The sequence below is a fragment of the Corynebacterium sp. HFH0082 genome (assembly GCF_000411235.1).
Lineage (GTDB): Bacteria > Actinomycetota > Actinomycetes > Mycobacteriales > Mycobacteriaceae > Corynebacterium > Corynebacterium jeikeium_D.
In genome coordinates this window covers 2395601-2451174 of record NZ_KE150404.1, presented here as the reverse complement: position 1 = coordinate 2451174, position 55574 = coordinate 2395601, and the positions used below count along the sequence as shown (strand labels likewise).

Sequence of the window (55574 nt, the reverse complement as noted above, 5' to 3'; positions counted from 1 at the left end):
GGTAACAATCTGGTTTGCCCCACCGCAATAATTGGAGTGTGTATGACTGACAATTCTGGCGCTTCTGAGAACAACAATTCTTTCCGTAGCGCCCTGCATGATGAGCACGTAAGCCTTGGCGCAGAAATGCGCAATGTTGGTGGCTACGAAGTGCCGTTCCGCTACTCTTCGGAAATTGCAGAGCACAACGCAGTGCGTGAGGCCGTTGGTGTTTTCGACCTGTCGCTGATGGGTATCATCCGCGTCACTGGTGAGGATGCGGCGGCGTTCCTTGCACACTCCCTGATTTCGGCAATCAAGCCGCTGGCGTTGGGTCGTGCCAAGTACACCATGATTGTGCAGGAAGACGGCGGCATTATTGATGACCTCATCATTTACCGCCTCGGTAGTCACGAATTCATGCTGGTGCAGAATGCCGCAGCCGCTGAAGATGTGTACTCGACGCTGCGCGAGCGCGTTGGTGGCTACAACGTCGAGGTTGAGCGCATGAATGACAAGAATGTGCTCCTGGCCATTCAAGGGCCGAAGGCTGCGAAGCTTCTGCGCCGTCTGTTGCCACAGGATCTGCACGCGACTCTCGATGGCATGAACTACTACTCTTGCACTCTGCTCGAGGTCGCAGGTGTGGAAATGATTGTCGCCCGAACCGGCTACACCGGTGAGGACGGCTTCGAGATCTTCCCGCCGGCTGACCGCGCCGTCGAGGTCTGGCGTGCAATCATTGCAGCAGGTGGCAAGGTGGAAAACCCGGAGGATCCGGCTGACAACGGCGCTGACCTCGGCCTGCTGCCGTGTGGTCTGGCCTGCCGCGACACCCTGCGTCTTGAGGCCGGTATGCCGCTCTATGGATACGAGCTGACTCGAGACCGCACTCCGCTGGAGGCCGGCCTGAAGTCCATCATGGGGCCGACCAAGGGGCAGTTTATTGGTCGCAACGCACTGATTAATCGTCCGCAGTCGAAGGAGCTACTGGTTGGTCTGCGTTTCTCCGGTGATGAAGCTCCGAAGCGTGGCACCAAGCTCATTGATGCGGAAGGTAACGAGGTTGGCGTGCTGACTTCCGCCAAGGTGTCGCCGACTTTGGGTCACCCCATCGGTTTTGCATACGTTCAGCGTTGGCAGTCCTCCACTGGCACGGAGCTGACCGTTGAAGGCGCCGACATTACCGCCACCGTCGTTCCGACGCCGTTCTACAATCGCCGTCACCGCAAGTAGGGGAGCCCGGGTGCTCCGCCGCATTGTGGCGGGCTCAGATCTGTTCAGGCTCGTCTCTTCGTATCTGTTGGGTAAATAAAAAAATCCGCTGCAGAATTTTTGCAGCGGATTTTGGTGTTTTAGGGCGAGCTAGCGCACCTCACCTAACTAAGTCCCGAGCCGACGAACCTCGCCGTCCGAGACGAACCTAGCGGAACAGGCCGGTGAGCCCTTGATTATCTTCGCTTGGCTGCTCGTCTTGCTCCGATTCCGATTCCGTCGGCTCGCCGGAGGTAGTCGGAGTCGTTGAAGTATCGGGCGGCGTGGAAGAATCAGAGGTCGTCGAGCTCTCCGTCTCACTAGTCTCCGTTGTGCTCTCGCTCGGAGTCGTCGGCTCAGGTTCCTGAGGCTGTGGCTCAGAGGTCGTCGAAGTAGTGGAGATCCACATTTGCTGCGATGTCGGGTTCGCGGGGGTTTGCTGCAGCACCGTCCACACCTCCTGCTCGCCGACTTGTGCGCATTCAAGATTCTGGCCGTTGGCGCTCATTCGTATTTCGCCGGTCTGGTTCGGGCACAGCTGCCCGATGCGCGGCGTACCGCCTTCTCGAACCTTTGGTCCCGTCGTCGTCGGCGAGCTTGTCGACGACGCCGTAGTAAGCGAGCTTGACGACGAGGTTTGCGTCGCGGCAACCTCCTCGCCTTCGTTGTTGGCGCAGCTGGTGGCCGTGGCTGCGAAGGTGAGGAAGCAGCAGGCCAGCGCCAGGTGCCGGCGGTGATTGCGCCGGCTAGTAGTGAGTTGAGGGTGCTGTACAGCTGACAGCTGAGTTCGCGTATTCACATCCATCTCACTTTCTGGGCTTCTCGGGCCTGCGTTGCGTGGTTTAATTCCCGGCTTTCTGGGTCGGCGTCTCCTGAAAAACCACTGGGGGTGCCAGCTGTAGGTTTACTTGCCGAGTTACTGGCATGGAAGGAGCTGGCATCCAATAGATAGGTTGATTCAACCGGAAACTATACAGTCGACTTTTCGATTTGCATACTGGATGCTTCTAATCGTGGCAGAACGGGTGTGGTAGGGAAAGGCAATTCGTCTGTGAAGTCATAAGTGGTTTTGATAGCGTGTGTCCCATGTATCGGCGCACCCCGAATCGATTCCCCGTAAAGAGTAATGCGGATTTGTTCGCTCGGCGCAGTGGCGCGTGGATACTGGATTCGTTCCTTGTAGGAATCTTTGTTGCCATCATTGTGGCACTTGGCAAACTTGCGTGGGAAGCAGCCATGGCGAACTGGGCGCTGCCGAGTCCGCCAGAGTTCAGGATTTTGTATGGTGTCATATTCCCAGCTGTCTTTTTCTTTGTGCGCGTGGTTGCAGAGGCTCGCGGTGAACAGACGTTTGGTAAAAGCGCATTTTTGCTACACGTTGTTCCAGCGCGGAAAGCAGACTCTGGGGCAACTCCGTTCGAAGTCGCTCAGCCAGAGGGAACATCGGAGCTCGAATCAGGAGACGATTCTTGGCACAGAGGTTGGCGGGCAGCGGTACGTAATTGTTACCTATTGTCGCTGATTTTCTTGCCTACGGGTTTTGAGCCAAACGTTGAACTGTTTTTTGGTGTCCTGATGATTTGGGTTGCTGTTTGCCGCTGGCACCCATTCGACTGGTTGGCAGGAAAACGCGTCGTTGTTGAAAGGCGTAGCGAGCGCTAACGTTCGAGCAAGCGTCAGGCCCTGGCTCTTTCCTCCTCGGCCTCAACCTCAGCGTTGAATTCTCGTTTAGAAGACTGCCACTGGTCTTCGGTCATACCGATACGCCAGTAGCCAGAAATGGAAACGTCTTTCTTCGGGATCTCAGATTCGACGAAGAGGAAGCGGCGCAATTCCTTGATCATCTCGGCGACACCGTGGATGAACCAGCTAGTTTTCTTACCTTCTGGAATGCCCGCCTCGCGCACTGCGCGGGATAGCTCTGTGCCGTGGGTTGCGCCGTTGCGGAGGACCCAATGGACTTCCACACCCTCTCGGGTTGGGAGCTCAAACTTCCGATCTTCGGACTCGATTTCGATGTATGCGGTTGCGGTCGTGCCTGCTGGGAGGTGCTTCAGTCCGGCGCTGATAGCTGGCGCTGCGGACTCGTCTCCGGCGAGTACAAAGTGTTCATATTCTGCTGCAGGTCCCCATGCGCCTCCTGGCCCTAAGAAGCCACGCTTGTCTCCGATTTCGGCTACGCGTGCCCACGGTCCAGCCAGGCCGGAATCGCCGTGGGTGACGAAGTCGACGTCAAAGTCGCCGGTTTCGGAGTCCACATTAATCAGAGTGTATGTGCGGGTGATTGGCAGTTTGTCTCGCGGCTGTTCGGCGCGAATTTTCGCAATATCGAACGGCCAGGAGTAATCAGCGTCCTCTGGCACAAACAATAATTTGATGTAATGGTCGGTAAACTCCAGCTCCTTGCCCACAAATGCAGGCGAGTTCATGCTCAAACGAACAAGGTCTGGGGAAATCTGGCGACGTCCAGTAACTGTTGCCTCGTGTGCCTTACGGGGCTTACGCTTCGGTGCTGCTGCTTTAGCTAGGCCAGCCATAGTTGTCACTGTCCTTCAACAAGTCTTGGGCTGTTTTGTACTGGCGGAAGTCTACACGCCACGTGATTAGGTAAGCCTAACACAAGTGTTTCTGGAAATTGCTGGGTGATGCGTTCTCAGGAGGGGGCGTAGTGGCCGGTCGTGAGAAAAACAAAGAACCCTCGCGCCCTATATGTAAAAGGTCACGAGGGTATTTGTGCCCCAGAGAGGAATCGAACCTCCGACACCGGCTTTAGGAGAGCCGTGCTCTATCCACTGAGCTACTAGGGCAATCATCTTCCGGGTAAAACAGCCGTGAAAACACATTCTCGGCGGCCGGAAAATTACTTCATCACTTTAACGCATCTGCGAGCTCTAGTGGCAATTGGGTCCTCGACCTGACACGCAAACATGCAGGAAGCTCGCTATTACCCCCATGTGCTTTTGTGCTCGGCGGTGCCGCCCGGAATCTGGCTAACATGGTTTATAACGAGCGACTTTCTTGCGCTTGCGGTCGCAACAGCGCTACTTATTTTCCGGTCGCTGTTTTGGAGGAGGATGACAATATGATTAAGCCAACTTTCACGGATGTCAACGGTGTCAAGATTAAGTGCTCCATGACCACGGACTCGGACAAGCCGCACCTTTTGGTTTCGCGCATGGAAGATGATGGCTCTTTGACTCCGATTCTGGAGATGAACGTGTACGACTCCAAGTACATGGCCAACGCTTGCGAGATTTACTTGAAGCAGGCCGCTTCGGCTAACCTCCAGGGTTCGATGGCTGGCCTGTCTCCAGATGAGATGGCTGAACAGTTCGGTTACGAGGGAGATCCGACCAATCACTAGTCGAAACGACGCCGCCCGCACTCAGGCCGAGAGCCCTGTATACAGCGGATATGTCGATGTAGACGTCATCGGAATCGGCGCCGGTAGTCCGAGCCACATTACGCTCGAGGCTATCGGCGCTCTTGCTGATGTCGACGTAGTTTTTGCTCTCGACAAGGGTGATGCCAAAGCGGACTTGTTGGCTGCGCGACAGGCGATCGTCGATAAGCATGCGCCGCATGTCGAACTCGTTACCGTTCCCGACCCGCCACGTGACCGCACGCCCGATAACTACGGCGCAGTCGTCCGTGACTGGCATCAGCGCCGTGCAGAGCTGCTTGCCGACGCCTTCGTCGCTCACCTCGGACGAGAGGGCAAGCGCCGCGGTGCGTTCTTGGTCTGGGGGGACCCCTCCTTGTACGACTCAACATTGCGGATTTTGCAGCGCGTCCGCGACCTTGGGCTGGACGTGCGCTCGCGAGTTATCCCCAGTGTGACGGCGATTTCCGCGCTGACCGCAGCGCATGGAGAGTGCCTGAACCAGATTGGTAAGCCGGTATTGATTACCACTGGTCGGCGCCTGGGGGAGCGTGCGCCTGGCATGGATGCGGTGGTGATGCTCGATGGCGGTGCAGCCTGGCTCGAGCACGCGGACCCGGAGGAAGAGATTCTCTGGGGTGCATTCCTGGGAACGGAGCTGGAGACGCTCCGCCGTGGTCGCGTTGGCGACGTCGGCGAAGAGATTGCGGAGCTGAAAAAGAAGCTCCGTGCGGAGCACGGTTGGATTATGGATATCTACCTGCTGCGTTCCGGCGCCTAGGACTGAGCAGTCGCAGCGGTGCCAGTTCGGCTAGCTGACTTTCTTGCCCAAGAAGCCCTCTGCCCATCGGTGGAGGGCTTTTTCGGCGGCTTCGACGCCGTCGGCGACGGTTACCTTGGTGAGGACCTGATCGTCGTTAGGCAACACGCGTGCGGGATCGCCTGCGGGACGGACGGTGATGCTGACGTGGTCGGCATTGATGACCTCGACGGTTGCTAGTGCGAGCATCTCGACGTTCGTCTGCTCAGCAACCGCAAAGCGGTAGGCGGTGTCGTTTTCCCACTCGGTGGTGGAGTTCCGAAGGAACTCGGCGACGGAGTCAGGGGCCAATTCTGTGAGTAATTGGGTTGCGACCGGGGCGTCATCGACGCGGGAATCGTGGCGCAGCGGACGGCAGTAGAAGCGGCCGGCATTTACTTCCATGGGTTCCATACCGTCCACTCTAGACGTCCTGAACAGTGTTTAAGGGCGCCGGGGGAGGGGCTGAAAAGAATCAAGCGGGGCTGGCTGCGAATCCCATCGCAACCAGCCCCGCTTAGAGCTTTAGAACTACTTCAGTTCCATCAGGACATCGCCCTTGCCGACACCTGAGCCAGCCTCGGTAGCCAGACCCGTGACAACGCCGTCCTTGTGAGCCTTGACTGGGTTTTCCATCTTCATGGCCTCAAGGACAACCACGGTGTCACCCTCGGAGACTTCCTGGCCCTCTTCGACGTTGACCTTGATGACGGTGCCCTGCATCGGAGCAACCACAGCGTCACCGGAAGCGGCCTTCTTGGAACCGCCAGCGCGCTTCTTCTTGCTCTTCTTCTTGGCACCAGCGTTGCCGCCGCCCAGAGCCAGGTCGCCCGGCAGGGCTACCTCGACGCGGCGACCGTCGATCTCGACGACAACCTTCTGAGCCGGAACGGTGTCGGTGTCAGCGTCGGAGTCACCGTCGTACGGAGCAATCGGGTTGTCCCATTCCTCTTCAATCCACTTGGTGTAGACGTCAAACTTCTCGCCATCGCCGACAAACGCCGGGTTCTCCACAATGTGGCGGTGGAACGGAATGACCGTTGCCAGGCCCTCAACCTGGTACTCGGACAGAGCACGAGCGGAGCGGCGTAGGGCCTCTTCGCGGGTCTCGCCCCAAACAATCAGCTTGGCCAGCATGGAGTCGAACTGGCCGCCGATGACGTCGCCCTCCTTGATGCCGGTGTCCATGCGGACACCCGGGCCGGACGGTTCGACGTACTTGGTGATGGTGCCCGGAGCCGGCATGAAGTTGCTGCCGGCGTCCTCGCCGTTGATGCGGAACTCGAAAGCGTGACCGCGCATCTCCGGGTCTTCCTTGATGGACAGTTCCTTGCCTTCAGCAATGCGGAACTGCTCGCGGACCAGATCGAGGCCGGTAATTTCCTCGGTGACCGGGTGCTCCACCTGTAGACGAGTGTTGACCTCGAGGAAGTTAATCAGACCGTCAGCGCCAACCAGGTACTCAACGGTGCCCGCACCGTAGTAGCCAGCCTCGCGGCAGATGTCCTTAGCGGACTGGCGCAGGCGCTCATCCTGCTCTGGGGTCAGGAACGGAGCGGGTGCTTCCTCGACGAGCTTCTGGAAACGACGCTGTAGCGAGCAGTCACGGGTGGAGGCGACAACGACGTTGCCGTGCTTATCAGCGAGAACCTGGCACTCGACGTGGCGTGCCTTGTCCAGGTAGCGCTCTACGAAGCACTCACCGCGACCGAAGGCCGCAACGGCCTCACGGGTAGCGGACTCGTAGAGGTCGGCGACCTCTTCCATCTTGTGTGCGACCTTCATGCCGCGGCCACCGCCACCGAAAGCGGCCTTAATGGCGATTGGCAGACCGTGCTCCTTAGCGAACGCGACGACCTCGTCTGCATCCTTAACTGGCTCCTTGGTGCCTGGAGCCATTGGAGCGTCAGCCTTCAGCGCGATGTGACGAGCGGTGACCTTGTCGCCCAGGGCGCGGATGGACTCTGGTGACGGGCCAATCCAGATCAGGCCAGCGTTCTCAACAGCCTCAGCGAAGTCGCCGTTCTCCGACAGGAAGCCGTATCCCGGGTGGATGGCATTAGCGCCGGACTTCTTTGCGGCGTCCAGAATCTTGTCGAAAACTAGGTAGGACTCAGCGGAAGTGGTGCCACCGAGAGCAAAAGCCTCATCCGCCATGGTCACGAAAGGAGCGTCCGCATCCGGCTCAGCGTAAACGGCGACGGAAGGAATGCCGGCGTCCTTCGCAGCGCGAATAACGCGAACGGCAATCTCGCCACGGTTGGCGACGAGAACCTTCGTGATTTTTTCAGTGGTCTGCTCGGACACGAAATCCTCCATTTTTCGTGGGCACCCCGAGAATTGGCCCTCGGGGCAAGGTTGCGACAGTCATTTGTAGGAATCACAAGCAGCACTGCAGTTAACTGAGTGGTGAACCGCAATGCGGTTCACCACGCGGTAGCTAACAGCGTGTGACCCAATGTCTCCATTGTGTCACAGGTGCGGTAAGCAACCTCTTTTTGCTCGCTACATAAGGGGGTAGGGATTGTGGTCTTGAGCAGCGTTCAAGTGGTCATGGGGGCAGCTGAAGTGGCTATTTTCCGCCCAAAAACCTAGGTTTGTGGTTAAAATTATCACCCAAGAGTGCAAGAGCCGCCCCCTTGATTGGGGGCGGCAGGGGGAAACTAAATCTCCGGTGTAGCGTCAGCCGCTGACGCTGGAAAAACGGTGGGGGAAGCGCCCACCGGTTGCGTCGATCGCCTACAGGCTTCCCGGCTCCGAACCGTGGGCAATGGGCATGCCAATCATATTGCCCCACTCAACCCACGAGCCGTCGTAGTTGCGAACATTCTCGTGGCCGAGCAGGTGGTGCAGTACAAACCAGGTGTGCGCGGAGCGCTCGCCGATGCGGCAGTAGACAATCGCCTCATCTTCAAATTGGACGTGCGCGTAAATCTGCTCGAGCTCTTCGCGATCGCGGAAACGCGAGTTCGGGTGAACGGACTGATTCCATGGAATGTTTACCGCGGTTGGAATGTGGCCACCACGCAGGACGCCTTCCTGTGGGTAATCGACCATGTGGGTTCGTGCACCGGCATACTCCTCCGGAGTGCGCACGTCGATAATCGGAGCCTTTCCAATGAGCTCACGTGTATCGCTGAAGTAGGCGCGCAGTGTCTTGTCGTCGCGCTCGACGACAGGGTAGTCAGTGCGTGGGTAATTGGGGACCTCGAAGCTCGTGTCTCGTTCTTCAGTCATCCAGGCATCGCGGCCACCGTTAAGCAGGCGCACGTCGGGATGCCCAAAAAGCTCGAAAACCCAGAGTGTGTAGGCGGCCCACCAGTTGGACTTGTCGCCGTAGATTACGACGGTGTCATCGCGCGAGATACCCTTCTCGCGTATGAGCTCGGCAAAGCCTTCGGCGTCGATATAGTCGCGGCGCACAGGATCGTTGAGGTCGTGATGCCAGTCGATGCGAACCGCGCCCGGAATATGTCCAATGTCGTAAAGCAGTGAGTCCTCGTCGGATTCAACAACGCGCAGACCGGGAGAGCCCAGTCGGGCAGCAAGCCAGGAGCTAGAGACGAGGCGCTCAGGGTGGGCGTACTGCTGGAACTGGGGGTGCGGGTCGTGCGGAACAGCCATCGGATACTCCCTTGGCGCAAGTTGGGTGGGTGGGACTTTCTGACGTTTATCGTCAATTGCATATCTAGTTTACGGGTCGCGTGGCGAACGGCGGAATAGTCCCCAGTGTGAGCGCTTTCCGACGGCAACAATTGCGTCCGCGGCCACCCTGGGATACGCCTCACAGTTGGGGGTAAAAGCAGTGTTTTCAGCGCGCTTGGAGTCCAGGTAGTGCCCTAAAATTTAGCTGAGAGTTAGCGCAAAAACTGTGTTGATTCGTATCACTGGAAAATGGGCTGAAATGGGCTGTCTGCCTGGGTATTCGCTGCGTTACGGAGACAATTGAGTGCCGGAAGTCCATGTATTTTCTTAAAAGGAGTGCCTGTGCACAAGAACATTGTTGTATTCGAGATCGAGGGCGGCTCGGACAAGTACTTCGACGGACACCGCAAGGACACCATGCCAATCGTCAACGCTATCCGCGAAGCCGGTTGGTCCGCTGAGGTCGTCTACTACCGACCGGAGTGGAAGGACGACCTGTACGACTACGTCTCCCAGAACTTCGACGGCTACATCTCCCGCGTAAACCCGGGCAACATCCCGGGTGGTGAGAGGGGCTACTTCGAGCTTCTGACCAGTCTCTCGGTCGCTGGTTTGGTTGGTATGTCCACCCCGGGCGAGATGATGGCCTACGGCGCAAAGGACGCACTGGTCAAGCTCAAGGATACTGACCTGGTTCCGTCTGACACCGCTGCTTACTACGACGTCGAGGCATTCCACAGCACTTTCCCGACCTCCCTGTCCTACGGCGAGCGCGTCCTTAAGCAGAACCGTGGCTCCACCGGATCCGGCATCTGGCGCGTGCGCATCGCTGACGAAGAGGTTGCTAAGAACGTTGAGCCGGGCACCCCGCTGCCGCTAAACACCAAGCTGAAGTGCACCGAGGCCGTGGACAATCACACTGAGACTCGTGAGCTCGGCGAGTTCATGGATTTCTGCGACCAGTACATCATCGGCGATAACGGCATGCTTGTGGACATGCGCTTCATGCCGCGCATCACCGAAGGCGAAATTCGCATTCTGCTGGTCGGCCCGCACCCGGTCTTCGTGGTTCACAAGAAGCCGGCCGAGGGCGGCGACGCTTTCTCCGCAACCTTGTTCTCTGGCGCGAAGTACACCTACAACAAGCCGGAAGAGTGGCAGGACCTCATCGACATGTTTGCTGAGGCTCGCCCGGTCATTGCCGAGAACCTCGGTGGCGACAATATCCCGCTGATCTGGACCGCTGATTTCATGCTGGCAGACGGCGAGAACGGCGAGGACACCTACGTTCTCGGCGAGATCAACTGCTCCTGTGTTGGCTTCACCTCCGAGCTGGATATGGGTATCCAGGAGCTTGTTGCTCAGGAGGCCATCAAGCGCGTTGAGGCTGCTAACAAGTAGTCTCAACAGCTAGGAAAACCGCACCAAATTGGTGCGGTTTTTGCTTTTCGACGGTTCTTGCGATGCCTACCGATTCCAGAACTGGGAGACCGAATAGCCGTAGCGATACAGAGCTCGGCGCACGACAGGTAGCGACAGTCCGATCACACTGGATGAGTCGCCATTGATGCCATCGACAAACCAGCCGCCTAGAGCCTCCAAAGTAAACGCGCCAGCGCACTTCAGCGGCTCGCCCGTCGCAGCGTAGGCACGGATGTCCTCTTCTGGGACTTCAGCGAAATCGAGGGAAGTAATCGCCACCTCAAGGTGCTCGCCCTTTGGTGTCACGACACAGTGACCAGTAATCAGCTCAGCCGTCCGGCCACTCTGTTGATGCCAGCGCTCAATGGTCTTTTCTTCCGTGTGGGGCTTGCCCTGCAACTGCCCGTCGAGAAGCAGCATTGAATCCCCGCCAATGACAATGTCATTGGGGTAGGCCGGAGAGGCAGCGTGTGCCTTGGCCTGCGCGAGTTCCTCGACGATGCGTACCGGCGATGCGTCCGGAAGGGCTGTGATTACGGCATCCTCGTCGACGTTGGGCGCTACTGTGATGGGCTCGATGCCTGCAGAGCGGAGAATGTGCAGTCGCGAAGGGGAAGTGGAAGCCAAGACGATTCGGGGGCTGCTCATAGTTAGTGATTTTAGTGAGGGCGGAATCGTAAAGCCTAATTTTTGTGGCAAACATGCGTGGGGTTGGCCCGATTGTAAGAACAGGCAGATTTTTTTAGATGGCAGCTGCCTTCTAGTGATGTAAAGTAAAGTGGACATCAAGTTAAAGAAAGTACACAGATGAGTGGGGAAGAACGTTCGAACCAGGTCAGGAGATACCGACGCTGGTTGGAGCTGAGCCAAGCGGATTTAGCCGCGCAGGTGGAGGTCTCGCGGCAAACCATTGCAAATATCGAGCGGGGAAATTACTCGCCTTCGGTGTATTTGGCGTTGCGTATCTGCAAGGTCCTGGGAAAAACAGTCGAAGAAATTTTTGGTGAGGAAGGATACTGACAATGTCCTATGCGGATGTCGTAATTGAACGCAACAGCGCCACGGTGGACGATGAGTATCAGCAGATGTTGCTGCATAAGTCCTACACGTACGGGTTCACAATGATGATGTGGGCTAACTACGTGCTTGCAACGGTACTGATTTGGCTCATTCCAGAGCCAAAGATGGTGGGCGTGACAGTGGCAATCATCTTGATGCCGCTGGTTGGACTCCTGTTTTCGCAGCGGTGGTTGCGACGTCAAGTGCCAATGCCGAAGATTAATGGTCTTACAAAAGGCGAGATTGCAGCACTCGTAGCCGTCATTGGGCTGTGGCTGATTGGTTTTATCAGAGTGCAATTGCTCTCTGAGGCAAGCGCTGGTGGGGCACTATCGGAATCGTGGGGATTCATTGCCGGCGCTGTGGTGGGTGCTGCCATCGGTCTGGCGTTTGTGTATTTCCTGTTCAAGGTGGTGTGGCCGGTAGCTCGCAACCGTGATCAGCGTCGGCTGGACCGGGAGCTCGATGACGAGTTTGATGGCGAGTCGCTGGGTGAACAACGCTAGTAATAAGCAGTGGTCAAGGCTAAGGCAGTAACAAAAACCAAAGCGCCACCATCGGAAAACCCGATGGTGGCGCTTTGTGCTAGCGAATCGACGCAGCTAGCGTGCGGTAACGACTACGCGCTAAGCGGTAGCTGTACTAGTAGAAATGGACGTTGCGGAACGTGCCCGGTACGTGCTGGTGCGGCTGGTGGAAACCCTCTTCCAGCCGACCCCAGTTGTTGCGCGGGCCGCGGTCCTCTGGGGCGCCGCCGGCTGCTGCCATCCCTGCGAACAAAAGCGCGAGCGTGGCAGTTTCAGCGTCAGACGGGTTGCCCTTGAGGACGGACATGAACGGTGCAGCCGGGGCTGTAGCGGCGTCCTTGTCTTCGGTTGCTGGGGTGTTTTTGGAATCGGTCACAGCGGAATGTTCCCATGCTTCTTGGCGGGTACGTTAACAACCTTGCGATCCAGTAGACGCAGACCCTCGATGATCTGGCCGCGGGTCTCGCTCGGCGGGATAACGGCGTCGATGAAGCCGCGCTCAGCAGCCATGTACGGGTTGACCAGGGTGGCCTCGTACTCTGCCTCGTACTCCTTCTGCAGTGCGACGACATCCTTGCCCTCGGCCGCAGCAGCCTTGAGCTCCTTGCGGTAGATGAAGCCGACAGCGCCGGAAGCACCCATGACCGCAATCTGAGCGGTCGGCCATGCCAGGTTGATGTCAGCGCCCATGTCCTTGGAGCCCATCACACAGTAAGCTCCGCCGTAGGCCTTACGGGTGATGACGGTAATCTTCGGGACGGTGGCCTCAGCATATGCGTACAGCAGCTTGGCGCCACGGCGGATGATGCCGTCGAACTCTTGGTTGGTGCCCGGCAGGAAGCCTGGAACGTCAACCAGCATGATGATCGGAATGTTGAAGGCGTCACAGGTGCGGACGAAGCGAGCCGCCTTCTCGGATGCCTTGATGTCGAGGCAGCCAGCGAACTGAATCGGCTGGTTGGCGACGAAACCGACCGAGCGACCCTCCACGCGACCGAAGCCGATGACCACGTTCTGTGCGTAGTCCTCCTGAATTTCCAGGAAGTCCTCGTCGTCGACCAGACGGGTGATGACGTCCTTGATGTCGTACGGCTGGTTTGGGGAGTCCGGAATCAGCGTGTCGAGCTCGAGGTCAGTCTCAGTGATGTTGTCAGCGATGGAGCCCTCGAACGGCTCAGCCTCCATGCGAGGAGCCTCAGCGCGGTTGTTGGACGGCAGGTAGCTGACTAATTCCTGAACGAAAGTCAGAGCGTCTTCGTCATCAGCGGCGGTGTAGTGCGAAGTACCGGAGGTGCTCATGTGAGTACCAGCGCCACCCAGCTCTTCCTGTGTGACCTCTTCGCCAGTGACGGTCTTAATAACGTCCGGGCCGGTGATGAACATCTTGGAAGTGCCATCGACCATGACAATGAAGTCGGTCAGAGCCGGGGAGTAGACGTGGCCACCAGCGCAGGCGCCCATGATCAGGGAGATCTGTGGAATAACACCAGAAGCCTGGGTGTTTCGGAAGAAAATCTGGGAGTAGAGGCCGAGGGAAACAACGCCCTCTTGGATGCGGGCACCAGCACCCTCGTTGATGCCGATAATTGGGACACCGGTCTTGATGGCCAGATCCATGATCTTGACAATCTTTTCACCGTAGACTTCACCGAGCGCGCCACCGAAGATGGCGCCGTCCTGCGAGAAGACACAGACCTGGCGGCCATCGATGGTGCCGTAGCCTGTCACAACACCGTCAGTGACAGGGCGCTTGGCGTCGAGGCCGAAGTTCTTGGAGCGGTGACGTGCGAGAGCGTCAACCTCCACGAACGAGCCCTCGTCCAAGAGGAACTCGATGCGCTCACGAGCGGTCATCTTGCCCTTGTCGTGGACGCGGTCAATGCTGGCCTGGCCCATTGGAGCCTGGGTCTCTGCGAGACGGGCTCGCAGATCGGCCAGCTTTCCAGCAGTAGTGGTCAAATCCGGGGTTTCACCGGTTGATGTATTTGCGGCAGTCGTCATACCAACTAGTTTACGTTTCGAAAACGGGGGGAGGTAGTTGGGGGCAATCGCTGTTAACAAAAGTAGGGGTAATGACTAGCTCGTTGTACAGCAAAAAGCCTGCTCTTACAGTGGAATATTGCCGTGCTTGCGCGCAGGCCACGGTACTTTCTTTGAAGTTAGCAGGCGCAGATTTTTTATCACTCGAGTTCGTGTCTCGGAGGGGAGGATGACTTCATCAATTAACCCCCGTTCGGCGGCACGATAAGGCGTGAGCATGTGTTGCTCGTATCCCATTTCCAGTTCAGCAATGAGTTCTTTCACACTCTCGGGAGTGCCAAATCTATCGGCCGCTGGATCTGCTGCGAGAGCTGCTTCGGTGGCGGTTCGAATCTCGGCACGATGGAGGAAGCGTACTGCGCCAGAGGCGCCCATCACGGCGATCTGTGCCGTCGGCCAAGCCAGATTTACATCCGCGCCGAGCCCCTTTGACCCCATCACGCAATAAGCACCGCCATAGGCCTTGCGCATGGTGACGGTGATTTTAGGAACGGTTGCTTCTGCATACGCATAGAGCAATTTAGCGCCACGGCGCAGAATTCCCTGGTGTTCTTGATTTGAACCGGGGAGAAAGCCGGGTACGTCTACGAGAAAGACGAGTGGAATGTTGAAACAATCGCAGGTTCGGACGAATCGCGCGGCCTTCTCCGCTGCATCGATATCTAGGCAGCCCGCGAATTCCATGGGCTGATTAGCGACAAACCCAACAGATTGACCATTGAGACGGCCAAGGCCAATTACGACATTGGCTGCCCGGTTTTCCTGGATTTCCAGGAACTCCGCATCGTCGCAAAGCGCGTAGATGACTTCATGCACGTCGTACGGCGTGGATGGGCTGTCGGGAATGAGACTGTCGAGGGTGCGATCAGTGTCGGTGATTTCGTCACTGGCATCGGAATCCCAGCTGGGCGCGGGGGAGGTTGTGTTGTTGGGGAGGTAGTCCAGCAAATCGCAGACCCAGTCGAGTCCATCCTGCTCGCTAGTGGCGGTGTAGTGGGAGTTTCCGGCGATCTCCATATGGGTGTCGGCGCCGCCGAGCTCGTGCTGGCTGATTTTTTCGCCAGTGACTGTTTCGATTACGTCAGGGCCGGTGACGAACATACGGGAGCTTTCCTCCACCATGACAACGAAGTCCGTCAGTGCTGGGGAGTAGGCATTTCCGCCCGCACAGGCACCAAAAATGACTGAAATCTGCGGAATGACGCCGCTGGCGCGAACGTTGTGGTGGAACGTCTGGGCAATAAAGTCCAGTGAGACTGCGCCATCTTGGATGCGGGCGCCGGCGCCTTCGTACATGCCAATAAGGGGGCGGCCGGTAGTGATGGCAAGTTCCTGAATCTTGACCATCTTTTCGCCGTAGACCTCTCCGAGTGCACCACCGAAGATTGTGCCGTCCTGAGAGAAGATGCAGACCTCACGGCCGTCTATGGTTCCCCAGCCGGTGATGATTCCGTCGGTCACGGGGCGTTTGGCTTCCATCCCAAATGCGGTAGTGCGGTGGCGGGCTAGCGCATCAAATTCGACAAAAGATCCTTCGTCCAGCAGGTAGTCAATGCGCTCGCGGGCATTCATGCGCTCAGTCAGTTTGAGCTTGTCGTAGCCCCGCGACCCCATCGGAGTCAGTGCAGCAGTGCGTCGGCGTAGAAGGTCTTCATTGAGAAAAGCGGTGGTGTGTTGCTCCGCCGCCAAACGTGAGGAAATAGTCATGTTATGGAATGTAGTGTTTGGGAAGGAAAATAGTAAAGCAGGCGAGCTGTGATGATTCTCACGCTGTCGAGCTCTTGAGAAAGGTCACGACTCAGTGAATCCGGCCATGGCGCTAGACTGCTGTGCATGACCAACCCCAGGATTGTTGCTTCCCGCAAGCCTCTTGACGCCACGCGTGTGCGCGCAGCCGCGCCGGGCTGGAATTCCATTGAGGTTGTCGAAACCACTGGTTCGACCAACGCTGATCTTCGGAAACAGGCGGCACTGGGGCAGGTGGCAGATCTCAGTGCGCTTATCGCCTCGGAGCAGACCGCAGGTCGCGGTCGACTGAGTCGTAGTTGGACGGCCCCGAAGGGTGCGTCCATTGCACTCAGCGCGCTGCTGCGCCCGGAAGGGCTCGCACCCGAGCAACTGGGTCTGTTGCCGTTAGTCGCGGGCCTCGCAGTTGTCGATGCTGTTGTGGAAGTTGCGGGTCTTGCGCCTGAACGCGTTTCCCTGAAGTGGCCGAACGATGTCCTGGTTGACGGTCGTAAGCTCTGCGGAATTCTGGTGGAGGCCGCGTCGCTGACACCGCCAATTCTCATTCCGGGAATCGGCATCAACGTTTCCCTGCAGGAAGATGAGCTGCCGGTGCCACACGCCATTTCGCTATACCTGGCGGGAGCGGAAAACCTCGACCGCGACGACATCTCCGCTGGTGTGCTGCGTGCGCTGGGACGTCGTCAAGCGCAGTGGCGAAAGGGCGATGCGGAGCTGCTGCGGGACTACGAGGCGGTGTGCGCGACCATCGGTTCGAACGTGCGCGTGGAGTTGCCGGGGGATCGCGTGCTGGTGGGCAAGGCGGTTGGCGTGCGTGCCGACGGCGAATTGATCGTCACCGATGAAGCTGGCACAAGTCACTTTGTTGCGGCCGGTGACGTGTTCCATGTTCGTGCCACTGACGGCGGCTATGCGTCCCCGCAGGCTGATTCGGAGCGGGGGTAGTGCTGTATGGCCTTTCCCGATGATGAGTTGGACACGCGCGAGGCAATTCTGCTGGACACCAATCCAACTTTTGGTCGGCTGGTGTGGCCGCTCTTGGAACTCATGGTTATCACGGGCGTCTGCTGGTTGCTGATTGGTTTTATCGACGGCCCTGGGATTGCTCCGGGAGATCTGCAAGGTGTGCGTCAGCTGCTGCTCTTCGCGTGGCTGGGGCTTATTCTCTGGCGCGTCGTTCGTCCGGTACTAAGTTGGCTGGGGGAGCGGTTTGTGCTGACTGATAGGCGGATTATTTTGCGCCGCGGCATTCTGCGCCCGCAGGTGGTCTCGATTGATCTGCGTTCGGTGCGTGCGGTCAATCGCAAGGGCGGCGTGTTGTATCTGCACACCCGCAGTTTCGGCCCGCCGCTGGCTGTAGAAGATATTCCCAGCTCCCGCAAGGTGGCTAAGTTGGTCTCCCGGTTGACTTAGAATTTTGGGTCATAACCTACAATCAGGGGTGTGATTGCTTCGGATACCCCTGAAAACTCCACTAATTCCACTTCTAATTCCGCTGCAGCGCTAACTGCTGCGCAGCATCCCGCGCATGCTGATGGCGTGCCGGTTGTGGCGGTGATTGGTGACGGTCAGCTGGCTCGTATGATGCAGACTGAGGCCATTGAGCTGGGACAGTCCATCCGTTTGCTCGCCGGTTCGCCGGATGCTTCCGCAGCGCAGGTGTGTGCGGACGTTATCATCGGCGACTACCACGTCTGGGAAGATGTTGAGCGCGCTGTCGCCGGTGCGCAGGCCGTGACTTTCGACCATGAGCACGTTCCCACCGAATTCCTCAACAAGCTGACCGAGATGGGCTACTCGGTTCAGCCTCAGCCGTCGGCGTTGCTGTACGCGCAGGATAAGCTGCTGATGCGCCAGCGCCTGGAGGAACTGGGCGCTCCAGTACCTGCCTACGCTGCAATTGAGTCCGCCGAGGATGCCGAAGCATTCTTCGACCGCGTTGACGGTGCCGTCTGCCTGAAGGCTCGCCGCGGCGGTTACGACGGTCACGGCGTGTGGTTCCCGAAGGACCGCGAGGATCTGCGTGCGCTTGTCGACGAACTGCTGGGCAAGGACGTGCCGCTGATGGCCGAGCGGAAGGTCGCGCTGGTTCGTGAGTTGTCGGCCATGTGTGCGCGCACGCCGTCGGGCGAGGTCAAGGCCTGGCCGGTCCTCGAGTCCGTGCAGCGTGACGGCATCTGTGTTGAGGCAATCTGCCCGGCGCCAGGGCTTGCCGACGACCTTGCGAGAGCGGCCGAAAAGCTCAGTGTGACCATCGCTTCCGAGCTGGGAGTAACCGGCGCGCTGGCAGTTGAGCTGTTCGAAACCGTCGATGCTGACGGCAATCCGGAGATTTTTGTCAACGAGTTGGCCATGCGGCCACACAACACTGGTCACTGGTCGCAGGACGGCTGTGAGACCAGCCAGTTTGAGCAGCACCTGCGTGCAGTTGCTGACATGCCACTGGGTTCCACTCGCCCGACTGCGCCGGTGACGGTAATGGTCAATACGCTCGGTGGCGATGAGGCCTCGGATGTACCTATTTCACAGCGTTTTGCTGAGGTATGGCGTCGTTTCCCATCAGCGAAGATTCACTGGTACGGGAAGGATTGGCGCCCTGGACGTAAGCTGGGGCACGTCAACCTGTGCGGCTACGACGCAAGCCCGGAAGGCATCGCGGAGACCCGGCGGGTTGCCAACCTCGCTGCTGGCTACATCGTCGATGGCGTGTGGGCAGACGGCTACACCGCATAGGTGGCTGGCGCTGTATAAGAATTAGATTGCTATCTCAAGGAGACAACATTGGCTGAAGCAAACCAGGTGGCAAGCCCGAAGTTGGCCAACGTAACCGGTCCGCTGGTCGGTCTGATTATGGGGTCGGACTCGGATTGGCCGACCATGGAGCCCGCAGCGGAGGTCTTGGCTGAGTTCGGAATTCCCTTTGAGGTAGGTGTGGTCTCTGCACACCGCACTCCGGAACGCATGATTGACTACGCAAAGTCCGCCGCTGACAAGGGGCTGCGCTGCATTATCGCTGGCGCCGGTGGTGCAGCACACCTGCCGGGCATGGTTGCGTCGGCCACTCCGCTGCCGGTTATCGGCGTGCCACGCGCGTTGGAGAACCTGGAGGGTGTCGATTCCCTGCTGTCAATCGTTCAGATGCCGGGCGGCGTTCCGGTGGCAACCGTCGGTGTGGGCGGCGCTAAGAACGCTGGCCTGCTGGCTGTGCGTATTCTCTCGGCCGGTTACCCGGAGCTCATTGTGGCGATGGAGAACTACCAGGCCAACATGCGCGATGAAGTTCTGGCGAAGGACGAGCGTCTGCGCAAGAAGCTGATGGGTGAGTAGGGCGCGCAACCAGCCCCGAACTACCCGCGCATATGAACTGCGGGGTAGTGGAACGTGTCCGGGTCGGCAGTCTCCCAGGCTTCGGCCCAGTTGTGGAAGCGAGTTCCGCTCAGCAGCTCGCCTGGCTGCAGCCAGTTGTAGAGCTCCGCGTAGGTCTCACCGACCTGCTCATTGGTGCGCCGCAGCAGGTGGGACGGCCCCAGCTCAGAGAAGCTATTCAGGCCCATCGATGCCAACAGGCTAGCTGCTTCCGCGACCGTGGCATTGTGATAGTTGGCCACACGCTGACCCTTGTCGTCGACATCCAGGGCCTTCCACAGGCTCGGATCCTGGGTAGCCACACCCACCGGGCAGGTGTTTGTATGACATAGCTGAGATTGGATACAGCCGGTGGCCATCATCATGCCGCGAGCCGAGTTCACAAAGTCAGCACCGATGCACATGCGCTTCACAATATCGAAGCCAGTAATGACCTTGCCGGACGCACCGAGCTTAATGCGATCGCGCAGACCGGCACCTACGAGCGCGTTATGGACGAGAATCAGGCCGTCGGTAAGCGGCAGGCCAACGCGGTCGGAGTATTCCAGCGGTGCAGCACCGGTGCCGCCTTCAGCGCCGTCGACGATGATGAAGTCCGGGGTGATGTTCTCTTCCAGCATGGCCTTGCACACGGCGAGGAACTCAAGCTGGGAGCCAACACACAGCTTGAAACCGACCGGCTTGCCACCGTTGAGCTCACGCATGGTGCCCATAAACCGAACAAGTTCACGCGGGGTGGAGTAGACGCGGTGGTACGGAGGGCTCATCACGCCCTTGCCAACTGGTACGTGGCGAGTAGCCGCAATCTCTTCGTTGACCTTGTGACCTGGCAGCATGCCGCCGAGTCCAGGTTTTGCGCCCTGGCTAACCTTCAGATAGGTTGCCTTGACCTGCGGAATCTTAGCCTTTTCGCGGAAGAGCTCCGGGTCGAAGTCGCCATCCTCAGTACGTGCACCGAAGTATCCGGACCCCAGCTGCCAATAGAGGTCTGCGCCATACTTCAAGTGGTAAGGGCTGATAGCGCCCTCGCCGGTGTCCTGTACGAAGTTGCCCAGCTTCGCGCCCTTATTCATTGCCATGACAGCGTTAGGGGACAGAGAGCCGAAACTCATGGCTGAGATGTTGAAGACAGACGCTGAGTACGGCTGGGCGCAGTCCGGACCGCCAATATCTACGCGCGGATCCTCGATGACGTGCTGGCTCGGCGCCATCGAGTGGCGGACGTACTCGTAGCCGGGCGCATTAATCTTTCGCTCAGTACCGAATGACTTCTTCGAGGACAGCCCCTTCGCACGCTCGTAGACCACGGTACGAGTATCGCGGTCGAACGGAGCGCCGTCGAAGTTGCGCTCGATGAAATACTGCTGCATCTCAGGGCGAATGGTCTCACCCATGTAGCGCAGATGGCCGATGACCGGGAAGTTCCGCAAGATGGAGTGCTTCTTTTGAAGCATGTCATAGATAGCCACAACATCCAGGAAGAGGATGAAGGCCATCAGAATCCACCACCATGGGCTCAGATCCCATACAGCCAGTGCGCCCAAGACGTTGATGAGGGCGAGAATCGCAAGAATATATGGTCGGGTAATCACGGTTTCCAGGTTATCGCGACTACTTAGAGCGCTTCTCGACGGGACAGCTGCGACTAAATCACACGGGCTTTTTCGGCCGTAGAAATAGCAGTGACACGCTCGCTATCACCACCGCGCACGACGACGGCAGCACCTCCACGAACCCAAGCCGACAGCACATTACGTGCCCATTTATCTGCGGTGACCTGTGAAGAATCAGGCACCAGCCAGCCGTCGGAAACGACGCGGGAACCGGTCGTGAGCTGCATCTCGTCCGCGTAATCGCCAGCAGATGAAAGCAGTTCTGCAGCCGACTTCTCCCCAATAACGGGGGTTTGGTCGGAGTCCGGGCCTGCGCCTAGATATGCGTCTGGGTGGAAACGAACTTCCGGACCAAAGTCAATGACTCCCGGTGGAATATCATCACCGCATTCCACGACACCACGGCCAAAGGGATCGTCGGTAAGCACTGCGAGGTAGGCATCTGGGAACTTCTCTTCCCACGTGCTGACGTTGCTGACAGTGGTGAATACGACCAGCGGCTCCTCATCGCTAACGGTGACGCCAGCACGCTCGCAGCCCAGGATGATGCAGGCGGACTGCCAGATCAACGGCAAGTCAATCCATACTTGGTCTCCGGCGACGAGGTCGAACTCATCGTGCAGCATGTTGGCGATCTTGCTGGCCCAGTTGTCCAGGGTTTGGGCCGATAAATCGGTACGACCGCCGGTAGTTTCGTCATAACAGGTCAAACGAGGCACGGACGGGTCGGCCTCGAGAAGTGTCTTCAGAATCTCCACGCCTCCAAGGGTAACGAGATTCTCTCCAGGCCGTCGGGAAGAGTCGCCTAACTCAATAGCAGGGTGAACAACAGGACCGTCGGCAAGCAGGCGATCGTCGTAATCACGCCACAATCGCGCGCCTGCTCAAGGTTCCGGCCGAAGCGGGAGGCGAAGGTGTAGACGTTCTGGGCTGTCGGCAGGCCGGCGATAATCACAGCTGCCAGCAGCGCATGCCCGTTGAGACCGAAGACGAAATGACCGAACAGCAGAGCGAGCGCGGGGTGGAGGAAAAGCTTCAGCATAGACGCCACCACGACGGCGCGACGAGGGGAGCGGCCGGCTTCCATAAACGGCATGCCATGCAGGCTAATACCGAAGGCCAGAAGTGCCATTGGCACTGCGGCTTGCCCCAATAGCCCCACTGGATGCGCTACGAACTGAGGTACTTCGATAGCAAACGCATTAACCGCAAGCCCCACCATCGCCGCCAGAAAGATTGGGTTCTTCAGCGGTGCCATGATGACATTGCGCGGTCGGAAATGGCCGCGGTTGGTGAGGATTTCCAGCACCGTCATGGAAGCGGGCGCATAGAAGGCAATCTGAAAGATAAGGGCTGGGACGACGGCGGTAGCGTCGTGAAGCACTGCGACTGCGATGGGCACGCCGAGATTAGCGACGTTGTTGTAACTCGTCGACATCGCGCCGACCACAGCATCGGCGCCGCGCTGTTTGAACATGGGCGCCACAAAAATCCGGTAGAACGCCGCCGTGCCAAGCGCCGACAGTGCCGCGACACCAAACGCCGAACCGAAGATGCTCGCCGAATCCGCCGTTGCGAGAGTGTGCGCGAGCATGCACGGCATCGCGATCCAGAACACGACCATGTTCAGGGTAAAAGATGCCCGCTTATCGCCGATCTCACTGCGCCCAAACAACCAGCCAACAATGATCAGTACTGCGACGGAACCAAAGCCGGTGAATATTTCGGTGAGAGCGGGCATAAGTGCATATTTTAGACAATAAAAAACGGACCCAATCCAATCCCCTCGGTGGGGAAGGACTGAGTCCGTTTTACGCTGTTATCGCATGTATCGTCATGCGGCCAGCGCGTAAATAAGGCCTTTCGGCGGGTGTTCGAATGATCGGCTCCCGCCGACCAGCCATCTTTAGCGGCTGGTGAACGGCAGGAGTGCCATCTCGCGGGCGTTCTTCACAGCGGTAGCGACCTGGCGCTGCTGCTGCGGAGTCAGACCGGTGACGCGGCGGGAACGAATCTTGCCACGGTCAGAGATGAACTGGCGGAGCAGGTTAATGTCCTTGTAATCAACCTTCTCAACGCCTGCGGCCTTGAGCGGGTTCTTCTTCGGGCGGCGGGACTGCTCCATCCGCGCCTTCTTGTTAGAGTGATTGCGCTTCATTGGTGCTCCTCGACTTACCAGCTGGACTTACGGACGCCCGGGAGTTCGCCACGGTGGGCCATCTCACGAACGCGGACACGGGACAGACCGAACTTGCGGAGGTAGCCGCGCGGGCGACCATCTGCAGCGTCACGGTTGCGGACGCGAATCGGGGACGCGTCACGCGGCTGACGGTTCAGCTCGTACTGTGCGTCCATGCGCTCTTCGTCAGTGGAGTGCGGGGACTTGATGATGCGCTTCAGTTCAGCGCGACGTTCTGCATAACGAGCGACGATTTCCTTGCGCTGCTCGTTCTTGGCAATCTTGGACTTCTTAGCCATGAATTAGCGCTCCTCGCGGAATTCGACGTGCTTGCGGACAACCGGATCGTACTTCTTAATGGTGATACGGTCCGGGGTATTGCGCTTGTTCTTACGGGTCACGTAGGTGTAACCGGTGCCCGCAGTGGACTTCAGCTTGATGATTGGACGAATGTCATTACGTGCCATTTTTTAGATCTTCTCCCCACGTGCACGAATCTGAGCAACAACAGCCTCGATACCGTACTTGTCGATGGTCTTCAGACCCTTCGGGGACACATTCAGAGTGATGTGACGCCCCTCAGAGGCGAGGTAGAACTTCTTACGCTGCACGTTGGGGTTCCAACGGCGCGACGTGCGCCGGTGGGAGTGGGACACGGTCTTGCCGAAAGACGGCTTGCGTCCCGTAACCTGGCAAATCGCCGACATAGGGATTCCTTTGCTTCCTTGCCGCCCAATGCCGACATCACTGGTGCGCCACGCCGGACTATTGAATAACCGAGGAATCCACCTGGCCTTTTCCGGGGCGCTGCCCACTGACACTCGACGCTGAGCGCGTAAAACGAATAACTAGACAACAGCGAGAGAACAGTTTACACACGAGTTGCGGGATAACCTAATCGCTGTTCCACTGTGGTTTTCTCGGCGCGACTCTCGCGGGTCGTCATAGAGTTCGTGCTTGTCGACGGGCGTTAGTGCAGGGCCCTTTTTTAATTTTCGGGCTCGAGCCTGTAATATTCCATCGAGTGTCACATGCCGGTTTATAGAAATATTGACCCGGTACGTGTCATTGTAAGTCGTGTTCGTACCCAACTCAGGCACGATTCTCTCACTCTTAGCTGGGGGAAAGCGACCTGAAGTTCAATCCTGAGGGAAACGAGAATTAATGAAGAAGGACATCCATCCTGATTACCACCCGGTGGTTTTCAAGGACGCAGGCACGGGTCACTCTTTCCTTACCCGTTCCACCGCCACCTCCGACCGCACTGTCGAGTGGGAAGACGGTAACGAGTACCCGCTGATCGTCGTTGACGTCACCAGCGAGTCGCACCCGTTCTGGACCGGTGCTCAGCGTGTCATGGACACCGCTGGTCGCGTCGAGAAGTTCCAGCGCCGTTACGGTAACCGCATTCGCCGCGCGAAGAAGAACTAAGAATAGGAGGGGAATAAGAAAATGGCAGTACCAAAGCGTCGCATGTCGCGTGCTAACACCCGCGCTCGCCGTTCCCAGTGGAAGAGCAACAACGTCGCTCTCCAGGAAGTCAAGGTAAACGGCCGCGTCTACAACGTTCCTCGTCGCATCGCCAAGGCTGTTCAGCTCGGCCTGGTTGACGTCGAGAAGTTCTAACGCGCATCTTTTAGGATGCTGACAACGTTCCTCGCTGAACCGCGAAGCGCTTCGCGCGCCCAGAGTGCGTTCAGTGCGTAAGGAACAGTTGATAAAGAGCTTTTTAAACCTCACCCCATCGCTTGTACTCGGCGATGGGGTGAGGTTTTTCAGTTCTATGGCCAGGTTTTATGGGAGCACTCTCACGAAGAATCTGTGTCACATTTACACTCACCTTATATTTTCAAGGCACAATGGGCAGTATGAAGATTTTGGTAGTTGATGACGATCAAGCGGTACGCGAAGCGTTGCGGCGATCGTTGACTTTTAATGGCTACACGGTCGAGCTCGCCGAGGATGGCGCAGAGGCCTTGGAAAAGATTGCCAAGGATCGTCCGGATTTGGCTATTTTGGATGTCATGATGCCGAAGCTGGACGGCCTGGATGTTTGCCGTCGGCTGCGCAGCGAAGGCGATGATCTGCCGGTCATGATGTTGACTGCACGTGATTCGGTCTCCGAACGCGTAGCTGGTCTTGATGCCGGCGCAGATGACTACCTGCCCAAGCCGTTCGCATTGGAAGAGCTGCTCGCTCGTGTCCGTTCGCTACTTCGTCGTTCTGCTTTGGAAGTGCCTGCGATGGAGGATGCCGCAACTCTGCAGTTTGAGGATCTCTCCCTGGACCCGGAAACTCGTGAGGTCTTCCGCGGTGAACGCCGCATTAGCCTCACTCGTACAGAATTTGCGCTGCTGGAATTGCTGATGAGCAACCCGCGGCGTGTACTCTCCCGTACCGCCATCTTGGAGGATGTCTGGGGCTATGACTTCCCGACGTCCGGCAATGCGCTGGAGGTCTACATTGGCTACCTGCGGCGCAAGACGGAGGCAGAGGGAGAGCCGCGTCTGATTCACACCGTTCGTGGTGTCGGTTATGTGATGCGGGAGACCGCACCGTGATGTTGCGCCGTCGTCGTTCGACCGGCGGTGGCGTGCAATCAAATCAGCGTTCTGCCACGGAGGCCAATCCGGGGCAAGGTACCGTCGGTAAGCAAGAGAAGTCCGCGAATACTGAGACGATGGCAGGGGAATCGCTTCCCGGCCTGCCGCGGAGCTCGCGTATCCCTTCGCTGCGTTGGCGGCTGACTATTCTGACAGCGCTCATTGTGGCGATGTCGGTGGGGCTGATGACGCTGGCTGCTTTTTTTACTGTGCAGGCAGCGCTATACCGCGAGGTGGACAGTAACCTCCGTAACCAGGCGGAAAAGCTGCTGATGTCACCGTACGCTTCGGAGTTTGCCATTGGCCCCTCCTTTGAAGCGGACTCGAACAGGATTCTGAACCCCGATCTGGACGCGGTGTACTTTGCCCACGGCAGTGTGGCGGGCAAAGGCGGTGGCTCAATCTCTATTGGTGGCCCCGAACTTGCGGTGTTGCGGGGGAATCGACAGGAATCGATTCGCACCGATGAGTACAACGGCCGTCGTGTATACGCCGTCCGCTCCGAAGACGGTGCGACGCTGATCCTTTCTCAGGATCTGAGCTCGACGCAGTCGGTCTTGAAAGCGCTCAGTGCAGTGCTGCTGAGTATCTCTGCTATCGGAATCCTCTTCGCAATCGGATCAGGTATTACGGTGGCAACAACGGGTCTGCGCCCGGTCACTCGGCTGCGCATTGCTGCGGAGCGAGTGACGGAAACCGACGAGCTGCGCCCAATCCCTGTGGAGGGCGATGATGAGCTTGCGCGCTTTACCCGCAGCTTCAATGAGATGTTGGCTGCACTTCAAGCGTCGCGCATTAAGCAGGCGGAGCTGGTTGCAGATGCTGGTCATGAGTTGAAGACTCCGCTGACGTCGTTACGCACAAATATTGAACTGCTGATGATGGCCTCCCGTTCGGGAGCGGCAATCTCGGATGAGGATCGCGCGGATCTGGAAGCTGACGTCATCGCACAGCTGGAAGAGTTGTCGACGTTGGTCGGTGACTTGGTTGATCTGGCACGCGAAGATGGCCCGCAACAGGTTATTGAGCATGTCGATGTCGACGAAATCATTTCCACGTCGCTGGCGCGTGTTGAGCGTCGTCGTCCGGATATTACCTTCGATGTGCAGACAGCTCCGTGGTATGTCTACGGGGATTCGGCGGGTCTTGGTCGCGCAGTTTTGAACTTAATGGACAATGCTGCAAAGTGGTCACCAGAAAATGGCACCGTGCGGGTTCGTCTAACGCCGCTCAGCGAGGTTGTCGCTGAATTCACGGTGGCGGACTCGGGGCCAGGTATCCCGAAGGAAGATCGAGACAAGGTCTTCGAGCGTTTCTACCGTTCCATTCAGTCGCGGTCGATGCCTGGATCCGGCCTGGGCTTGGCCATTGTGAAGTCGGTCATCGTCCGCCACGGGGGCACGATTACTGCCGATGAGTCCGATGATGGCGGTGCCTTGATGCGAGTGACTCTGCCGGGCAGTCCGCACAGCGGAAAAGGTGACGACTCCGATTCAGCTCAAGAGCCTAGCTAGAAACGCATAACCCCACGTCAAAGCTGATGTAATCCCCGCTGCGCGCGGCCTTTTAAGGAAGTGTGTGGCGGGGATTCGGTGTTTCATTCGGGGAATTATCGGCGAGACCGCAGACTGCTCTCAGCCAATTGTTAGACAGACAGTGCAAGGTATTACGTATGAGCAACTCTTTCAACGATTCCTCGCGGGGAGATGAGCGGGGACACTACTCCTCGCAATCTCACAACTTCAGCGAGAACCGTGCCATGGGGGATGCTGGTGAGACAAACCAGTTTTCTGTCAATGAGCGCGGCTGGGAGAATTCCCACTACAACACCATCCCGTCTCAGCCGAACGGCGCTTACGGAGGCGGTTCAGAGTGGGACGTTGCGGCCAATCAGCAGAAGACCAAGGGTGCCCAGGGGGCTAAGGGCATGGGGGCGCTGGCAGTCGCTGCCCTGATGCTGTGCTCGGCCGGTATCGGTGGCGGTGTCGGCGCATGGGTAGTTCACAACTCGCAGTCGTCGGCCCCCGCGGACAACGCGCTGGATAAGCCTGCGGAAACCCGTCAGGTAGCAGCAGCTGAGGGGTCCGTGGAGAAGGTCGCGCAGAAGGTCCTTCCCAGTGTCGTCTCCATCACCACTGCCTCGGAGCGGGGCACGGCGTCGGGGTCAGGCTCCATTCTGTCGTCCGACGGTCTGGTGCTGACGAATAATCACGTCGTTGCAGGCGCGGGTCCGGACGCACATATGGAAGTCCTGCTTTCCGACGGCACCACGCACCCGGCAACTCTGGTTGCAGGGGATGCGGCTACGGATATTGCCGTTATTCGAATTGAAGGTGTTAACGGGCTGCGACCAATCTCGCTGGGCAACTCCTCGCAGGTTCAGGTTGGCCAGGAAGTGGTGGCCGTTGGTTCGCCACTGGGACTGACCTCCACTGTTACGCAGGGCATTGTCTCCGCTAAGAACCGTCCGGTGACCGCCGCTGGTGAAGACGGTCAGTCCTCGGTCATTGATGCAATCCAGACCGATGCGGCGATTAATCCGGGTAACTCCGGCGGAGCGCTAGTGGACATGGAAGGCAACCTCATCGGTGTGCCCAGCGTGATTGCCTCTAACAGTGAGGCATCGGAACAGGCGGGCAGCATTGGCCTTGGTTTCGCAATTCCGGTTAATCAGGCTCGTCGCATAGCGGAAGACCTGATCGATTCCGGCAAGGCGCGGATGCCTGTCATTGGCGCCCAGATTGATTCGCGTCCGATTGCACGTGGTGCACTGGTGCGAGAGGTAACGCCAGGTGGCCCAGCTGATAAAGCGGGGCTGAAAGATGGTGACCTGATTACCAAGGTTGATGACCGCACACTTGACAACGGCGTTGCACTAATTGCGGCTATTCGGTCGCATCGGATCGGGGATTCTGTCACACTTACAGTTACAGATGAGCGAGGCGGCAACGAGCGAACGGTCGATGTCACCTTGGCAGAAGCCCAGGATTGATAGGCAGCGTGGTGGAGTGAGTACCTCACCATCTGTAGAAGAGTTTTCGAGTGAAACTTCGAGTGAAAAGCTGTGGGAGAAAGCGAGATAGAGCAGATGAGTGAAACCGTGAGTACTGAGCCAAGTGACGTCAACCTCGCTGAGATGGAGCGTCTTATCAACGACGACGGCCAGGTCCGAAATGCGTTCGTTGTCCTCGTGGGCGACCATTTCGAGAACCCGGATGGTGCGGCTTCGCTCATGGTTGAGCTGTTGGAAGAAGACGGCTACTCGGTCGATGCCGTGGTCAGCACGGGTGCAGTGAAGCGTGAGATCCGGAAGGCTCTAGATACCGCTGTTGTCGGTGGCGCCGATTTGGTCGTCACGGTGGGCGGTGTTGGAGTTGGTCCTCGTGCGAAGACTCCGGATGCCACTCGCAAGGTTCTCGATGTGCGGCTGCAGGGCATCGAGCAGGCTATTCGTAACTCCGGTATGGGAGCTGGCGCCTTGGATGCGGGGCTGTCCCGCGGTTTGGCCGGTGTGTCCGGTCAGACAGTGATTGTCAATCTCGCGGAGTCTCGCGCAGCAGTGCGCGATGGCATGGCGACAATTCTCCCGCTGGTCTCACATGTGCTTGATGACCTCTGCCGCTGGAGCGTCTAGGAATGGGCGACGCCAAACATCCCAATCAGCCCGAGCAAGAGCAAGAGCAAGCCGCGCCGCGCAGTGGCAGCCGTAGGCAGCGTCGCCGCGCAGGTGCACCGGCGAAAAACTTTGCCCAGTCGCGCAGTGCGAAAACTGCGCGCACAGTGCACTACCACGATGAATCCCCGGAGGATGCTCGTGATTTTGATGCGGACTACTGGACAAAACAGCGCCCACCCCATTGGGGATGAGCGCTGTGTAAAAAGCGTTAGTTAGCTTCTTATCGGAAGCTCGCAACTAGCAGCTAGAGGCTAGTTCAGCTCCGTCTTCGGCTTGCCGTTCTGCTCTGCCAGCAGGTCACGAATCTCAGTCAGCAGGTCAGCCTCGGTGACCTCCGGTTCAGCGGAGGTCTCCAGACGAGCCTCACGCATCGCGTTGAACTTGTTCATCGGAGCAACGATGACGAAGTAGACAACCGCTGCGACCAGCAGGAAGTTGATGACTGCGGTGATGACAGCTGCGAAGTCAAGGTAGGTCGACGGGTTGCCGCTGATGATTTCGAAGCCAAGGCCAGTGACCTCTGCGCCACCGATGGTGTTCAGCAGCGGCTCGAGCAGGCTGTCGGTGAAAGCAGTGACGATTGCGGTGAACGCAGCACCGATGACAACACCGACCGCCAGGTCGATGACGTTGCCGCGCATGATGAACTCTTTAAAGCCCTTAAGCATAGGAAATTTCCTTCTGTAGAAACGGAACAAACCAAACGAGACCTGTGAGTCATCGTGTTGCTCATGGCAGGCCCATACGATTTTGAGAAACGGGGCAGTGCGATATCAGGCAGTGCCACTCTTCTTCGCTCTAATCGTAGTTTTGAATTGCCTGGCCATTGTATCCCCGCACTAAGTTGTGGGACAAGTCAACTTTCTGCGAAAAACACTGTTCAGGACCATAAAATCTTTGAACCAGTGAGATTTTGGTCACTAACCCGCGAGTAACAGTGTGAGCGGAGATGCTAGCGATGTCGCAGCCACCACCTCCGCGGCGCCGGTGGGCAGAGCGACCAAGACCACCTCATCGTCGACGATGTTGACCACCCTTGCCCCGTGTGCAAGCGGCGCCGCCACCCCGCGCTCATCCGCTGTCGACACAATATCCACGCTGTCACCAGTGCGAAGAGCGGACACAATGCCCGCATCAGTCAACGTGATGGCAATAATTTTGCTTTCCGACGTCCCCGTCAGCGACTTGGCAAGTGACGGGCCGACCATTCGCTGCTCTGTAATTATCTCTCTCGGTGACATGCCGGTGGCCAGGGTGCGTCCCCGCACAGAGGCGATGTCCGTTACGGCTCCACCGGGAACGAGCTCCCGGGGAATGTCCTTGAAAGCCACATCTTGTTCTGCCACCGATGCGCCAGCGGCAATGGATTTGGCGCTAACCACTACCCGAATATGGCCGCTGCGGGGTGTCAATGACTCCACCGCCGCCAGGCCGACTGCGCATAGGAAAACAGTGAGGGCAACCATCCGCCGAATAGTTGTGGGGCGGAGCTTTCGGAATGGACGCGGAAACCGGGACGAATATTTTGGGCTCATATTAAGTTAGGCGCGAAAATCCCGGAATCGGTTCCATTAAATCTGTGAAATCCCCGCTGGCGTGATCACATAATCGGCAGGAATGTCGTGCTCATCGTAGGCAAGCTCCGTGCGCAATTCGGTGTCGAAAACAGCAACAGCGATGACCACAGTTCTCGCTCCATCCGTATCGTCGCCGCGTCGAGCGAAAACCAAGCTGCGATCGTAGTAACCAGCGCCACGCCCTAACCGCATCCCGGTTGCGAGGTCGGCCGCAACTGCCGGCAGGATAATGGCTTCGGCAACTCCTAGCTCAGCTGGGCCAGCAGAGTCTTCCACCGAAACAGGTTCTAAGAGTCCAAATCGGCCCTTGTGGAAGCTGCCGTTGTAGTAACCCCAGTGCAGCGGTTGTGGTGGACCGGGCGGGCAGACGGGAAGCAGAATTCGTGCTCCGGGAACCGCGTTGGCCAGAGCTTCCACAAAGCCCTGGCCGGGCTCACCACCAGTCGAACTAGAAACGCTTGCGCCGGGTTCGTCGCCAGCGGGGACATAGGCGGCAATGATGGGTTTTGCGAGGTCGCCGACGGTATTGGATAACCATTCTTGCAACCGCTGTACCAGTGCTTCGTCGTCAAGCATGCGCTCACGCTGCCCCTTGGCGGCGCGTGCGGCGAGTACCTCGTGCCGTGTGCGGGCTTTGAAATCAGACGTGGTTTCGGGAAGCGGAGCCATACCTGCAAACCTACTCTGTCAGGTAGGGGAGCGACCTCTGTCGTCAGCGCAGGAGAAAATTTCTGATTAATGCGTTGAAAAAGCGGGGTCAGCCTCCGAGCAAATGGAAGTTATATAGGTATCGTTGCCATTATGGTCTCATCGTCTAAAGAGTCTGGTTCGGACATGACTACTCCGGTTCGAACTGTCATCGTTCCTGCCGCGGGCATGGGTACGCGATTCTTGCCTGCCACCAAGACAGTGCCGAAAGAATTGCTGCCCGTAGTTGATACGCCGGGCATCGAGATGATTGCTGAAGAGGCCGCCGCCACTGGTGCGCAACGCCTGGCTATTGTCACAGCGCCGAGTAAGGATGGCGTGCTTGGGCACTTCGACCCGCGCCCGGACCTTGAGCAGACTCTTGCCGAGCGCGGCAAGGACAAAATTGCAGCGAAGGTACGCCGCGCCACCGAGGTCATTCGCGTGGAATCCGTTGTTCAAGATCGACCGCTGGGCCTGGGGCATGCGGTGTTGGTCGCAGAGCCGCTGCTCGAAGACGATGAGGACAGCGTTGCTGTCATGCTTCCCGACGATCTCGTGCTCCCAGTGGGCGTGATGGATCGTATGACGGAAGTGCGCGAGCGCTTTGGTGGTTCGGTGCTGTGTGCGCTGGAAATTCCTCACGAAGAGGTCTACAACTACGGTGTCTTCGATATTGAGGACGCTACCCCGGCGGAGTCTGGTGAGCTCGGTGCGGACGCAGCCGACGCTGATGCCTGGGACGATGTGAAGCGAGTCAAGGGCATGGTGGAAAAGCCGGACCCCGCGGATGCTCCATCCAACTTCGTTGCAGTCGGACGTTACTTGCTCGATCGCGCCATCTTCGATGCGCTGCGCCGCATCCCGCGCGGTAAGGGCGGCGAGTACCAGCTCACCGATGCAATTGAGTTGCTGATTCAAGAGGGGCATCCGGTTCATGTGGTCGTTCACAAGGGGTTCCGCCACGACCTGGGAAATCCTGGTGGCTTCATTCGTGCTTGCGTAGACTTTGGACTCAGGCATCCGGACTACGGTGAGGGGCTGCGCGACTACATGCAGCAGCGTCTGGCGCAGGATGAACAGGCTTAAAGCCTCTTTCTAGAGGCTTGTACTGAGAAGCTGAATAGCCATAAAGCGCACCGCGGGTTGGTGCCGAGGAAGGTAAAACATGCGTTCTGTGGAAGAACAGTTGGCGGCAATCACCGCACACGCTGTGATGCCTGATCCTGTGCGCGTTGCTATTTCGGAATCCCTCGGCATGCTGTGCGCTGAAGATGTCATCGCAGAGCAGCCGCTACCTGGATTCGTGCAGTCAGCGATCGATGGTTATGCGGTGCGCGCTGTCGATATCGTCGGCGAATCTGGTTCTTTACCTCCGGATGCGCGTCAGAGTGATGTTGATTTTCGCGAGGTCGAGTTACCTGTTGTCGGTGAGGTGACAGCCGGATCTCACCATCCGATGCGGCTACAGCCGAAGCAGGCCGTGCGCGTACAAACTGGTGCGCCACTGCCATCGCTTGCCGACGCCGTCGTGCCCCTAAACTGGACCGACCGCGGTGGCCGTCGAGTTAATGTTCTCCATCCGGTCTACTCCGGTGACTTTGTGCGCAAGGTCGGTGACGACGTGCAGCCGGGTGACGTGGCGGTGTCCTTGGACTCGGTGATTTCGCCGTCGCAGGTTGGATTGCTGGCAGCGGTGGGGCGTTCGAAGGTTTTGGTGCATCCCAAGCCGCGTATGTCCGTGATTTCCATTGGTAATGAGTTGGTCGATGTTGACCGCACGCCGGGGCTCGGTCAGGTCTACGACGTCAACTCCTACGCGTTGGCAGCAGCCGGCCGCGATGCCGGGGCCGAGGTACACCGAGTGGGTATTGCCACCGGTGAGCCCCGTCGCATCCGAGAAATCATCGAAGGCCAGCTCATTCGCAGTGAGCTCTTGGTCATCACGGGGGCTGTCGGCGGTGCCGCGGGTGAGCAGATTCGCCGTGTGCTGGCTGAATTGGGCGAGGTTGATGTTTCCCGCATCGCTATGCATCCTGGTTCGGTCCAGGGCTTTGGTCTGCTGGGAGATGACAAGATTCCAACGTTCCTCCTGCCGTCGAATCCGGTCGGCGCATTGGTCGTTTTTGAGGTCATGGTTCGTCCCCTCATTCGGCTGGCGTTGGGTAAGCGCAATCCCCGCCGCCGCGCTGTCACCGCTCGTGCTGTCGGCCCGATCGAGTCGGCAGAGAAGCGCCGTGGCTACATCCGTGGCCAGCTCATGCGTGACCGCGAGACCGGCGAATACATGGTGCAGCCGCTGGGAGGTTCCGGCGGTGCGCAAGCCCACCTTTTGGCCGGTATGTCGGAAGCCAACAGCCTCATCGTGATTCCGGAAGACGTGCTGCACGTGCGTCCGGGAGATGTAGTTGACGTGCTGTTCATGGCGCGCCAGGCCTAACCTCACTCCACTACCGCGAGTATTGTTGCTGTGCGTACTTCTCGTCTAGTGACCAGTGGCGGCCGAGTCCGCCTGCGTGTGCCAGAGCGCTCTGATGCCTCTGCATGGCGGGCACTGCGGCTGCGTGACGAGCCCATTTTGCGCCCCGTGGAGCCAACCCTCGAGGACGACTGGGCTAACGCCCACAGGGCTTCTGTTTTCCGCCGTAATCTGCGCAGTTGGCGTCGTTCAGAGGCTGCGGGAGACATGATTGTCTCCACCATTGAGGTAGACGGCCAGTTCGCCGGCATGCTCACACTCGGCGGTATTACGCCTTTCCCCGTCGCTCACGCCTGGATTGGTTACTGGGTCGGCAGCGGCTTTACATGTGGAGGGGTCGCCACTGCTGCAGTGGCGTTGGCGTCGGATTATGCCAAGAGAGTTGGCGTCCACCGAATTGAAGCGACTGTGTTGGACAGCAATGTCCCGTCGATACGCGTGCTGGAAAACTGTGGGTTCGAGTACGAAGGCGTGGCGCGGGAAGCCTTCCATATGGATGGCGCGTGGCGCGATCATCTGACCTATGCGCGGGTGGGGGAGGACAGTGCAGTGGACCTCATCGTGGCGAGTGGTCGCGCGCAATATGAAGAGGCGGAGAAATACCCACCGCAACGGCGCGCCTGAGTAGTCTGAGTAACACACGCCGATAGGGTGATGACAACTCTACTATTGGGCGAATTCGCTCTAGATACGCTGACTGCCTTCGCAAATGCCTCTGTGGAAGGGCATGTGGGTGGCGTATTTGGGCCGGGGGGGGGAGACGGCGAAACCCCGGGCGAAATCGCAAGGAGACACAAAATATGTCAACTTCACTGTTGCTGATACTCATCGTTGTACTGTGGCTGTTTGTGCTGGCCCCGCTGGTGGTCAATACGCGCAAGCCGATTCGTCGTACCTCCGATGCGCTAGGTAAGACCCGCGTGCTGCATCGTGGTGGCGAGGAGTTGGCCACGACGCGCCGCCGTCCGTCTTTTAAGGAGTCGGACGTGCGCGTGGCCGAAGAAGTCGACGATTCTCTCGAAACCGTTGACGCGCAGGTCGACGATGACTTCGATGTCAGCGACGTGCTTATCGACGACACCGTGGACGAGGCGGCCGACCCGGCCGTCGTTGACGGCGATATCGTCTACGAGCTGGAAGCGGCAGATGCAGAGGAGGAGACCCCGCAGGCGGATGATTCCGCTACCGAGGAAGCCACTGCTGAGTCTTCTGACCGCTCTGACATGGACGTGTCCGATGATGAGTCTGCAGACCAGTCGCTGCAGGCTGTCGTTAATGACGAGGATGCTGAATCTGACTCCGCCGTTGCCTCCGCCGAAGGTGACGTGGTTCGTGCAGATGAGTCCTCTTCCGATGTGAGCGTTGACGTTCGCCGTCAGTTTGTCGACGCCGATGACTTGATGTTCGAAGATGCCGTTGAATCTGACGCTGATTCCGGTGCCGCGGCTGACGCTGAGCACGCGGACGCTGAGGCTCTCTCTGAGACTGAAGAGGCAGCAGACACCGTAGACGAGCAGGCGGAACCCGACGAGACCGTCGAGGACGACAGCGACCACAGTGTCGAGTCCAACGATGACGCAGTCGCTGTCGATGACACCTTGACCGAAGATGATTACGCGTTCGCTGAGAAGCGCCGTGGTCGTGGTGGGTTCGATCCGATTTCGGATGCCCAGTACGCTGAGACTCGCTTTGCCCGCCGCCGCCGTTCGGTTGCTGGGCTGGCAGCGTTCATCGCGGTCACGGTCATCATCGCTGCTTTCGCCGGTGGTTGGACCTGGTGGATTCCACTGGTCGGTGTCGGCTTGATGACCCTGTATCTGGTCAACCTGCGCCGCACCGTGCGTGCAGAGCAGGAACTGCGGGCTCGCCGAATTCGCCGTATGAAGATGGCCCGCCTCGGCGTGCGTAACCGCGAGGATGATGAGCTGGGAATTCCACAGCGTCTGCGCCGTCCGGGCGCGGTAGTGGTCGAGCTTGATGATGAGGACCCGGATTTCGCAGATCTGGCCTACACTGACTACCGCTTTGATGACGACGATTATGACGAAATGCCACAGGCTCGTGTGAGCTAGTCCTGTGAGCTGAGCCGTAGAACAACCTTAAAGTTGTCTGAGCACGTCAGCGCGATTTTTTGTTAGAAACTCGGCCTGTTACGATGTCACTACCTAAGACATGACACACCGGGTGTGTTTGGCGGAAGGCTTCTCCCGAGGGGTTGGGAGAAGCCTTTTTGCATGTTTAAGTCGCTGGCCTCTCGCAGCCGCAGTGCTACCGTGTTTTGACCGTGCCGTCGGGTAGCATGTCCCTCATGGATCGACCGGTAATGCGCGATATCGCGCTCGTGATTCTCCGCCTGATACTCGGAATTATCTTCATCTGCCATGGCTGGGACAAGATTTTTATCACCGGTATCGACAAGACGACCGGTTACTTTGTCGCCGTGAATATCCCGCAGGCGCACTTGACGGTCTGGGTTGTCGCTCTAGTCGAACTGGTCGGTGGCGCGTTGCTGATTCTGGGACTCTTGGCACCGACGGTGGCGATGGTCTTCATCATTGAGATGATTGGTGCCTGGTGGTCGATGCACTTGGGCAATGGCCTGTTTATCCGCGACAACGGTGCGGAGCTTGTGATGTCGCTCATCGGTGGTCTGGTGATGATTTTCGTTTTCGGGGCTGGCCGTTTCAGTTTGGACAGGCAGTTCATCAGGTAAGACCTCATTAGGTACAACCCCCTTAAGAGTTAAAGGCGGTGGAGATCCCCCGTGGAGTGCGAGGAAATTCGCGCAGCATTGTCAGCTCGTCTCGATGGCGAGCAGGCAAGCATTGCCGATGAAGTCATCGATGCCCATCTTGGGGCCTGCGAGGAGTGCCGAGCTTGGTACGAGCGAGCGGTGCGGCTGAACCGCGCCCTTACGGTTGGGCCTGCCGATGGTATGCCGGAGATTTCCACGGATGATCTCTCGGAGCGCATTTTGGTCTCCATCGAACCGGAGCGCCGGCGGCGTGAGCGCGCATGGCTGCTCATGGCCGGCACCGCCCGCGGGGTGCTCATTGCACTGGGCCTTTGCTGGGCGGTCTGGGGGATTGCGACACTGGTCGACGCCTCCGGCATGATGACGCTCGGACTTTCCTCGACGCAGCCGCAGGGCGGTGCAGGAATCGCGACAAGCACGGAAGCGCCTATCGACGGTTCCACTGCCACTGTTGACCCAATGGAGCTCGGAGCACGCCTTGCCATCCAGCTTGCGGCAATTCGGCTTGCATTGGCAGTGGGATTGTTCTGGGCTGCCTGGCGGCCACGCGCTGCCATGGGCATGGCGCCGGTCTACGGTGCCGTCGCCACGTTCAGCATTGGTTTCGGTATTCGTGACATTCTCATCGGTGCTCAGGGAGCATCAGAGATCGCTGGCCTGGCCTTGATGTTTGTCTCCGCTTTGACACTGGCCGTTGTGTGGCTGGGCGGTTATACGCCGACGGCAATCGCACAGGCATGGCGGGCTGCCTCCGGGTTGCCGGTCACAGGCGTGCCGCCACAGCGGGACTAGCTCCAGGACGGCAACCAGAACCGCCAGTCAAAGTGGTTGAGAGGCAGCGGGTAGCCGGTCAAAATCGGCAGCCAGAACACAAACGCGGCCACCACTAGTGCGGCGTGCGTGCCAACGATTACCAACCCCACCGGCTTATCGCGGGGCCGCCAGTGTGAGAGATCGTCGGCAAGCAGAGCAAAGGCGATGAGTACGAATGGAATCAGCGCGGTGGCGTAGAAGAAGTACATCTGACGGTCGTAGCCGATGACCCACGGCAGCCACGAGGCGAGGAACCCGATGACTGGCAGCGCGTAGCGGCCGTCGCGGCGGCCGAGCCAGCGCCATGTGGCCCACAGGACCACGGGGACCAGCAACCACCAGATGGGCGGGGTGCCAAAGAGCATCATCCAGCCCTTGCACTCTTGGCCGCCACTGCAGGTGGTTTCGGTGGAGTAGTAGAGCATTGGCCGCCAGCTGACCAGCCACTCCCAGGGCTTGGACTCCCAAGGGTGTTTGTGGCCATTAGAGGTGGTCAGCTCGGCGTGGAACTTCAGCACGCTGTTCTGGTAGTGCAGGTAGTTCTGCACGGCCTCGGGAAGCCAGCCGGTGCCGGGGAGTCCCGTATCGCGGTCTTCGGGCGAGACATGGCGATAGACCGACGTTTCTTCGGCGAACCAAGAACGCCAACTTAAGAAGTAAACGCCCAGCGGAACCACCACCAGATCACGCAACGCCGGGGCGGTATCGCGGGCGAGTGCGCCGAGCACGGGCTTGTCCGCACCGGCATTCTTGCGTGACACCAAATCCGTGAAAACGGACCACAGGCCGAATGCGGCCATGTAGTACAGACCGGACCACTTCACCCCGGTGGCAAGCCCCAGCATGATGCCGGCGAGCAGTCGCCACCAGCGATAGCTGAGATAGGGGCCGAAACTACCGAGTTCCGTGGCGGATTCCAGGCGCTTGCGGGCATCGGCCTGGTCAATGAGAAGTGCCCACGCGGCCGCGATGATGAAAAAGGTCTGAATCATATCCAGCATGCCGACCCGAGAGGAGACAAACAGCACTCCGTCGGCAAGCGCGTAGAGACCAGCAATACCCACTGCCAACCGCGAGCCGCGAGAGATACGTCGGACGATGTCCATGAGCAGCAGGATGACCAGCGTGCCACACACCGCCGACATAGACCGCCAGCCCATTGGTGAATAACCGAAAATCCACTCGCCCAAGGCGATGACCTGCTTGGCCACTGGCGGATGCACAATCAGACCGTAGCCGGGATTGTCCTCAATGCCAGATGAGATGGGGTCGCGCGTGGACTCCAGAATCTGCCAGGCCTGTGGCACATAGTGCTTTTCGTCGAAGAGCGGGGTGCCATTGTCGGTCTTGGCAGCAAGCCCGATGAAACGCGTTAGCGCTGCGACGATTCCGAGAACCACAAAAGTGGCGGTATCCCATTTGTCCCACCGCCGCAGTGGCGGCAGCGGGGGAACCGGGGGAATCGGGCGCAGGAAACGTTTTTTCGCGCGGCGCTCGGTTTCCGGTGGTGGGGTTAAAGCGGCATCGGTCACGAATGTCAGTTTAAGCTATGGAATCATGACGCATTCGGCATCGAACTTCCAACCGCACGAGAACGAGCCCCTCAGTGAGGCTACGACGCTGGCTCCCGGCATCACTCTGGTGGCAACGCCGCTGGGCAATATAGCCGATGCCTCCGACCGCTTGCGCGGTGCGCTTATCGACGCCGATATCATCGCCGCGGAAGACACCAGGCGGGCGCGCAACCTAGCCACAGCGCTGGGCATTTCCCCCAAGGGGAAGTTTGTTTCGAACTTCGATCACAACGAAGAGAGCCGCACTGAGTCGCTGATTCAGGCGGCGAAGGCGGGACAGAAAGTCATTGTGGTGACCGATGCGGGGATGCCGGTGGTGTCAGACCCCGGCCTGGCTGTGGTGGCGGCTGCTCACGACGCGGGTGTGCCGGTGTCCTGCGTACCGGGACCGAGCGCGGTGACTACCGCATTGGCTCTCAGCGGCTTGGGTGTCGGCCACTTCTGCTTCGATGGCTTTGCACCTCGTAAACAGGGGGCGCGCCGGGCCTGGTTGGAATCACTGAAGACAGAGAAGCGAGCCTGTTGTTTCTTTGAGTCGCCGCATCGATTGGCTGCCACGTTGGCGGATGCCGCGGAGATTTTAGGTGAGGAGCGGCGCGCGTCGGTAAGCCGTGAGTTGACCAAGCGCTTTGAAGAGACTCGCCGCGCGACGCTGGGAGAACTGGCTGCGTGGGCGGAAGAAGGTGTCCGCGGAGAAATTACGGTGGTGATTGAGGGCGCGGGGCAGCAGGCGACGGAGGTATCCACGGAGGACCTAGTTGACCGCGTGGAGGAGCTCGTGGCTGATGGCATGCGGTTGAAGGATGCCGCGAAGCAGGCTGCGGCGGAGGCTGGAATGACAAAGCACCGTGATCTCTATCAGGCGGTTTTGGCTGCTCGCGAGGAAAATCGTTAGGCGATTGTTACTTTGTGCCAGGAAATGCCCAGCGCACGACAGTGAACAGGGTAAACGCCATTATTGGCAGTTTTTGCAAGCTGGGAAAAAATGAAGAAAACCTGAGAAAACCCGCATTCTAAGTTGAAATCCCAGGTCAATGGTGGACATGGTGGAGGAATGACGAATCCACCAGAACATGAAATACAACAAGAAGTAGGGGAGTCGGTCGTTGGCGAAGTCAGGGCCGACGATTCTCACGCTCCCGTGAACCTCGGGGTTACCGTCCCCGCCATTGCCGCAATTCTGGCAATTATCGTCTGGGGACTGGTGTGGCCGGACAGTTTCTCCACGTTTGCATCTAGTTCTCTGAACTGGGTCGTGGAGAACACCGGCTGGCTGTTTATCTTGGCTAGTACCGTCTTTGTCTTCTTTATTGTGTCCATCGCGATTTCCAAGTTCGGTCACATCCGCCTGGGCAAGGACGCCGAGAAACCAGAGTTTTCCACACCTAGCTGGATTGCCATGATGTTCGCCGCCGGTATGGGCATCGGTCTGATGTTCTACGGCGTTGCTGAGCCACTGACCTTCTACCGCGAAGGTGTGCCGGGTCACCAGCCAAAGGAAGTCGGTACCGCCATGGCATCGACGATGTTCCACTGGACTCTGCACCCGTGGTCGCTCTACGCCATCGTCGGCCTTGCCATTGCTTACTCGACCTACCGTCTTGGTCGTAAGCAGCTGATTTCCGCGGCGTTCATCCCGCTTATCGGTGCACGTCGCGCTGAGGGATGGTTGGGCAAGCTTATCGACGCACTTGCGATTTTTGCCACCGTCTTCGGTACGGCAGCCTCTCTCGGTGTTGGTGTGCTGCAGATTTCCGCTGGTTTGGAGATCAACGGTTTCACTGCCATCAAGGGCACAAGTTTGTGGATTGGTCTTATCCTCATTCTGGGTTGTGCCTTTTTGGCTTCTGCGCTGTCGGGTGTGGGCAAGGGCATTCAGTACATTTCGAACTTCAACATGGTTGCCGCTGGCCTGCTGGCTCTGCTGGTGTTGGTCCTCGGCCCTACCGTGGTGATTCTGAACCTGATTCCGACTTCTATTGGTAGCTACCTGAATTCCTTCTTTGAGATGGCCGCCCGCTCCAGCGCTTCCGCTGACGGTACCGCCGGCGAATGGCTCTCGTCGTGGACAATCTTCTACTGGGCCTGGTGGATCTCCTGGTCGCCGTTTGTCGGTATGTTCATCGCGCGCATTTCTCGCGGCCGTACTATCCGTGAGTTCGTCTTCACCGTCGTCGCAGTTCCGTCGATTGTCTCTGCCGTATGGTTCTCCATCTTTGGCGGCACCGCCATTACTCGTGAGCAGCAGGGTGCTTCCATCTATGGCGACGGCTCGGCTGAGAGCCAGCTGTTCAACCTGCTGGAATCCCTGCCGGGTGGCGCGATTACTTCCGTCATCGCAATGGTTCTGCTGGCTACCTTCTTCATTACCTCGGCGGACTCCGCCTCCACGGTGATGGGCACCATGAGCCAGTTCGGTCGACTCACAGCATCGCGCACGGTCACTGCTATGTGGGGTATTTTCACCGCTCTGATTGCGATTGTCCTATTGGTCACCGGCGGCAGCGATGCCCTGTCCAACCTGCAGAACATCACCATTTTGGCGGCAAGCCCGTTCGTCATTGTTATCTTGGCGCTGATGGTGGCGCTGGTTAAGGGGCTTTCCGACGATCCGATGTACCTCGATGACAAGGAACAGCGTCAGTTTGCCCTGCGCATGGCTCGCGAGCGCCGCTTGGCGGAAGCGGCCGAACAGCGCGAACGCCGCCGTGCTCGTAAATTGCGCAACTAGCTTTCCAACAGCAGCGGTGCGGCCTTGGCCTCAATCTCGGCCCATTCGCCCTCGGGCGTAGACCCGATGGTGATGCCACCGCCGATGCCAGCTTCGACCCGAACTCTCCCCGAGTTCGGGTCTTTTGCATACTCAGCGGTACGAATGGCGACATTGAGCTCAAGTGCATCCCCGTGGGCCGCACCAATCGCGCCACAGTGAGCGCCACGGGGCTCGGGTTCCCACTCGCGCAGAAGCTCAATTGCTCGCAGCTTCGGTGTACCGGTGACTGAGGCCGGTGGGAAGCAGGCATCGATCAGCTCAGCGTGGCTGAGCTGATCGGGAAGTTCCGCGGAAACTGTGGAAAACAGGTGCCACACGCCCGGTGCCGGACGCACACTGAGCAGATCCGTGACCTTCACAGTGCCAGTTTTGGCCACCTGGCCGAGGTCGTGGCGCACCAGGTCGACAATCATGATGTTCTCGGCGACATCCTTATCGCTGCGCAACAGCTCATGCGGGGGCCGGTCAGCGGGAATCGTGCCTTTGATAGGAGTTTCAGTCACGCTTGTGCCAGCGCGGATGAGGAACTCCTCAGGACTCAGCGAGGCCAGAATTGGAATTCCAGCATCGAGGTTGCCGGGCAAGAATGCCGCTCGAGCCGGCTGATACCGCGCCACGCGGGAGGAAAACCACGCGCCGGCGTGGGCTAGTGCAGCATTGTCCACATCGACGTTCGTGCCCGATCCCGCATTCAGCTCCGCGTGAAAGCGTGTAGAGATGCAGGTTTGGTACACCTCGCCCGCGGCAATTGCTTCCTTACAGTTCTCCACTGCAAGCTGGTGGCGTTCTCGGTCGCCCTGATCCCACTCCAGTGGTGTGGCCGCGGGGAGCGCGTCGTCACGCGTGTTTTCGTGCGAGTATTTGATGGTCTCCTGAAGGGCTTGGAAATCCGGATTTGAGGGGTCACCGGTGCCGGGGCCGTCGAAATGCCACGTGCCGTCGTCGGCAAGCAATGCGACGCAGGCAGCGATCCCATGCGCGCTGGTGCCGGAGTAGGGGCGGAACCCAAATAGCCACGCATTGGGGTCGGGGCTGGTGAAAAGCGCTGTCGAATCGCAGGCGGTGAGCTCGACGTTAGCGGCGAGAACCGCGCGATAACCGAACCAGGAGCCGACGAGTGCGGCGGGGCGATGACCGGCGGCGATAAGACGAGCTAGCGCAGTGGTCGCGCGCGAAGTGAAGTCAGCGGCCGAGTCGGAGGAGGTGGACCGAGTGGACATAGGACATAAGCGTAGTGACTGCGCGAGCGCGCGATGACGCTAGGGGACAGTTCTTGGAAGACTTCATGAGGGCACAGTTCATCGTGATGGTAGGTCATCTATTACCCTGTTAGATATGTCTCGCATTTTCACAGCAGTTGCGTGGCCGTACGCTAACGGTCCGCGACATATCGGCCATGTTGCAGGTTTCGGTGTCCCCTCGGACGTTTTCGCTCGCTACCAGCGAATGATTGGCAATGACGTGCTGATGGTCTCCGGTACTGATGAGCATGGCACGCCACTGCTTGTGCAGGCGGAGAAGGAAGGCGTTTCTGTCCAGGAATTGGCCGACCGTTACAACCGCCAGATTGTGCAGGACCTCGCGGGTCTGGGGCTTTCCTACGACCTGTTTACGCGCACCACCACGCGCAACCACTACGCCGTTGTCCAGGAGCTCTTCCGTGGGCTCTACGAAAACGGCTATATGGTCAAGCAGACCACGATGGGTGCGATTTCCCCGTCGACCGGTCGCACCCTGCCGGACCGTTACATCGAAGGTACCTGCCCAATTTGTGGCGCTTCCGGTGCCCGCGGCGACCAGTGCGACAACTGCGGTAACCAGCTTGACCCGGCCGATCTGATTGATCCGGTGTCGAAAATCAACGGCGAGACCCCGAAGTTCGTTGAAACTGAGCACTTCCTGCTCGACCTGCCGGCTCTGGCAGAGGCCTTGACCGAGTGGCTGCAGGAGCGCAAGGACTGGCGCCCGAACGTGCTGAAGTTCTCCCTGAACATCCTGAAGGACATCCGTCCGCGTGCAATGAGCCGTGATATTGACTGGGGTGTGCCGATTCCGCTGGAGGGCTGGTCGGAAAACGGGACGAAGAAACTCTACGTTTGGTTCGACGCCGTCGTCGGTTACCTATCCGCTTCCATCGAGTGGGCCTGGCGCATTGGAGACCCGGAAGCGTGGCGCAAGTGGTGGAATGACCCGGAGGCGCTGTCCTACTATTTCATGGGCAAGGACAACATCACCTTCCACTCCCAGATTTGGCCGGCTGAGCTGCTGGGCTACCGTGGCGAGGGCTCCCGCGGGGGCGAGGTCGGGGAGCTCGGTGAGTTGAACCTGCCGACGGAGGTCGTCTCCTCGGAGTACCTGACCATGTCGGGCTCGAAGTTCTCCTCTTCCAAGGGCGTTGTCATCTATGTGAAGGACTTCCTGGCGGAGTTTGGTCCGGATCCGCTGCGCTACTTCATCGCGATGGCAGGCCCGGAGAACCAGGACACCGACTTCACCTGGGATGAGTTCGTCCGCCGCGTGAATAACGAGCTGGCCAACTCCTGGGGCAACCTGGTCAACCGCACCGTGTCCATGGCTTTCAAGAACTTCGGTGAGGTGCCAACTCCGGGCGAACTCACTGACGCTGACCGTGAACTGCTCGACCTGGCTGAGCGTTCCTTCGCCGAGGTCGGCGACGCGCTTGCGCTGTCCCGCTTCCGCGCCGGTATCACCGCCGCCATGCACTTGGTCGGAGAGGCCAACGCCTACATTGCTGCGCAGGAGCCGTGGAAGCTGGCGAAGGACGAATCCCAGCGCGAGCGTCTCGCCACCGTGCTGTGGACAGCACTGCAGGTAGTCAGCGATGCCAATGTGCTGCTGACCCCGTACCTGCCGGAAAGCGCGCAGAAGGTCTTCGAGACCCTGGGCGGCGAGGGCATCTGGGCCGCAATGCCGGAAGTGCAGGAAGTCCAGGACGACATGCCGGTCGAGCCGGTCGGCGCTGACCTGCCGGCAGAGGGCAGGAGCTACCCAATCATCACTGGTGACTACGTCAATCAGAAGGCCGCCTGGCGTCGCTTCGACATTGAGCCGGGTACGGCGCTGGCCAAGCCGAAGCCGATTTTCACCAAGCTCGACTCTGAGTTGGCTGAGCACGGCCCCGAGTGGGCACAGGTGAAGTAGGGGCTCAGTAGAGGTATGGGAAAGCGCAAACGCAAGATTGCAGAACCCGCGGTGTATCTCACTCCGCTGTTTGACGCCCACACGCATCTCGCGTCCTGTGGGGCGCAAACTCCGGAAGAGATTGCGGCGCTCATGGACCGGGCCGCCGCAGCGGGCGTCGTCGGAGTCTGCACGGTCGGCGATGGCATGCCGGAAACCGAACTGGCCTTTGCCGCTGCGCACGCGCACCCCAACGTCTGGGCCGCCGCCGCCATCCATCCGACGCGCGCGCACGAGCTTGACGACGACGCCAAGGCCCGCTTAACCGAAATGGCTGCCGACCCCAGGGTTGTGGCCGTGGGGGAGACGGGATTGGATTGGTACTGGCTGGATTCCCTCGACGGCTGCGCGTCGAAGAGCGAACAGCTGGCTGCGTTGCAGTGGCATATGGAGCTCGCAGCAACCGTCGGCAAGCCGTTGATGATTCATAACCGCGACGCCGATGAAGACCTGATGGCGGCGTTGGACGGCTACGACAATACGGTCATTTTGCACTGTTTCTCTTCGCCCATCGAGGTTGCCCGCGAAGCCATTGCACGCGGTTACCTGCTGAGTTTTACCGGCAACGTGACCTTCAAACGCAATGATTACCTGCGGCAGGCTGTGGCTGAGGCGCCGGCGGAGCAGCTGCTGGTGGAAACCGATGCCCCGTACATGACCGCGGAGCCTTTCCGAGGTGCGCGCAACGAGTCCACTTTTATCGGTCATCAGGCGCGTGCGATGGCCGCAGCCCGAGAAATCGGGGCGGAGGAGATGGCACAGATTTTGACGGATAATGCACGTCGGGTGTACGGCATTTAAGCACGTGCTGGCGTATTGCCGCCCCTGAGCTGTGGAAATGCAGCCGGGGCGGTTTGTGGGTTAAGTAGCAAAAAGTGTGTCCGCTCGGCGTGTTGCGGGGCGGGCACACCGTTTGTTACTTCATGGGGCCTTTTCTGATTCCTATCGAGTGTTCGTACTCGGTTGGGATAGCGTTGTCGTAGAAGGCTGGTCGGCCTGTTTCATGGTCGGCTTTGTTGTGGTCTTCTTCGACAAGATCGTTGACTTTGGCGAGTTGATCTTGGCCGAAATTGCACTGCCTGGCGATCTTTAATGGGTCGTCAGGCAGTTGCGTTTTCGAGTGCAGGTACCACTCGAGCATTTTTCGTTGGCGTTCCCCGGACCTGCCGCGATGCGCGTCGGCGATGCGTTTGAGCCCGGCGTTGATGCCGCCTTCCAGACTGTTTGTCGTTGAAGCCCAGCGTTGAGGCTCAAGCGCATTCGGTGGTGGCTGCAGGTAGGTAAACAGCCATCCTTTCCGTGAGAGGTGCAGCAGGGAGTTGTATGCCTTGCGAACTCGCAGATGGGTCCATTCCCACTGGTTGTTGAGTGTGCGGCGCTCTTTTGACACGGGCGTTTTCTCGTTGAGGAATGCTTTGAATACCTGTCCGAAGTCGTGCAGACGCAGCGTCCACTCCCGTGCCTGGTCGAGTGTGGTGATACGGGTCAGTTTCAACGCCAGGGCGTAGATGGCTTTGCCGGCGTCGGTGCGTGGTCGTGATGTGGTGTAGCGGCGGATGACGCGTTGCGCATGGACGAGGCATCGTTGGATTATCGCGTTCGGCCAGCAGGCTTTAATCGCAGTAAGTGCGCCTTGTCCGCCGTCGAGGACGACGCAGAGCGGCTCAGCGATTTTGCGGAGTAGCTGCGTGTAGGCGTGGGCGGTTTCGTGTTTGGTCCAGTGCCATGCGATGACGTGGTCGTGGCTGGCTGCGACGAGCAAGCATCCGGCGGCGGTGTAGGTACCGTCGATGAAGATCTGGTCGTAGATGCGCTGTGGGTCACCGTCGTTGGGGATGTCGATGAGCCAGAACGGTTTGAATCGGCGGTCAAGTGTCCAACGGCTTACCCCTTGTTGCTGGGCGAGTTCAGACAACGTTGCTGTGGAGGTGGCATAAGAGACGAAGGCTTTAAAGTCGCGGGTCTGCGTGCGGTCGGTGCGGGTTCGTGTCGTGGAACTGCCGCAGTTCGGGTCCTTGCATCGCCACCTGGTTGTGCCTTTAGAAGTGGTTCCGTTTTTCTTCATTTGCCCAGCGCATATCGGGCATCGTGGTCTGTTTTTACTCACCCGGAAAGCACACCAACCCCCGATTAGCACATGCGGGTGCCATTCCGGTGGATTGAACACTAATCGGGCGGATATAAGGTCTTGATGCTTATATCCGCCCGATTTACCCAGCCTAATCAGCAGTAATGCTGAAAGTCAGACACACTTTTTGCTACTTAACCCCGGTTTGTTGTATTTCCCGTCACTTTTATCGATATATTTTAGACAACACTGAATCTTTACCGTACTGTTACAAACTGTATTTCTTTCATTTGCTAGCTGCCCCATCCTCCGAAAGGCTGTGACGAACCCCGTGAGTGCTGCGAAGAAGCGTCATCTCAATCGTGCTAATGACGGAGTCTCCACTTCGTCCAAGATTGCCGCAGGCGGTCTGGTCGCTGCTGTTGCTCTGGGTGGTACTGTCGCAGCATCCAACTATGACACCATCACCGTCGAAATCGACGGTAAGGTTGAGCAAATCGCAACCTGGTCCAAGGATGACAAGGCCATTCTGCAGAAGGCTGGTGTCGAAACCACCGGTGGCGACCTGGTTCAGCGTCAGGGCGATCTCACGGACGGCGGCAAGCTGGTCTACCGCTCTGCCAAGCCAGTCACGATGATTGTCGATGGCAAGCCGCAGGAGCACAAGACCAATGCCATCACTACCGATGAGCTGATTGAAGGTCTGAAGAAGCAGGGGCTCATCTCCGATAAGGACAAGGTCGAGGTCGAAAAGGGCGAGATTTCCGCTAAGGGAGTCGAACTCGACGTCGTTCGTGCCAAGAATATTGTGCTTCACGACGATGCCAAGGACATCGACCTGACCGTCCCGGCTATGACCGTCGGAGATGTGCTGGCTCAGCGTGGCATTGAACTGCGTGAAGATGACACCGTCGAGCCGGGTCTGGATGCTCCGGTCACCGAGGGGATGCGCATCGCTCTGTCTCGTCTGATTGATAAGACCATCACCGAGACTGAGGAGATTCCAGCTCACGAGAACATCATTGAAGATGATTCGATGTTCGAAGATGAGCGCATCGTTGAGCAGGAAGGTGAACCGGGCCAGGTAGAGCGTCAGGTCAAGGTCACCTCTCGCGATGGTGAAGAGCTCGGACGCGAGGTCCTGGAAGAAAAGGAGCTAAAGGCTCCGGGTATCTCCACTATTCGCCAGGGCGCTAAGTCCCGCATTGCAGCTCCGGCTGCCGGCTACGGCGTGTGGGATCAGCTGGCTCAGTGTGAGTCCGGCGGCGACTGGGCTATCGATACCGGTAACGGTTTCTCCGGTGGTCTGCAGTTCACCGATTCCACTTGGGCAGCTTACGGCGGTACTGAGTATGCACCGCGTGCATCGCAGGCTTCCCGCGAGCAGCAGATTGCTGTCGCTGAGCGTGTCCAGGCTGGTCAGGGTTGGGGCGCATGGCCCGCTTGTACCGCTTCCATGGGGCTTCGTTAAAGCTAGTTCCGTCTAGCCATAACGAGCTAAGCCTATTTTTTGTGTTGACCCCGTAGTATCTAACTGTGACTAAAGCAGAAGTTTCTTTCTTGGGGCCGGTCGAAGTGCGCGACTTGGCGGCGCAGTTGGATATTGTCCCGACGAAGAAATTGGGGCAGAACTTCGTCCACGACGCCAACACCGTGCGTCGAATTGTCGCTGCGGCGGACTTGCCGGAGGATTCCTACCCTGTTGAGGTCGGCCCCGGCTTGGGCTCGCTGACCCTCGGGCTGCTCGAACACTGCGGCCGCGCCGCGGCTGTTGAAATCGATCCGCGGCTGGCGGCGCGTCTGCCCCAGACAATCACTGAGCGCGCCGAGGGCTGCGCACTTGAGCTCATTGAGAAAGACGCGCTGAAGGTCAGCCGCGAGGACTTTCAGACTGCCCCAGATGCGCTGGTGGCCAATCTGCCCTACAACGTTTCTGTACCGGTGCTCCTGCACATGCTTGCCGAGCTGCCCACCATCCGTCGCGTGCTCGTGATGGTGCAGTCTGAGGTCGCTGACCGGCTGGCGGCTCAGCCGGGCTCCAAGATCTACGGTGTCCCCAGTGTCAAGGCCGCCTACTACGGCACAGTGCGTCGCGCCGGTGCCATTGGTCCGCACGTCTTCTGGCCGGTCCCCAAGGTTGATTCCGGGCTCGTTCGCATTGACTGCTACGCTCGCTCCGACGCTCCAGAGAACTCCAAGACCGCCGATGCCCCCGAGGCCCCGTGGGAAATCTCGCCGCAGTTCCGCGCGCGACTCTTCCCGCTTATCGACGCTGCTTTTGCGCAACGCCGCAAGACCCTCCGGGCGGCCCTATCGGGGATTTACGGATCTGGTCGCGCAGCCGAAGAGGCGCTTATGGCAGCAGGGATTGATCCCAAGCAGCGAGGAGAGAAGCTCGAAATTGCCGATTTCGTTCGCCTCGCTGAGGTCTCACGAGACCAGCGCTTTTAATAAAGGACAGGCAATCTTTCCCCATGCACTGTGATGACAACCCCAGCAGGGCCGAGATCGGCCGGCGCGAACCGCGCGGCGTGGCTTGGACTAAGTTCTGGCCTGACGACGACGGCTGGGTGTGCAACTGCATAGTTTTCCGCGGTGACCGCTTGCTGCTTCTGCTGCGCGAATACGAGGGCTTCCTCGGGGGCCAGTGGGATCTGCCCGGTGGCAAGCTCGACGCAGGGGAGGAGCCCGCGGAGGCCGCTGTGCGCGAACTGCGTGAAGAGGCCGGCCTGCGCGCAGCGGAGGTCAGCGAATTTGCCCACTATTCCAATCCGGATATGGGCGGGGAGAACTTCCGCTTCCACACGGTGACTTTTCTAGTACGCGAGCCTGACGACGCGCAGGCTGTCCAGCTCAGTGGCGAGCATCCGGAATTTAAATGGGTAACCCGAGAGCAGTTCGATGAGCTGCCGGTGGCCTGGTATGTCCGGCGTGTGCTTGGCAACGTCGAATGGGGCACAATAAATACTCATCATGGCGAATCTGATTAATTGCGAGAATATTTCTAAGTCCTTCGGGCTCAAGACTCTGCTCGACGGCGTCAGCCTCGGCGTTCAAGAGGGCGACCGCATCGGTGTTGTCGGTTTGAACGGTGGCGGCAAGTCCACACTGCTGAAGATTCTGGCAGGCGTGGAGCCGGCGGACTCCGGACGTATTTCGCGAGCCAACGACATGGCCATGGCGCATGTCACCCAGGGCGCGGAGCTCGACCCGAACTCCACCGTGTTTGAATGCGTCATCGCACCGCTCGGCCTCGCTGAACACGAGTGGGCGGGTAACGCTTCCATCCGCGAGGTCCTCGATGGCATCGGCATCAATGACCTCGGTATGGATACCAAGGTCGCCAATCTCTCCGGTGGTGAGCGCCGTCGCGTTAACCTGGCGGCCGCACTGGTCCGCGATCTGGATCTGCTCATTCTTGATGAGCCAACGAACCACCTCGATATTGAGGGTGTGCAGTGGTTGGCCGATCATGTTCTTTCGCGCCGGGCAGCCCTGGTCGTCGTCACGCACGATCGTTGGTTCCTGGATACCGTTGCCACGAAGACGTGGGAAGTCCACGACGGAACCGTCGATTTTTACGATGGCGGTTACAACGACTGGACATTCGCGCGTGCCGAGCGTGCGCGCCAGGCGGATGCCGCCGAGCAGCGTCGCCAGAACCTTGCGCGTAAGGAACTCGCGTGGTTGCGCCGGGGTGCGCCGGCCCGCACGTCGAAGCCGCGCTACCGCATCGAAGCAGCTGAGGCGCTCATCGCCGATGTCCCGGCACCGCGTGATTCCGTGGAGCTGATGGCGTTTTCGCAGCGTCGTCAGGGCAAGGTGGTCGTGGAGTTGGAGCATGCGTCCCTGGAAACGCCCGACGGTAGGGAATTGCTTAACGACGTCACGTGGCGCCTGACCCCCGGCGAGCGCATCGGCCTGGTCGGTGTTAACGGCTCGGGTAAGACGACTTTGTTGCGTGCGTTGGCGGGAGACTACCCCCTAAGCGATGGCAAGCGAATTGAGGGCAAGACGGTGCGCCTGGGCTGGCTGCGACAGGAGCTCGATGATCTGCCGCTGGATATGCGTGTGCTCGACGCTGTGGAGGACGTCGCGACCTATATTGACCTGGGCAAGAAGCAGATTAGCGCCTCGCAACTGGCTGAGCGATTGGGATTTTCCCCGAAACGGCAACGCACTCCAATCGCAGACCTTTCCGGTGGTGAGCGCCGTCGCTTGCAACTCACGCGTGTGTTGATGAGTGAGCCGAACTTCCTGCTGCTCGACGAGCCGACCAATGACCTGGACATTGACACGCTGCAGGAATTGGAAGACCTGCTGGACAATTGGCCGGGCACGCTGGTGGTCATCTCGCACGACCGCTACCTGATTGAGCGTATTGCCGACTCGACCTGGGCCCTTTTCGGCGATGGTGAGCTGACGAACCTGCCAGGTGGGATTGGTCAATACCTCCAGCGCCGCGCACAGCTGGCTGACAGGGGTGCACGCGTCACTGCCACGCGAACTCGTGAAGATGATGCTGCCGAAGAGACATCGAAGCTCTCAGCCGCGGAAGCTCATGCTGTTCAAAAGAAGATGAGCGCCCTGGAACGGAAGATGGCGAAGCTGAGCGAGCAGGAAAGTAAGCTGCATGCGCAGATGGCGGAAGCGAGTGCTGATGTAGCCAACTTGGACACACAAAAGCTGGCGGACCTCGATCGCCGTGCTGCGGAGGTGGTTGAGCAGAAGGCAGAGCTGGAGATGGAGTGGCTGGAGCTAGGGGAGCAGCTCGAGGGCTAGCATCTTACTTCAGCTACTAGCCGAACATTTTAGGTATGAGCCGGGTACTCGTGGTCAGCGTGCCCGGTTCTTTCAATTTGCACCGTGGCGTGTTCAATCCCGTGGACGTCGTGAAGCAGTGCCTGCGCGCGGTCGAGCAATGCGTGCTCGTCGCCGTTGGGGAGCGTGTCGCAGCGCACGAGATGGACAGATGCCAGTAGGTCGCTGCCGTTGAGGGACCAGACGTGGAGATCGTGGACATCGACCACTCCGTCCAAGTCAGACAGGTCAGCAGTGATTCTCTCAGTGTCGACGCCCTTCGGGGTGTACTCCAGCAACACGTGGAGACAGTCGCGCACCAGAACGGCGGCTCGGGGGACGATGAAGAGCGCAATCACGATAGAGACCACCGAGTCGATGGCAGTCCAGCCGGTGTATGCGATAGCGATAGCGGAGATAATGACGGCGACCGAACCAGCGGCGTCGACAAGCACGTGCAGATACGCGCCGCGGACGTTGACGCTTTCCTTGGCAGCGCCGGCGAGCAGAAACGCCGCAATCACATTGGTGAGCAGGCCGATGACTGCGATGATGAGCATCGACGTGGTTTGAATCTCAGATTGCTCCACTGACCCGAATCGCCGGATTGCGCCCCAGAGAATCACAGCGGCAATGATGAAAACTGTCAGACCGTTGACGAGAGCAGTCAGAACCTCAACACGACGGTACCCGTACGTCGCGCGGTGATTGGCTCCGCGCTGGGCGATAGCCAAACCGGCAACTGCCATAAGCAGGCCTGCGGAGTCCGTCACCATATGGCCGGCATCTGCCAGCAGCGCCAGTGAACCCGAGACCAAGCCGCCGATGAGCTCGGCGAGAAATACGACAAGAGTTAGACCCGCAGCTGCGAGCAGGCGACGGGCAGGAGTATTCGCGGGGTCAATATGAGCGTGGTCATGGCCGTGTGAATGACCGTGTGAATGACCGTGGCCGTGTGAGTGGCCAGAGTGTTCAGTTGTGTCCATAACCCCTAATGATAACAGGGCTATTCAGCCTCCGGAAGATAGCTATCCGCCCACGCATAAATCAGGTCAGCAGCGCGCGCGGCGGACTTAGCGCGAGTGAGCAAGTGGTCTGCGCGATCCAAGCTCATCAGGGATTTTGGATAGCGAGAGACCTGGAAAATCTTCTGGGCGCTATCGATACCAACAGTCTGGTCGGTCGGGGAGTGCAGAATAAGCAGTGGCTTGCGCAGCTGGCTGAGATAAACCTCCGGGTTGTAGTCCGCCAACACTTCCAAGAACTCACGGGAGATGGGAATGCCACGACCTTCAATCTGCAGAACCTGCGTGCCGTGCTCATCGACCGTCGAAATGTCACCGGCGATGCGCACAATCGAGTGTGCCGGATCGAAGGGTGCACCGATTGTCGCTACCGCCTTGATTTTCGGCATATCGTGGCCGGCGTTCAGCGCCGCTGCGCCACCGAGCGAGTGCCCAATCAGTAGCGAGGGGGCCTCAAATTCTGCCTCCATGAACTCGTAGGCGGCCTTAAGGTCATCGATGTTGGTCTGGAACGTCGTCTCACCGAAATCACCAGTGGACTGCCCGAGGCCAGTGAAGTCGAACCGGAATGCCGCAATGCCCTTCTTCGCCAGCGCCTTGCAGGTGCGTGACGCGCCGGGCACCATCCGATTACACGTGAAGCAATGACCAAATAGTGCCCACGCGCGTGGCTTACCGTCGGGCAAATCAATCGATGCAGCCAGAGTCTCGCCTGTCGATCCCGTAAATTTTAGGTGCTTTGTTGGCATAGGTTATATCCGCGTCTCAGTGTGTGCTCAAAGTGTGTACGTTTTCGCTTAACGACGCCCGTTGTGGTGGCGACCGTACGCAATACTAAACCCGAGTACCGCAAATAGTTGAGGGATTGGCCGAAAAATTCGACCAATCCCTCAGTTGCCCAGAAGTTGTGAGTTAACGCACCGGAACCCCTGGCCCCAGCGGAATACCCGCGAGATACCACACAACAAAGAATAGGAACCAGCCCACCAGCATGCACAGCGAGTAAGGGATGGCCAGTGACATCAGCGTGCCGACACCCGCCGGCTTGTAGTACTTCTGCAGGAAGGTCAGTGCCAGCGCAAAGTACGGCGACATCGGTGTAATGATGTTGGTCGGGGAGTCACCAATACGGAATAGCTGCTGAGAGACCTCCGGGGAGACGTTGACGTACATCAGCATCGGCACCACGACCGGCGCCATCAGTGCCCACTGTGCAGAGCCCGAGGTAATCAGCATGTTGAGAACAGCCACCATCAGGACGAAGGCAGCAAAGAGCAACAGCGGCGGCAGATCCGCCTTGGTCAGGAATTCGGAGCCCTTGATGGCGGTCCACTGGCCGATATTGGACCACTTGAAGTAGGCCGTGAACTGCGAAACAGCGAAGAAGAGCACCATCATTGTGGTCAGTGTGCCCAGGCCACGTTCCATGAAGGCGGGCACATCTGCAGAGGAGGTGATGGTCTTGGCGCCAATGCCGTACGCAATACCGACCACGGCGAAGAAGAGGGCAATGGACACCACGACGTCGGTAAGCAGCACGGAATTCAAGATGCCGTCGCCTTCGCCGCGCAGAGGCGAACCCGGGATGAATAGGGCAGCGAACCACAGCGCCAGGAAGATGACGGCGGCGATGTTGCCGTAGCGCAGGCCATGGCGTTCGGAGGGATTTAGAACGAGCTTATCGCGGCCGCTGTTGGAGCTGCTCGACGCGGTGTCTTGCTCCTTTTTCTTAGCGTTTTCCTCAGCAGCCTCCTCCGAAGCGCCCGGCTTGGTGAACTCGGCAGCTTCGTGGTCAATATGATCGTCGTGGATGGTCTTCTCCACGTGCTTGGTGATGAACAGCTCAGTAACAGCCGTAATAATCAGAGCCAGCACAATCGACGAGGCCATGGTGAAGAAGTAGTTGGCCAGCGGCGAAACTACGTATTCCGGATCTACGAAGTGCGCAGCATGCGTGGAGATGCCTGCCAGCAGCACATCGGTAATGTTGAGCACCAGTGATGAATTGAACCCGGCCGACGAGGCGGCAAAGGCGACCATCGCACCGACAATAGGGTTACGACCAACGGCGGCAAATGAGGCGGCGCCCAGCGGAATGAGAATCACGTAGACGGCATCAGAAGCGATCGAACCAGTCACGCCGGCCAGTGCAACGATGAATGTCAGCAGGACAGGGGAGTGCACCTTGGAAATTGCCGCGCGAATTGCCGAGCCGATGTAACCGGAGTACTCCGCAATGGCGACACCGAGCATGCACACCAGAATCAGGCCAACTGGTGCGAAGTCCGTGAAGTTCGTTACCGCCTCAGAAACCATCTTTTGCAGATACTCAGCGGTAGCGAGACTTTCCACCTCGATGATGTCACCCGACGCGGGATCCTTGGCCTGCATACCCGCAGCCTCACCGAGCCACGAAGAAACGATGACTACACCGGCAAGAATTACAAACAGCCAAAACGGGTTTGGCAGTGCGTTGCCAATGCGTTCCAGTGTTGCTAGGAACCCCTTTGGCTTCGGGGGCGCTTTGTCCGG

56 protein-coding genes and 1 tRNA gene (1 of these 57 cut by a window edge) are annotated in these 55574 nt (G+C 58.8%); 31 read left to right on the top strand and 26 right to left on the bottom strand.

The features are described from left to right. Positions 1 to 42: 42 nt before the first annotated feature. On the top strand, positions 43 to 1215 hold the full coding sequence (gene gcvT / locus HMPREF1206_RS10595) for a glycine cleavage system aminomethyltransferase GcvT (RefSeq protein ID WP_016423296.1): 1173 nt from the start codon (positions 43 to 45) through the stop codon (positions 1213 to 1215). A gap of 187 nt (positions 1216 to 1402) precedes the next feature. Here gcvT and HMPREF1206_RS10590 read toward each other — a convergent pair whose 3' ends face one another. After that, a complete protein-coding gene (locus HMPREF1206_RS10590; RefSeq protein ID WP_016423295.1) occupies positions 1403 to 2038 on the bottom strand; it encodes a hypothetical protein in 636 nt (211 codons plus the stop codon). 281 nt (positions 2039 to 2319) lie between these two features. On the opposite strand from HMPREF1206_RS10590, the gene HMPREF1206_RS10585 reads away from it, so the two are divergent. Continuing rightward, a complete protein-coding gene (locus tag HMPREF1206_RS10585) occupies positions 2320 to 2895 on the top strand; it encodes an RDD family protein (RefSeq protein WP_016423294.1) in 576 nt (191 codons plus the stop codon). Positions 2896 to 2909: 14 nt separating this feature from the next. Here HMPREF1206_RS10585 and HMPREF1206_RS10580 read toward each other — a convergent pair whose 3' ends face one another. Then, a complete protein-coding gene (locus HMPREF1206_RS10580) occupies positions 2910 to 3770 on the bottom strand; it encodes a siderophore-interacting protein (RefSeq protein ID WP_016423293.1) in 861 nt (286 codons plus the stop codon). 197 nt (positions 3771 to 3967) lie between these two features. Next, a tRNA-Arg gene (locus tag HMPREF1206_RS10575) sits at positions 3968 to 4040 on the bottom strand. A gap of 275 nt (positions 4041 to 4315) precedes the next feature. On the opposite strand from HMPREF1206_RS10575, the gene HMPREF1206_RS10570 reads away from it, so the two are divergent. Further along, positions 4316 to 4597 carry a hypothetical protein gene (locus tag HMPREF1206_RS10570; RefSeq protein WP_016423292.1) on the top strand — a complete coding sequence of 94 codons (282 nt, stop codon included), beginning with the start codon at positions 4316 to 4318 and terminating at the stop codon, positions 4595 to 4597. Continuing rightward, entirely contained in the window at positions 4548 to 5396 is an 849-nt protein-coding gene (cobF, locus tag HMPREF1206_RS10565) for a precorrin-6A synthase (deacetylating) (protein ID WP_016423291.1), read from the top strand. The genes HMPREF1206_RS10570 and cobF overlap by 50 nt, the downstream gene beginning before the upstream one ends. A gap of 30 nt (positions 5397 to 5426) precedes the next feature. On the opposite strand, the gene HMPREF1206_RS10560 is transcribed toward cobF, so the two are convergent. The 3 genes from HMPREF1206_RS10560 to HMPREF1206_RS10550 all read right to left on the bottom strand — a co-directional run bounded on the left by HMPREF1206_RS10560 (position 5427) and on the right by HMPREF1206_RS10550 (position 9038). Continuing rightward, a complete protein-coding gene (locus HMPREF1206_RS10560; RefSeq protein WP_042388876.1) occupies positions 5427 to 5828 on the bottom strand; it encodes a hypothetical protein in 402 nt (133 codons plus the stop codon). A 117-nt stretch (positions 5829 to 5945) separates the two neighbouring features. Continuing rightward, positions 5946 to 7733 carry an acetyl/propionyl/methylcrotonyl-CoA carboxylase subunit alpha gene (locus tag HMPREF1206_RS10555; protein ID WP_042388874.1) on the bottom strand — a complete coding sequence of 596 codons (1788 nt, stop codon included), beginning with the start codon at positions 7731 to 7733 and terminating at the stop codon, positions 5946 to 5948. Between the two features lie 420 nt (positions 7734 to 8153). After that, entirely contained in the window at positions 8154 to 9038 is an 885-nt protein-coding gene (locus HMPREF1206_RS10550) for a sulfurtransferase (RefSeq protein WP_016423288.1), read from the bottom strand. A gap of 363 nt (positions 9039 to 9401) precedes the next feature. Here HMPREF1206_RS10550 and HMPREF1206_RS10545 point away from each other — a divergent pair, with 363 nt between their 5' ends. Further along, positions 9402 to 10460 (top strand): Cj0069 family protein, encoded by a 1059-nt coding sequence (locus HMPREF1206_RS10545; protein ID WP_016423287.1) that lies wholly within the window; start codon positions 9402 to 9404, stop codon positions 10458 to 10460. A 66-nt stretch (positions 10461 to 10526) separates the two neighbouring features. On the opposite strand, the gene HMPREF1206_RS10540 is transcribed toward HMPREF1206_RS10545, so the two are convergent. Next, positions 10527 to 11129 (bottom strand): nucleoside triphosphate pyrophosphatase, encoded by a 603-nt coding sequence (locus HMPREF1206_RS10540; protein ID WP_016423286.1) that lies wholly within the window; start codon positions 11127 to 11129, stop codon positions 10527 to 10529. Between the two features lie 159 nt (positions 11130 to 11288). Here HMPREF1206_RS10540 and HMPREF1206_RS10535 point away from each other — a divergent pair, with 159 nt between their 5' ends. Both HMPREF1206_RS10535 and HMPREF1206_RS10530 read left to right on the top strand, forming a co-directional pair. Beyond that, positions 11289 to 11501 (top strand): helix-turn-helix transcriptional regulator, encoded by a 213-nt coding sequence (locus HMPREF1206_RS10535; protein WP_042388872.1) that lies wholly within the window; start codon positions 11289 to 11291, stop codon positions 11499 to 11501. Between the two features lie 2 nt (positions 11502 to 11503). Further along, positions 11504 to 12046, top strand: coding sequence for a hypothetical protein (locus HMPREF1206_RS10530; RefSeq protein WP_016423285.1), 543 nt, complete (start codon positions 11504 to 11506; stop codon positions 12044 to 12046). Positions 12047 to 12182: 136 nt separating this feature from the next. Here HMPREF1206_RS10530 and HMPREF1206_RS10525 read toward each other — a convergent pair whose 3' ends face one another. The 3 genes from HMPREF1206_RS10525 to HMPREF1206_RS10515 form a co-directional block, all read right to left on the bottom strand. After that, on the bottom strand, positions 12183 to 12443 hold the full coding sequence (locus HMPREF1206_RS10525; protein ID WP_016423284.1) for an acyl-CoA carboxylase epsilon subunit: 261 nt from the start codon (positions 12441 to 12443) through the stop codon (positions 12183 to 12185). Further along, positions 12440 to 14068 (bottom strand): acyl-CoA carboxylase subunit beta, encoded by a 1629-nt coding sequence (locus tag HMPREF1206_RS10520; RefSeq protein ID WP_016423283.1) that lies wholly within the window; start codon positions 14066 to 14068, stop codon positions 12440 to 12442. The genes HMPREF1206_RS10525 and HMPREF1206_RS10520 overlap by 4 nt, the downstream gene beginning before the upstream one ends. A gap of 105 nt (positions 14069 to 14173) precedes the next feature. Continuing rightward, entirely contained in the window at positions 14174 to 15814 is a 1641-nt protein-coding gene (locus HMPREF1206_RS10515) for an acyl-CoA carboxylase subunit beta (RefSeq protein WP_016423282.1), read from the bottom strand. 126 nt (positions 15815 to 15940) lie between these two features. Between HMPREF1206_RS10515 and HMPREF1206_RS10510 the strand changes: the two genes are divergently transcribed. The 4 genes from HMPREF1206_RS10510 (at position 15941) to purE (ending at position 19180) form a co-directional block, all read left to right on the top strand. Then, positions 15941 to 16798 carry a biotin--[acetyl-CoA-carboxylase] ligase gene (locus HMPREF1206_RS10510; protein WP_016423281.1) on the top strand — a complete coding sequence of 286 codons (858 nt, stop codon included), beginning with the start codon at positions 15941 to 15943 and terminating at the stop codon, positions 16796 to 16798. 6 nt (positions 16799 to 16804) lie between these two features. Beyond that, complete coding sequence (locus tag HMPREF1206_RS10505; RefSeq protein WP_016423280.1) at positions 16805 to 17266, top strand: PH domain-containing protein; 462 nt, start codon at positions 16805 to 16807, stop codon at positions 17264 to 17266. Between the two features lie 30 nt (positions 17267 to 17296). Beyond that, on the top strand, positions 17297 to 18586 hold the full coding sequence (locus HMPREF1206_RS10500; RefSeq protein ID WP_016423279.1) for a 5-(carboxyamino)imidazole ribonucleotide synthase: 1290 nt from the start codon (positions 17297 to 17299) through the stop codon (positions 18584 to 18586). A gap of 117 nt (positions 18587 to 18703) precedes the next feature. Beyond that, positions 18704 to 19180: a 5-(carboxyamino)imidazole ribonucleotide mutase gene (gene purE, locus HMPREF1206_RS10495; RefSeq protein ID WP_042389458.1), complete on the top strand. Its 477-nt coding sequence runs from the start codon at positions 18704 to 18706 to the stop codon at positions 19178 to 19180. A gap of 20 nt (positions 19181 to 19200) precedes the next feature. On the opposite strand, the gene HMPREF1206_RS10490 is transcribed toward purE, so the two are convergent. The 7 genes from HMPREF1206_RS10490 to rpmB all read right to left on the bottom strand — a co-directional run bounded on the left by HMPREF1206_RS10490 (position 19201) and on the right by rpmB (position 23718). Then, positions 19201 to 20811, bottom strand: a complete 1611-nt coding sequence (locus HMPREF1206_RS10490) for an FMN-binding glutamate synthase family protein (protein ID WP_016423277.1) — start codon at positions 20809 to 20811, stop codon at positions 19201 to 19203. Between the two features lie 53 nt (positions 20812 to 20864). Further along, a complete protein-coding gene (locus HMPREF1206_RS10485) occupies positions 20865 to 21590 on the bottom strand; it encodes a TIGR03089 family protein (RefSeq protein ID WP_016423276.1) in 726 nt (241 codons plus the stop codon). Positions 21591 to 21637: 47 nt separating this feature from the next. After that, entirely contained in the window at positions 21638 to 22573 is a 936-nt protein-coding gene (locus HMPREF1206_RS10480) for an AEC family transporter (RefSeq protein WP_016423275.1), read from the bottom strand. 165 nt (positions 22574 to 22738) lie between these two features. Next, positions 22739 to 22990: a 30S ribosomal protein S18 gene (rpsR, locus tag HMPREF1206_RS10475; protein ID WP_005511410.1), complete on the bottom strand. Its 252-nt coding sequence runs from the start codon at positions 22988 to 22990 to the stop codon at positions 22739 to 22741. A 14-nt stretch (positions 22991 to 23004) separates the two neighbouring features. Further along, entirely contained in the window at positions 23005 to 23310 is a 306-nt protein-coding gene (gene rpsN, locus HMPREF1206_RS10470; protein ID WP_005511414.1) for a 30S ribosomal protein S14, read from the bottom strand. A 3-nt stretch (positions 23311 to 23313) separates the two neighbouring features. Beyond that, positions 23314 to 23478, bottom strand: a complete 165-nt coding sequence (gene rpmG, locus HMPREF1206_RS10465) for a 50S ribosomal protein L33 (RefSeq protein ID WP_005511413.1) — start codon at positions 23476 to 23478, stop codon at positions 23314 to 23316. 3 nt (positions 23479 to 23481) lie between these two features. Beyond that, positions 23482 to 23718, bottom strand: a complete 237-nt coding sequence (gene rpmB, locus HMPREF1206_RS10460) for a 50S ribosomal protein L28 (protein WP_016423274.1) — start codon at positions 23716 to 23718, stop codon at positions 23482 to 23484. Between the two features lie 457 nt (positions 23719 to 24175). Here rpmB and HMPREF1206_RS10455 point away from each other — a divergent pair, with 457 nt between their 5' ends. From HMPREF1206_RS10455 to HMPREF1206_RS10430, 6 genes are all read left to right on the top strand, one after another. Continuing rightward, positions 24176 to 24442 carry a type B 50S ribosomal protein L31 gene (locus HMPREF1206_RS10455; RefSeq protein WP_005511390.1) on the top strand — a complete coding sequence of 89 codons (267 nt, stop codon included), beginning with the start codon at positions 24176 to 24178 and terminating at the stop codon, positions 24440 to 24442. 21 nt (positions 24443 to 24463) lie between these two features. Next, positions 24464 to 24637 (top strand): 50S ribosomal protein L32, encoded by a 174-nt coding sequence (gene rpmF, locus HMPREF1206_RS10450; RefSeq protein WP_005511439.1) that lies wholly within the window; start codon positions 24464 to 24466, stop codon positions 24635 to 24637. 242 nt (positions 24638 to 24879) lie between these two features. Beyond that, positions 24880 to 25572 carry a response regulator transcription factor gene (locus tag HMPREF1206_RS10445; RefSeq protein WP_005511429.1) on the top strand — a complete coding sequence of 231 codons (693 nt, stop codon included), beginning with the start codon at positions 24880 to 24882 and terminating at the stop codon, positions 25570 to 25572. Then, the gene (locus tag HMPREF1206_RS10440; RefSeq protein ID WP_016423272.1) at positions 25572 to 27128 is read left to right on the top strand and encodes a HAMP domain-containing sensor histidine kinase; all 1557 of its coding nucleotides are present in this window, start codon (positions 25572 to 25574) and stop codon (positions 27126 to 27128) included. The genes HMPREF1206_RS10445 and HMPREF1206_RS10440 overlap by 1 nt, the downstream gene beginning before the upstream one ends. 158 nt (positions 27129 to 27286) lie before the next feature. After that, positions 27287 to 28606 (top strand): S1C family serine protease, encoded by a 1320-nt coding sequence (locus HMPREF1206_RS10435; RefSeq protein ID WP_016423271.1) that lies wholly within the window; start codon positions 27287 to 27289, stop codon positions 28604 to 28606. Positions 28607 to 28678: 72 nt separating this feature from the next. Further along, complete coding sequence (locus HMPREF1206_RS10430) at positions 28679 to 29248, top strand: molybdenum cofactor biosynthesis protein B (RefSeq protein WP_126108175.1); 570 nt, start codon at positions 28679 to 28681, stop codon at positions 29246 to 29248. 293 nt (positions 29249 to 29541) lie between these two features. Here the strand turns inward: HMPREF1206_RS10430 and mscL are convergent, their stop codons facing one another. The 3 genes from mscL to HMPREF1206_RS10410 form a co-directional block, all read right to left on the bottom strand. Continuing rightward, positions 29542 to 29958 carry a large-conductance mechanosensitive channel protein MscL gene (gene mscL, locus HMPREF1206_RS10420; protein ID WP_016423268.1) on the bottom strand — a complete coding sequence of 139 codons (417 nt, stop codon included), beginning with the start codon at positions 29956 to 29958 and terminating at the stop codon, positions 29542 to 29544. A gap of 252 nt (positions 29959 to 30210) precedes the next feature. After that, positions 30211 to 30756 (bottom strand): SAF domain-containing protein, encoded by a 546-nt coding sequence (locus tag HMPREF1206_RS10415; protein ID WP_224433571.1) that lies wholly within the window; start codon positions 30754 to 30756, stop codon positions 30211 to 30213. Between the two features lie 105 nt (positions 30757 to 30861). Continuing rightward, on the bottom strand, positions 30862 to 31536 hold the full coding sequence (locus HMPREF1206_RS10410; protein ID WP_016423266.1) for a 5-formyltetrahydrofolate cyclo-ligase: 675 nt from the start codon (positions 31534 to 31536) through the stop codon (positions 30862 to 30864). Positions 31537 to 31668: 132 nt separating this feature from the next. Here HMPREF1206_RS10410 and HMPREF1206_RS10405 point away from each other — a divergent pair, with 132 nt between their 5' ends. The 6 genes from HMPREF1206_RS10405 to HMPREF1206_RS10380 all read left to right on the top strand — a co-directional run bounded on the left by HMPREF1206_RS10405 (position 31669) and on the right by HMPREF1206_RS10380 (position 37580). Beyond that, complete coding sequence (locus HMPREF1206_RS10405; RefSeq protein ID WP_016423265.1) at positions 31669 to 32643, top strand: UTP--glucose-1-phosphate uridylyltransferase; 975 nt, start codon at positions 31669 to 31671, stop codon at positions 32641 to 32643. Between the two features lie 79 nt (positions 32644 to 32722). Continuing rightward, positions 32723 to 33994 (top strand): gephyrin-like molybdotransferase Glp, encoded by a 1272-nt coding sequence (gene glp, locus HMPREF1206_RS10400; protein WP_005511382.1) that lies wholly within the window; start codon positions 32723 to 32725, stop codon positions 33992 to 33994. 30 nt (positions 33995 to 34024) lie between these two features. Next, a complete protein-coding gene (locus HMPREF1206_RS10395) occupies positions 34025 to 34657 on the top strand; it encodes a GNAT family N-acetyltransferase (RefSeq protein WP_016423264.1) in 633 nt (210 codons plus the stop codon). A 176-nt stretch (positions 34658 to 34833) separates the two neighbouring features. Continuing rightward, the gene (gene glpR, locus HMPREF1206_RS10390) at positions 34834 to 36105 is read left to right on the top strand and encodes a gephyrin-like molybdotransferase receptor GlpR (protein ID WP_016423263.1); all 1272 of its coding nucleotides are present in this window, start codon (positions 34834 to 34836) and stop codon (positions 36103 to 36105) included. Positions 36106 to 36341: 236 nt separating this feature from the next. Next, positions 36342 to 36746 (top strand): DoxX family protein, encoded by a 405-nt coding sequence (locus HMPREF1206_RS10385; protein WP_042388863.1) that lies wholly within the window; start codon positions 36342 to 36344, stop codon positions 36744 to 36746. 51 nt (positions 36747 to 36797) lie between these two features. Then, on the top strand, positions 36798 to 37580 hold the full coding sequence (locus HMPREF1206_RS10380) for a zf-HC2 domain-containing protein (RefSeq protein ID WP_016423261.1): 783 nt from the start codon (positions 36798 to 36800) through the stop codon (positions 37578 to 37580). On the opposite strand, the gene HMPREF1206_RS10375 is transcribed toward HMPREF1206_RS10380, so the two are convergent. Continuing rightward, positions 37577 to 39073: a dolichyl-phosphate-mannose--protein mannosyltransferase gene (locus HMPREF1206_RS10375; protein WP_369707175.1), complete on the bottom strand. Its 1497-nt coding sequence runs from the start codon at positions 39071 to 39073 to the stop codon at positions 37577 to 37579. The genes HMPREF1206_RS10380 and HMPREF1206_RS10375 overlap by 4 nt on opposite strands. A gap of 85 nt (positions 39074 to 39158) precedes the next feature. Between HMPREF1206_RS10375 and rsmI the strand changes: the two genes are divergently transcribed. Beyond that, complete coding sequence (rsmI, locus tag HMPREF1206_RS10370) at positions 39159 to 40070, top strand: 16S rRNA (cytidine(1402)-2'-O)-methyltransferase (RefSeq protein WP_016423259.1); 912 nt, start codon at positions 39159 to 39161, stop codon at positions 40068 to 40070. A 159-nt stretch (positions 40071 to 40229) separates the two neighbouring features. After that, positions 40230 to 41906, top strand: a complete 1677-nt coding sequence (locus tag HMPREF1206_RS10365) for a BCCT family transporter (protein WP_016423258.1) — start codon at positions 40230 to 40232, stop codon at positions 41904 to 41906. Here HMPREF1206_RS10365 and HMPREF1206_RS10360 read toward each other — a convergent pair. Continuing rightward, positions 41903 to 43168: an aminodeoxychorismate synthase component I gene (locus HMPREF1206_RS10360; protein ID WP_016423257.1), complete on the bottom strand. Its 1266-nt coding sequence runs from the start codon at positions 43166 to 43168 to the stop codon at positions 41903 to 41905. The genes HMPREF1206_RS10365 and HMPREF1206_RS10360 overlap by 4 nt on opposite strands. Before the next feature lie 115 nt (positions 43169 to 43283). Here HMPREF1206_RS10360 and metG point away from each other — a divergent pair, with 115 nt between their 5' ends. Then, entirely contained in the window at positions 43284 to 45110 is a 1827-nt protein-coding gene (gene metG / locus HMPREF1206_RS10355) for a methionine--tRNA ligase (protein ID WP_016423256.1), read from the top strand. 15 nt (positions 45111 to 45125) lie between these two features. Beyond that, positions 45126 to 45950, top strand: coding sequence for a TatD family hydrolase (locus HMPREF1206_RS10350; RefSeq protein ID WP_016423255.1), 825 nt, complete (start codon positions 45126 to 45128; stop codon positions 45948 to 45950). Between the two features lie 115 nt (positions 45951 to 46065). On the opposite strand, the gene HMPREF1206_RS10345 is transcribed toward HMPREF1206_RS10350, so the two are convergent. Further along, the gene (locus HMPREF1206_RS10345; protein ID WP_162838042.1) at positions 46066 to 47256 is read right to left on the bottom strand and encodes an IS1249 family transposase; all 1191 of its coding nucleotides are present in this window, start codon (positions 47254 to 47256) and stop codon (positions 46066 to 46068) included. Positions 47257 to 47536: 280 nt separating this feature from the next. Here HMPREF1206_RS10345 and HMPREF1206_RS11430 point away from each other — a divergent pair, with 280 nt between their 5' ends. The 4 genes from HMPREF1206_RS11430 (at position 47537) to HMPREF1206_RS10325 (ending at position 51999) form a co-directional block, all read left to right on the top strand. Continuing rightward, positions 47537 to 48688, top strand: a complete 1152-nt coding sequence (locus tag HMPREF1206_RS11430) for a resuscitation-promoting factor (protein WP_304412134.1) — start codon at positions 47537 to 47539, stop codon at positions 48686 to 48688. Positions 48689 to 48753: 65 nt separating this feature from the next. After that, on the top strand, positions 48754 to 49668 hold the full coding sequence (gene rsmA / locus HMPREF1206_RS10335; protein ID WP_016423253.1) for a 16S rRNA (adenine(1518)-N(6)/adenine(1519)-N(6))-dimethyltransferase RsmA: 915 nt from the start codon (positions 48754 to 48756) through the stop codon (positions 49666 to 49668). Between the two features lie 80 nt (positions 49669 to 49748). Further along, entirely contained in the window at positions 49749 to 50207 is a 459-nt protein-coding gene (locus HMPREF1206_RS10330) for an NUDIX hydrolase (RefSeq protein ID WP_284781964.1), read from the top strand. Next, on the top strand, positions 50191 to 51999 hold the full coding sequence (locus HMPREF1206_RS10325; protein WP_016423251.1) for an ABC-F family ATP-binding cassette domain-containing protein: 1809 nt from the start codon (positions 50191 to 50193) through the stop codon (positions 51997 to 51999). Before HMPREF1206_RS10330 ends, HMPREF1206_RS10325 begins: the two co-directional genes overlap by 17 nt. 29 nt (positions 52000 to 52028) lie before the next feature. Here the strand turns inward: HMPREF1206_RS10325 and HMPREF1206_RS10320 are convergent, their stop codons facing one another. The 3 genes from HMPREF1206_RS10320 to HMPREF1206_RS10310 form a co-directional block, all read right to left on the bottom strand. Then, on the bottom strand, positions 52029 to 53003 hold the full coding sequence (locus tag HMPREF1206_RS10320; RefSeq protein ID WP_016423250.1) for a cation diffusion facilitator family transporter: 975 nt from the start codon (positions 53001 to 53003) through the stop codon (positions 52029 to 52031). A 20-nt stretch (positions 53004 to 53023) separates the two neighbouring features. Further along, on the bottom strand, positions 53024 to 53791 hold the full coding sequence (locus HMPREF1206_RS10315; RefSeq protein ID WP_016423249.1) for a S9 family peptidase: 768 nt from the start codon (positions 53789 to 53791) through the stop codon (positions 53024 to 53026). Positions 53792 to 53954: 163 nt separating this feature from the next. Further along, positions 53955 to 55574, bottom strand: partial view of an AbgT family transporter gene (locus HMPREF1206_RS10310; RefSeq protein WP_016423248.1) — the 3' portion only. Its footprint extends 24 nt past the window's final position; only the last 1620 of its 1644 coding nucleotides appear in the window; its start codon lies off the right edge, out of view; it ends in the stop codon at positions 53955 to 53957.

Excerpts from the sequence above, each read along its gene's own strand:
- HMPREF1206_RS10445 (WP_005511429.1), top strand. The coding sequence starts at position 24,880 with ATGAAGATTTTGGTAGTTGATGACGATCAAGCGGTACGCGAAGCGTTG.
- rpmB (WP_016423274.1), bottom strand. The coding sequence starts at position 23,718 with ATGTCGGCGATTTGCCAGGTTACGGGACGCAAGCCGTCTTTCGGCAAG.
- gcvT (WP_016423296.1), top strand. The coding sequence starts at position 43 with ATGACTGACAATTCTGGCGCTTCTGAGAACAACAATTCTTTCCGTAGC.
- HMPREF1206_RS10350 (WP_016423255.1), top strand. The coding sequence starts at position 45,126 with ATGGGAAAGCGCAAACGCAAGATTGCAGAACCCGCGGTGTATCTCACT.
- rpmF (WP_005511439.1), top strand. The coding sequence starts at position 24,464 with ATGGCAGTACCAAAGCGTCGCATGTCGCGTGCTAACACCCGCGCTCGC.
- HMPREF1206_RS10435 (WP_016423271.1), top strand. The coding sequence starts at position 27,287 with ATGAGCAACTCTTTCAACGATTCCTCGCGGGGAGATGAGCGGGGACAC.
- rpsN (WP_005511414.1), bottom strand. The coding sequence starts at position 23,310 with ATGGCTAAGAAGTCCAAGATTGCCAAGAACGAGCAGCGCAAGGAAATC.
- HMPREF1206_RS10530 (WP_016423285.1), top strand. The coding sequence starts at position 11,504 with ATGTCCTATGCGGATGTCGTAATTGAACGCAACAGCGCCACGGTGGAC.
- HMPREF1206_RS10365 (WP_016423258.1), top strand. The coding sequence starts at position 40,230 with ATGACGAATCCACCAGAACATGAAATACAACAAGAAGTAGGGGAGTCG.
- metG (WP_016423256.1), top strand. The coding sequence starts at position 43,284 with ATGTCTCGCATTTTCACAGCAGTTGCGTGGCCGTACGCTAACGGTCCG.
- HMPREF1206_RS10570 (WP_016423292.1), top strand. The coding sequence starts at position 4,316 with ATGATTAAGCCAACTTTCACGGATGTCAACGGTGTCAAGATTAAGTGC.
- HMPREF1206_RS10410 (WP_016423266.1), bottom strand. The coding sequence starts at position 31,536 with ATGGCTCCGCTTCCCGAAACCACGTCTGATTTCAAAGCCCGCACACGG.
- HMPREF1206_RS10510 (WP_016423281.1), top strand. The coding sequence starts at position 15,941 with ATGACCAACCCCAGGATTGTTGCTTCCCGCAAGCCTCTTGACGCCACG.
- HMPREF1206_RS10520 (WP_016423283.1), bottom strand. The coding sequence starts at position 14,068 with ATGACGACTGCCGCAAATACATCAACCGGTGAAACCCCGGATTTGACC.
- HMPREF1206_RS10585 (WP_016423294.1), top strand. The coding sequence starts at position 2,320 with ATGTATCGGCGCACCCCGAATCGATTCCCCGTAAAGAGTAATGCGGAT.
- rsmI (WP_016423259.1), top strand. The coding sequence starts at position 39,159 with ATGACGCATTCGGCATCGAACTTCCAACCGCACGAGAACGAGCCCCTC.
- HMPREF1206_RS10540 (WP_016423286.1), bottom strand. The coding sequence starts at position 11,129 with ATGAGCAGCCCCCGAATCGTCTTGGCTTCCACTTCCCCTTCGCGACTG.
- HMPREF1206_RS10360 (WP_016423257.1), bottom strand. The coding sequence starts at position 43,168 with ATGTCCACTCGGTCCACCTCCTCCGACTCGGCCGCTGACTTCACTTCG.
- HMPREF1206_RS10455 (WP_005511390.1), top strand. The coding sequence starts at position 24,176 with ATGAAGAAGGACATCCATCCTGATTACCACCCGGTGGTTTTCAAGGAC.
- HMPREF1206_RS10560 (WP_042388876.1), bottom strand. The coding sequence starts at position 5,828 with ATGGAACCCATGGAAGTAAATGCCGGCCGCTTCTACTGCCGTCCGCTG.
- mscL (WP_016423268.1), bottom strand. The coding sequence starts at position 29,958 with ATGCTTAAGGGCTTTAAAGAGTTCATCATGCGCGGCAACGTCATCGAC.
- HMPREF1206_RS10505 (WP_016423280.1), top strand. The coding sequence starts at position 16,805 with ATGGCCTTTCCCGATGATGAGTTGGACACGCGCGAGGCAATTCTGCTG.
- HMPREF1206_RS10415 (WP_224433571.1), bottom strand. The coding sequence starts at position 30,756 with ATGGTTGCCCTCACTGTTTTCCTATGCGCAGTCGGCCTGGCGGCGGTG.
- HMPREF1206_RS10325 (WP_016423251.1), top strand. The coding sequence starts at position 50,191 with ATGGCGAATCTGATTAATTGCGAGAATATTTCTAAGTCCTTCGGGCTC.
- HMPREF1206_RS10555 (WP_042388874.1), bottom strand. The coding sequence starts at position 7,733 with ATGGAGGATTTCGTGTCCGAGCAGACCACTGAAAAAATCACGAAGGTT.
- HMPREF1206_RS10440 (WP_016423272.1), top strand. The coding sequence starts at position 25,572 with ATGTTGCGCCGTCGTCGTTCGACCGGCGGTGGCGTGCAATCAAATCAG.
- HMPREF1206_RS10385 (WP_042388863.1), top strand. The coding sequence starts at position 36,342 with ATGGATCGACCGGTAATGCGCGATATCGCGCTCGTGATTCTCCGCCTG.
- HMPREF1206_RS10315 (WP_016423249.1), bottom strand. The coding sequence starts at position 53,791 with ATGCCAACAAAGCACCTAAAATTTACGGGATCGACAGGCGAGACTCTG.
- cobF (WP_016423291.1), top strand. The coding sequence starts at position 4,548 with ATGAGATGGCTGAACAGTTCGGTTACGAGGGAGATCCGACCAATCACT.
- HMPREF1206_RS10515 (WP_016423282.1), bottom strand. The coding sequence starts at position 15,814 with ATGACTATTTCCTCACGTTTGGCGGCGGAGCAACACACCACCGCTTTT.
- HMPREF1206_RS10405 (WP_016423265.1), top strand. The coding sequence starts at position 31,669 with ATGGTCTCATCGTCTAAAGAGTCTGGTTCGGACATGACTACTCCGGTT.
- HMPREF1206_RS10535 (WP_042388872.1), top strand. The coding sequence starts at position 11,289 with ATGAGTGGGGAAGAACGTTCGAACCAGGTCAGGAGATACCGACGCTGG.
- HMPREF1206_RS10320 (WP_016423250.1), bottom strand. The coding sequence starts at position 53,003 with ATGGACACAACTGAACACTCTGGCCACTCACACGGCCACGGTCATTCA.
- rpmG (WP_005511413.1), bottom strand. The coding sequence starts at position 23,478 with ATGGCACGTAATGACATTCGTCCAATCATCAAGCTGAAGTCCACTGCG.
- HMPREF1206_RS10480 (WP_016423275.1), bottom strand. The coding sequence starts at position 22,573 with ATGCCCGCTCTCACCGAAATATTCACCGGCTTTGGTTCCGTCGCAGTA.
- rpsR (WP_005511410.1), bottom strand. The coding sequence starts at position 22,990 with ATGAAGCGCAATCACTCTAACAAGAAGGCGCGGATGGAGCAGTCCCGC.
- HMPREF1206_RS10590 (WP_016423295.1), bottom strand. The coding sequence starts at position 2,038 with ATGGATGTGAATACGCGAACTCAGCTGTCAGCTGTACAGCACCCTCAA.
- HMPREF1206_RS10550 (WP_016423288.1), bottom strand. The coding sequence starts at position 9,038 with ATGGCTGTTCCGCACGACCCGCACCCCCAGTTCCAGCAGTACGCCCAC.
- purE (WP_042389458.1), top strand. The coding sequence starts at position 18,704 with ATGGGGTCGGACTCGGATTGGCCGACCATGGAGCCCGCAGCGGAGGTC.
- glp (WP_005511382.1), top strand. The coding sequence starts at position 32,723 with ATGCGTTCTGTGGAAGAACAGTTGGCGGCAATCACCGCACACGCTGTG.
- glpR (WP_016423263.1), top strand. The coding sequence starts at position 34,834 with ATGTCAACTTCACTGTTGCTGATACTCATCGTTGTACTGTGGCTGTTT.
- HMPREF1206_RS10580 (WP_016423293.1), bottom strand. The coding sequence starts at position 3,770 with ATGGCTGGCCTAGCTAAAGCAGCAGCACCGAAGCGTAAGCCCCGTAAG.